Raw genomic sequence first — 57,278 nt, 5'->3', positions numbered from 1 at the left:
ACAACGACGCCGTTTCCCCCAAGGCCCACATTTTTGCCATGACCAAAACAAACGCGACCGTGACCGAAAAAACCCCGGCGGATATGTTTAGTTTTGACTCGGTTTGGTTGGCCATATTCTCAGCTACCTCGGCGGATATCGCTAGTCGAGGATTTCATCGGCGCGCACGCCCCAATAGGCGCCTTTGCGGGCCCAGCCCCGGTGACCGTCGGCCGATAATTGGCACCAGTCCAATGAACATTCGCCAATCCGGGCGATCACACCCTGTTGCAAAACCGCGTTTTGGGGAGCATCCGCTGTGGGGCGGGCCAAGAGCGGCAAATCGGGTTGATCAATGATCACTGTGCGCGTCCCTGACAGCAATGCGTAATGGACCCAACCCCCAAAACCGTCGCGATCAATCACCCGACGCCAATGGCCATATTCAGCCGTAACCTGTAGCGGCATATTGCGCCGCACAAACACCCAATCGATCCGATGCGACAAGGATGGACCGCGTCGCACATTGCCTTCTGCGGCTTTTAGCGACACGAATCGCGGGATTGGCAAATTGGTTTCCGACCCAACCTCTTGGGCGCGCAGGTCAGTCGCGGAATGGGGAACAATCAGTGCAAAAGCGAGTAAAATCCCCGCCAGACGAGCCATGGTCATCGTCTTTTCCTGTCTTGATAATGTCTACTCGGCTGCGGTCGTTATTGTGGTGGGTTCTTGTGGTCGCCGCGCTTGGGGTGCAAGGTGCCATGGAAGGTCACAAATGAAAAGAAGACTGGAGGCATTGATGCCAACCAAAGATCTGAGTGTTGTTGTCACGCGACGGTTGCCCGAACCGGTTGAAACCCGCATGACCGAGCTGTTCAACGTGGAATTGCGCGACACAGATACGCCCATGACCCGCGCAGAATTGGCCGCGGCAATGCAGCGCGCGGATGTGTTGGTGCCCACGCTCAGTGATCGGATCGACGTTGAGTTGCTGGATCAGGCCGGGGATCAGTTGCGGTTGATCGCAAATTACGGCGCAGGGGTGGATCATATTGATGTGAATGCTGCGCGCGAACGCGGGATTTTTGTGTCCAACACGCCGGGGGTCATGACCGAAGACACGGCAGACATGACGCTGGCCTTGATCATTTCAGTGACCCGTCGACTGCCCGAAGGCGTGGCCCGGATCCAAGGTGGCAAATGGACCGGTTGGTCGCCCAATGCGCTGTTGGGGGGGCGTATTTCTGGACGTCGGCTGGGCATTTTGGGCATGGGGCGGATCGGGCAGGCGGTTGCGCGGCGTGCCCAAGCCTTTGGAATGCAAGTGCATTATCACAACCGTCGTCGTTTGCGCCCTGAAACCGAACAAGATTTGGGGGCAACCTATTGGGACAGTCTGGACCAGATGGTTGCGCGTATGGATGTGATTTCAATCAATTGTCCACACACGCCATCGACGTTCCATTTGATGAATGCCCGTCGTTTGAAATTGATGAAACCGTCGGCTGTGATCGTCAACACGTCGCGGGGTGAAGTGATTGACGAAAATGCGCTGACACGGATGTTGAGGGCAGGCGAAATCGCCGGGGCTGGGCTGGATGTGTTTGAACACGGGTCGGAATTTAACCCGCATCTGCGTCAATTGCCCAACGTGGTGCTGTTACCGCATATGGGATCCGCTACGGTCGAAGGCCGTATTGAAATGGGGGAAAAAGTGCTGATCAACATCAAGACGTTTGATGATGGTCATAGGCCGCCGGATTTGGTTTTGCCGACGGTGATCTAGCCCCGATGATCTAAGGGGCCGTGGATTTGAAAGGTCCGCCATTGATCACAAGCGGGCCTGTTCTTTTTATTGTGGTGTCATTTAGGGCGCATTGAAATTGCAATTCGCACCCACGGGCCCGCGTAATAACGGGTCCAGCATGACATGCCCCATCAGCAACGCTTAGCGCGCGTTTGACAGGTCCGGTACAAAGACCGGTGAATTGTAATTGCGACTAGAAACCACATCTTGTGGTGCTGCACCGCAAGCGGACAACATCGTCGCACAGCATAAGGCTGCGACTAAAATACGTGACATAACTGCTCTTTCTCAAGTGACCCATTTTTTGGGCCTTACCCACACGTTAGCATATTTTTTTGGATGATGAAAGTGGTACAGAACCGGCTGTGGCGGCGCTGCACCAGTTATTAACAAGGGCTTAACGGGTGTCTTTGATAAAGGTGCCTTGGCGTAGTTCCTTGATGGCTTGCATCAATTCCGCCTTGGAATTCATCACAATGGGACCGTGCCACGCCACAGGTTCACGGATGGGGCGGCCCGTTATCAGCAAAAACCGCATCCCTTCGGGGCCTGCCTGAACAGAAATTTCATCACCCGCATCGAATCGCACCAATGTGCGTTCGCCGGTTAAATCCTGAAACGATAATTCCTGTCCGTTGAATTCTTTTTCAACCTGAATACCCACCGGCGCAGAGGCATTGGCAAAGCTGCCTGATCCGGCAAAAACATAGGCCATTGCATTGGCGCGCGTGTCCACGGGGATCACTTTGTGACGGCCTGCGGGGATCGAAATATCAACGATCAACGGGTTGGCCGCGACCCCATCCACCGGCCCGGTTTTGCCCCAGAATTCCCCGGTGATGATTTTGGCGGTTGATCCGTCTTCTTCGCCTTCTATTGGTAAATCGGCGGCGCCAATGTCCTGATACCGGGGATCGGTCATTTTCAGATGGGCCGGTAAATTGGCCCAAAGCTGAAACCCATGCATCGCCCCCGCAGCATTCCCGCGTGGCATTTCCTGATGCATGATCCCGGATCCGGCGGTCATCCACTGCACCGACCCTGCGCCCAGCACACCTGTATTTCCCAGGCTGTCTTGGTGTTCGACTTCGCCATCCAGAACATAGGTGATGGTTTCGATCCCGCGATGGGGATGCCATGGAAACCCTTTCTGAAAATCCGCAGGATTGTCGCTGCCGAAATGGTCCATCAACAAAAACGGATCGGTCAAACTGCTGTCGCCAAATCCAAACAACCGATCCAGTTTAACGCCAGCGCCCTCAATTGTGGGCTGGCCGATCATGGTCTGTGCAATAGGACGTAGTGTCATGTCATCGCTCCTTTGACCTAGAATATAGGGTGCAATTTTGCGTTAACATCCCACGTTTGCGCACCGAAGCTGTGTTGCCGTGAACCGTTTGTCTTAGCCCCAGCGCGTCGGAAGCGACGTCGTTTCATTCAAAATGCTGCGATAATGTTTCATGGCATGGGCGGGAAAACGGCGTTTTTTGGCGGGGCTCAGCAGATGAATTTTACCCATATGGCTAAAGCTGGGGGGCATGCCCGGCACCAGATCGTCACTGCGGTTGATGATCAGCAGTTTTTCGTCGTGTTTCACAGCACCTTTGATGAATTTCGGGCGCGGGGCGGCAAAACAAATCGCGGGCGCGCCATAGGTGCGACACAGGATTTGCGCCGACGCCGCGCCCAAAGAATGACCAATGATCAATTTGGGCTTTTTGTTCAGTCCGCTGAGCCACGTGGTCAGCACCCGTGAATAAGACAGGAAGCCTTGATGCCAAGTGGTCCCGCTGGTGCCTTTTTCGGTTTTGTCACCGCTGAGCGCTAGTTTCACATTCCCGAGGTTCAGCACCCGCAGATTGAACCGTATATAATCGCGAATGGAATTTGACCCCGGCAGCAATAGGATGTCGCCGTCTAGGAAATGGCCCTGAACGTCGGCATCCGGGCAGGAATGCAGGATACGCGGGCTGTTGATCCCAGAGGGGCTATAGCTTGCTTCGGCCAAAATGGCGGCGTCTTTGATGGACATGCTGGGCATAATACGCTCCTTAAATAGGGGGATTAGGCGCGGATGCGGCGGGTTTGTCCAGTCAGGTTGCCCTGACCTAGTGCTGGCGTCTGGAACGTTAGGGAACGGGTCCGTTTATGGATTGTCAGCCTATCCGTACATCAAGAAGTGCAGGCAGTATTGGCAAAATTTATTGCGCAATTTCAGATAAGCATTTACCAATCTGGAAATCATAAACAATTGATTGGGAAAGAAATCATGAAGCTAATCAAAACGAGTTTGGTATTTACCTTTTTGTTCATTTCTACGTTGATGGTCGCGCCGGTTGCGGCGCTGGCAACCACGTTGAACTACACAATCAGCGGAACTGGTTCAGGTAGTTTAGACGGCACATCATTTTCCAATGCAGAATTTACATTTTCGCTGACCGGTGACAGCGAAAACTTGTCCAGCAACATTTTGAACCCGCTGGATTCTGCGACGTTTTCCATCGCAGGTGTTGGATCCGGCACATTCCATCTCGCAACACGAATTGGCGCAATCGGGAGTGTGGTTTTCTTTAGCCGCGGCAGCGGTTTAGACCTCTTTGATTTCTTTACAGACGCTACCGCTGACTTGTCATCCGCATTTACAGTATCGGGAACTGGGGGGGCATTTGCCTTGAACCAGTTCAACGATGTCGCAACATCGGCAGGCGCATTGGGGTTTGATTCCGCATCGGGCATTACCTTCTCTTCAGAGGCGCTTCCGCCCGTGCCACTGCCAGCGACAGCTTGGATGTTGTTTGCAGGCTTGGGCGGACTGGCCGCGTTTAAGCGTCGTAAAACAGCTTAACGCCGATCATAAATGACAAAAAACAGCCCGCGGCACTCTGTGTTCGCGGGCTGTTTTTATTCGGTGATGTTTTGGACTAGCGGTAAACTTCGTCTTCACTCGGGAAGGAACGGTCTTTGACTTCATCGGCATATTTGCTGACGGCTTCTTCGATCATCGGGCCTAACGTGCCGTAAACTTTGACGAATTTTGGCGTCCAAGGGTTCATGCCCAGCATATCCTCAAGCACCAAAATCTGACCGTCGCAATCGGCGGATGCGCCGATGCCAATCGTTGGGATGCCGATTTCTTTGGTGATCCGTGCAGCCAGTGGTTCAACCATGCCTTCCAATACCACGGCAAAGGCCCCGGCTTCTGTCACGGCTTTGGCGTCGGCGGAATGCAGATCCCAGCTGTCTTCGTCGCGGCCCTGGGTTTTGAACCCGCCCATGACGTGGCTGGATTGCGGGGTCAGGCCGATATGGGCCATCACCGGAATGCCGCGTTCGGTCAGGAATTTGATTGTCTCAGCCATGCGCGCGCCGCCTTCCAGCTTGACCGCGCCACAGCTGGTTTCCTTCATGATCTTGGCTGCGTTGCGAAACGCAATGTTGGGGCTTTCTTCATAGGACCCAAACGGCATATCGACGACGATCAGCGCGCGCTGGGTGCCACGCACCACGGCTTTGCCATGCATGATCATCAGATCCAGCGGGACACCCACCGTGGAATCCATCCCATGCATCACCATGCCCAGACTGTCGCCGACCAAAATAAAATCCGCGTATTTGTCAACGATCGCAGCGGTATGCGCGTGATAGCTGGTCAGGGAAACGATCGGTTCGCCGCCCTTGCGGTTGGCGATTTGCGGCACAGTGATCCGGCGGATGGTTTCTGTTTGGCTACTCATGGATGTATCTCCCTTTGGTCGATCAACAGGACCTGATTATCGCCTGCGCCGAATTGGGCAGAGATCATGATCCCGATTGTTTGGGTCACCGGGCCGGTGGCCGGTTCAAATGTGTCCGCAATCACGATGTCCACGGCCATCAACGTGGCGCGAGGTTCTGCGGTGATGGTATCACGGATTGCTTGGTTCAGGATGTCCACCTGAGCACCCTCTGCGGCCAGCATTTCGGCGCGGCTCAACGCTTGGTTCAACACAATTGCGGCCGCGCGGTCGGGGGCAGTCAGGCGGACATTGCGCGATGACATGGCCAACCCGTCGGCTTCGCGCACGGTTGGCACGCCGACAATCTGGATTGGCATGTGCAAATCCCGCACCAACCGGCGGATCACGGCCAGTTGCTGAAAATCCTTTTCCCCGAAATAGGCCGCATCGGCCTGAACAATGTTGAACAATTTGGTCACGACGGTGGCCACACCGCGAAAATGCCCCGGACGCACCAGACCGTGCAACATATTGGCCAGACCGGTGGTTTCGACGATGGTTTCGTCACCGTCTGGGTACATATCCCCGGCATCGGGGATAAACACCGCCGCGACACCCGCGTCGCGTAGCATTGTCAGGTCGGCCTCTTCGGTGCGGGGGTAATTGTCCAGATCGGACGGGTCGCCAAACTGGGTCGGATTGACAAAAATCGTCGCCACCACGCGGGAATGGGCCTGAACCGCCGATTTCACCAGCGCCATATGGCCTGCATGCAGCGCGCCCATGGTTGTGACCAATCCCACGCTGTGATCTGCGTTGCGAAACGCGGCCATTTGGGCGCGCATTTCTGCGATGCTGCGACAAATTTTCATCACTCTCTCCCTTTGATGCAATGTGTAAGCGTTGGCGATCCATCGCGCAACTTTCTTTCGCCGCAGCGCGGCAATGCCCCCTGAGGTCGGTTTCATGCCAAGACAGGTCGGGTGGTTCGCGCGTTGGTCGTCGGAATTGGCCAAAGTGGCGGCAATGACCCAAAGGAATCCTGCGATGAAGACCGAAGTAAAAGCGCTTGTTGTTGGTGGCGGAGCCATCGGAACGTCGATTGCCTATCATCTGGCCAAGGCGGGCTGGGACGATGTGATGTTGATTGAACGGGACGAATTGACATCCGGGTCCACATGGCACGCGGCCGGGCTTTTGCCGTTGTTCAACATGTCCTATGCGACCACGCATATTCATAAATATTCGGTCGATTTCTACAAAACGTTAGAAGAAGAAACCGGGCTAAATGCCGGTTTTGCGGTGGTCGGCAACCTGCGCATGGCGCAAACCGACGAACGGATGGACGAATATAAATTATACGCCTCCACAGCCGAAACCTGTGGGGTGCCCTATGAATGGCTGACCCCGGACGACATCAAATCCCGCTGGCCGCTGATCCAAACCGAAGACCTAAAGGGCGCGATCTATCACAATTCGGATGGCTATATTAATCCGGCTGATGTGACCCAGGCCATGGCCAAAGGTGCGCGCCAACGCGGTGTCGACATCGTGCGCAAATTACAGGCAGATGCGTTCCACTGGACCGGCACCCATTGGGAGGTCACCTGCACCAAAATGGTCGAAAAGGGCGGCAACCTGATTGAATCAGACGAACAGGTCGTGATTACGGCTGAACATGTTGTGACGGCTTCGGGAAACCATGCGCAACGGACGGCGAAAATGCTGGGCATCAAAATGCCCGCCATCCCGGTTGAACACACATTTATCGTCATGGACAAAGACCCAGAACTGGTCAAATGGCGTGAGGCGGGCAATCCCGAACATCCCGTGGTGCGCGATGCTGACAACGAATCCTATGCCCGAGAAGAGCGCGGCGGTTGGATCCTGGGCATCTATGAAAAAGGGGCGCCCGCACGCTTTGAACATGGTGTGCCTGACAGCTTTCGTGCGGATCTGTTTCCGTTGGATCTGGATCGCATTGCAGAACAATATATGGCGATGGCCGAACGTGTGCCGTCCTGCGCTGAATCTGGCCTAAAGGATGATTTCAACGGCCCGATTTGTTATACGCCTGACGGCAACCCGCTGGTTGGTCCGGCGCCGGGTCTGCGCAATATGTGGCTGGCCGAAGGGTTCAGTTTTGGCATTACCGCGGCTGGTGGTACGGGCTATTACCTGGCGCAGATGATGGTCGATGGCGAAGCCGAAATCGACATGGCGTCGCTTGATCCTAAACGCTATTCGCAGAATTGGATGACCACCGAATTTGCCGCGCGCAAAAACGAAGAATGCTACGATCACGTCTATATTCTGCACCACCCCGACGAAGAACGCCCCGCCTGCCGTCCGTTGCGCACATCCCCGGCCTATGACCGTCAGGCCGCCCGTGGGGCGCAATTTGGCTTTGTGAACGGATGGGAACGTCCGAACTATTTTGGCCCGCTTGATGCGCCGGAAAACTTTGACCACGATGCCCGGTCGTTCAGACGTGGCGAATGGTGGCAATATGCCGTCGAAGAAGCCAAATCCATCCGCGAAGGCGTGGGGCTGATTGATGCCACAGCGTTCACAAAACACGTGGTCAAAGGTCCCGGCGCCACCGCGTTTCTGGACTGGTTCACCTGTAATAAACTGCCCCGTGTGGGCCGTATCAACCTGACCTATGCCCTGACATCCGCCGGAACCACACGCACGGAATATACCATCGTGCGCAATGGGCCGGATAATTATTATCTCGTCTCTGCAGGGGCTTGGACGGAATATGACGCCGATTTCCTGCGCAAAGCCGCCGAAGATAAGATGGGCGAATTTGGCTATATCGAAATTCAGGACGTCACCACCCAATGGGGTGTTTTCGCCATCGCTGGTCCGAAATCCCGCGACGTTCTGGCCGATGTGATCAATGATGCTGATCCTGCCACGGCCCTGTCCAACAAACGGTTCCCGTGGCTGTCTGCCAAACAGATCGAACTGGGCATGTGCCCGGTGAATGCGATCCGTGTGGCCTATACGGGCGAATTGGGCTGGGAATTGCACCACCCGATCGAGATGCAGAATTACCTGTTCGATCTGCTGGAAAAAGCCGGTGAAAAACACGGGATGAAGCTGGTCGGGGCGCGGGCACAAAACTGGCTGCGTCAGGAAAAATCCTATCGCGCCTTTGGCACGGAATTGGGTCGGGATGCCAACCCTCTTGAGGCGGATCTGCCGCGTTTTGTGGACCTGGAAAAGGATTTTCACGGCAAACAGGCCATGCTGGATATGGGCGTGCGGGTTAAATGCTGTACCTTGCTGATCGACGGGCCGGACGATGCCGATCCGTGGGGCCGCGAGGTTCTGTATACCCCCGAAGGCACCCGCGTTGGGCGTCTGACTTCGGGCGGCTATTCGGTGCATTTCGGCAAAAGCATTGGCATGGGATATGTCACGCCTGATCTGGCCACACCTGGCACAAAGCTAAAGGTCAAAATGTTTGATCAGCTGTGGGACGCGCAGGTCGTCCAAGACAGCCCCTATGATCCGAAAAACGAAACCATTCGCAAAAACATCGCTTAGGGCAGGCATTTTTGGACTTGCAATGCGGGTCATGATGACTTCAAACTAAACGGTGTAGTTTAGATTGGAGTTATCATGACCCTTTTGCGGTTTCATCGGCTAAATGCCTGTGTTTTGGGGCTGTTTATCGCCCTCCATTTGATCAACCACAGCCTATTCGTGCTGGGGTTTGAGACGCATTTGACGGTGATGACCGGTTTGCGGCATCTCTATCGCGCCCCAATCATCGAAATCCCATTATTGGTTCTGTTTGCATCGCAAATTGTGCTGGGATTAGCCTTGGCATGGAAACGCGGGCGGCCACAGGGAAAATGGGCTTGGGCACAAGTGGTGTCCGGCGGTTATTTGGCGCTGTTTTTGCTGCAACATCTGGGCGCAACCCTATCTACGCGCATGTTTTATGCAGACATTGATACAAACAGCTTTTGGGCGGCGTCCGTGGTCAGCCAACAGCCCTTTGTCAGCTATTTCGCGCCCTATTATGCCCTCGCAGTGCTGGCGATTTTCACCCATATCGCGGCGGCGTTGCGGTTTCGAAACTGGGCGCGGCCCGCGACGTTCAAACAAAAGGCATTGCCGGTAATTGGCGCAGTATTGGGCATCACAAGTGTCGGCGCCATGATCCTGCACAGCCAAACAGGCCTGCCGCCCAATTACCAAGCCTACCTTGATAATTTCTGGGGGACCTAGCCAAACCGGTTCGGGCGCAGGCGATCAATCACATCAGTTGGCAATTCGGACGTCATCCCGCCGATCAGGTCGGCGGCCAATTGGCTGACAGCGGGCGAGGATTGCATCCCATAGCCGCCCTGACCGGCCAGCCAGAAAAATGTGGGTTCCACCGCGTCGGGGCCGATCACCAATTCCCGATCCGGGGCAAATGTGCGCAGCCCGGCCCAGTTGGCAGTCACTTGGGTCACGGGGCAGGTTACGTGATGTTCATACCGCGCCAATCCTTCGGCCAGAACCATGTCATCGGCCCATGCGTCATGGGGCGTGACCAGATCTTCGTCGGCGGGGGATACCAGCATCGCGCCGGCATCGGGTTTGGCGTACCAATCTTCGCCGGGGCCAAACAGCATCGGCCAGCGGGACACGTCCAGATCATTGGGCGCGGGCAGGCGGGCAAAGGACCGGCGCAAAGGCGACACGCCCAACGGCGCTATGCCAGCCATTTCCGCGATTTGATCAACCCACGCGCCTGCGGCGTTGATGATCATCCGAGCCTCAAAAGCTTCCCCCGCACTGACCCGCCACCCGGTGGTGGTTTTCTGGATCGCAGTCACAGCAGATTTGGTGCGAATGTCGCCGCCATTTGCACGAATTTCACGGGCAAAGTTTTGGATCAACAGGTCCGTATCGATGTCTTGGGCATCTGGGTTGTACCCGGCACGATCCACGGTTTCAGGGTTCAGGATCGGCCATAAATCCATGGCTTGGGCCATTGAAATCGGGTCCAGCTTCATGGTTTTGATGTCATGGGCAAAGTCATCGGCGCGGTCTGCGCCTGCGACAATCATGATGCCCCGTGGGGATAATACGCCGCCATTTGCCGTGGTCAGATAATCCCGGCTGGCGGTGTTTAGGGCCACGGTTGACGGTTTGCCGTAGTTTTGTTCAAACAATGCGGCCGAGCGACCAGAGGCATGATATGCCAGCGCGTCTTCTTGCTCTAAAACAGTCACTTGCCCCAGATGAGACAGGCGTGCGCCTGCGCTGATCCCGGCAATGCCACCGCCGATGATGAGGAAGTCAATCATGCTTCTTCGATCCGATCGGTTGCCGGGGCGGGCGTGCGCGACAGGGCTGTGATCCTGTCGACGATTTCAGGGGCCAAAGCATAGGTCATCCCGTCCAGTGACGGTTTCAACTGGTCCGCGTTGCGGGCCGATAAGATCGGAGAAACCTGAGGCGCATGATGGGCCAGCCACGCAACCGCCAGCGTCGCCGTGGGCACGTTCATTTCGTCCGCAATTTGGGCCAACCCCGTGGCGGCGTCATGCATCCAATCCTGCCCATAACGCGCAGCATAGCGGGCATCGTTTTCCAGTCGCCCACCGCAATCGGGGGCCACATATTTGCCGGTCAGCAGCCCGCCACCCAGTGGCGAATAGGAAAACACCTGAATGTCCTGATCTGCACAAACCGGCAAAATCTCAGATTCGACCTGACGTTTCACCAGATTGTACATCGGCTGAATGGCATCGATTTTGGTGCCAAATTGTGCGGCTACGTTTTGGGCCTTCATCACTTGCCACGCGGCGAAATTGCTGACACCGATATGGCGGATCGTTCCGTTGGACTGCAAAAGCGCAAGCGTTTCAAAGGTTTGTTCCAGTGGTGTGTCATCGTCAAACCGATGCAGATACAACATATCTACCCGGTCCATTCCCAGTCGTTGGCGTGAAATATCAAACTTTTCCAGAATGTTTTGCCGCCCCGACCCACCTGTATAGGCGGCTTTGGTGGCGATGAAATGGCTGTCGGGATCGGTGACAAACTGCCCCAGCAGCGTTTCAGACATGCCGTCTGTGTAGACATAGGCCGTATCAAAATGGTTGATCCCAGCGGCAATCGCCGCTTCATAGGTGGCACGGGATTGGTCCGGATCAGCGCGGCCACCCCATTGCATACAGCCAAATGCGAAACGGGAAATCGGGACGCCAGAGCGTGTTGTAAACTGTGTCATGGGCCGATCTATGCACGGATTTTCACCGGGGGAAAGCGCGGAATTGTACCCATAAAAAAGGCCCGCCAATTGGGGCGGGCCTTTGATTGATTTTGGATCGTTTGGTTATTGTGGGATGTCGCCGGTGATGCCTTCGACGTAGAAATTCATACCCGCCAATGTACCGTCATCGGCTGTTTCGCCTTCGGCCAACCAGACGGATCCGTCTTGTTTGTTAATTGGCCCGGTAAAGGCGTGGTATTCACCGGATGCCAAAGCGTCGCGCATGGCTTCTGCTTCGGCTTTTACGTCTGCAGGAACCGCGTCTGAGATTTCACCGATGCCAACCATGCCAGCGCCGATCCCGTCCCAAGTGGATGTGCTTTCCCATGTGCCATCAATCACGGCTTGGGTGCGGGCGATGTAATAGGGCGACCAGTTGTCGATGATGGATGACACACGTGGATGTGGGCCAAATTCCGACATATCCGATGCCTGACCAAAGGTGATCACGTTGCCAGCGGCCTGTGCGGCGGCTTGGGGGGCGGTGGAATCGGTGTGTTGCAAGATCACGTCCGCGCCTTGTTCAATCAAAACATTGGCCGCTTCGGCTTCTTTGGCAGGATCAAACCAAGTGTAAACCCAGACGACTTTGAATTCTACGTCAGGGTTCACGCGTTGGGCGTGAATATAGGCGGCGTTGATGCCCCGGATCACTTCTGGGATTGGGAAGGACCCGATATAACCCACGACGTTGCTTTCGGTCATAGAGCCAGCGATGTGGCCCTGAACGGCGCGACCTTCGTAGAAACGGGCGGAATAGTTAGATACGTTATCGGCAAGTTTATAGCCGGTCGCGTGTTCGAACTTCACGTCTGGGAACTGGGACGCCACTTCGATGGTTGGGTCCATGTACCCAAAGGACGTCGTAAAGATCAGGTCCGCACCGTTCAATGCCATCTGCTGCATAACACGCACGGAATCAGCGCCTTCTGGGACGCTTTCAACGAATACGGTTTCAACCGCATCGCCGAAATGTTCCTCAACCGCAAGGCGGCCCACATTGTGTTCATAGGTCCAGCCGCCGTCGCCGACGGGACCGACATAGACGAATCCGACGGTGGTTGGATCATCGGCCATGGCGGCGGTGCCAAGGCTCAGCGCGGCAGCTGTGCTGGTCAGAAATGTTGTGAATTTCATCGTTATTCCCCCTGTGGAGTGGTTTTTATATGCCTCAGCTTGAGGCGTGGAATGATTTGCCAAGCGAACCCGGAGCCCGGCCGGCAGACATGATCACAAGCACAAGGATCGTGACCAGATAGGGTGACATCGAGAGGATCTCGACCGGTATAGAAAGGCCAACGGCCTGCAAATTCAACTGCAACACAGTGACGCCGCCAAACAAGTACGCCCCAAGCAGCAATCGCCACGGTTTCCAGCTGGCAAAAACAACAATGGCCAATGCGATCCAGCCCGCCCCCGCGGTCAGACCTTCGGCATAGGTGGGCACCCGCACAAGGCTAAGGTAAGCACCGCCCAAACCCGCGCAGGCCCCGCCAAACAGGATCGCCAACAGACGCACGCGCACAACGTTATAGCCAAGCGCATGGGCCGCCTCGTGGTTTTCCCCGACGGCGCGCAGGATCAGCCCGGCGCGGCTGTATTTCAGCATCCAATAGGTGCCCGCAACCAAGGCCAGACCGATATAAACCATGGCATCATGTTGGAACAAAACCCGGCCAAGAAACGGGATGTCGGATAAGAAAGGCACGTTTAACGACGCGAAATCCGGTGCTTTGACGCCCAGATATCCCTGTCCCATCAATGCCGATAATCCCAAACCAAACAGGGTCAGGCCCAGACCTGTGGCAACCTGATTGGACAGAAAAAACTGGGTCAGCAGACCAAACAGCAAGGCAAGGATCGCGCCACCAAAGGCCGCGCCGATGAAACCGAGCCAAGCGGATCCAGTGGCCGATGCGACGATAAACCCTGCAACAGCGCCGGTGATCATCATGCCCTCAACACCAAGGTTCAAAACCCCGGCCCGTTCCACCACCAATTCGCCAATCGCGGCCAACAGGATCGGCGTCGCTGCCACCATCAATGAAGCGAGTAAAACGGCGGGGTTAATCGCAGAGAAATCCATTACAGAGCCTCCTTTTTGCGCACGGGGCGATAATTGGTCATCACATCCAATGCGAGCAGGAAAAACAGCAGCATGCCTTGGAACAGTTGGATCGCGGCGGCGGGCAATTGCAGTTGGGCTTGTGCGTTTCCGCCGCCCACATATGTCAAAGCCATGACACCCCCGGCCATCAAAATGCCGATCGGATGCAACCGGCCCAGAAACGCCACGATAATGGCCGTGAACCCATAGCCGACGTTGAAATCAATGCTGATCTGGGCACCGGGGCCGGACACTTCGAACATGCCAGCAAGCCCGGCCAATACCCCCGACAGCCCCATGCAGATCACGATCATCCGGGTTGGGTTCACGCCGGAAAACGCCGCTGCACGGGGGCTTTCGCCGGTCAGGCGGATGTTGAACCCCAACATGTGACGGCTCAGGATAACATAGCTGAAAACCACCGCAATCAGTGCGGCAACAACACCCCAATGCATACCAGCCGATTTGTCGATCCAACTGGTGGCTGATTCATACTGCGCCAAATTGCGGGATCCGGGGAAACCGTGGCCATCTGGGTTGCGCAAAAGACTAAGGGAAACAGACGCCAATAGCTGTTCGGCGACATAGACCAGCATCAGGGACACAAGGATTTCGTTGGTTTGGAATTTCACCCTGAGCAGGGCGGGGATCATCGCCCAAGCCCACCCCCCAAGCGCGCCCGCAATCACCATCAACGGCAGGATGAACACGCTTTCGGTTGGATAAAACGCCAGCCCCACAGCCGCGCCACAAATCGCGCCCATGATGTATTGACCTTCGGCGCCGATATTCCAGATCCCAGCCCGAAACCCCAGCGACAATCCGATGGCGATCAACACCAAAGGGGCAGCCTTGATGAGAATTTGCGGGCGGTGAAAAGACGCAAATTCGCCAAATAGCGGATCCCAGAAAATCGTGCGGATCGCCTCAAACGGGTCATTTCCGAGAAACGCAAACAGGATGCCGCCCGCGATCATCGTCAGGATCACCGCCAATAAGGGCGCGATATATGTCCAAATGGCCGAAGCCTGAGGCCGTTTTTCCAGCTGGATCATGCGACCCCCTCAATGTCGTGCATGTCATGGGCGCCGCCCAGCATCAGACCGATTTCTTCGACCGTTAATCCTTTGGCGGGGCGGGGGTCGGATAGGCGACCTTCGTTCAGCGCGCAGAACCGGTCCGAAATTTCCATCAATTCATCCAAGTCTTGCGAAATCACGATCACGGCTGCACCTTTTTCGGCAAGGTTCAGCAGGGCCTGCCGGATCGCGGCTGCTGCGGCGGCATCCACCCCCCAAGTGGGCTGATTGACGATCAACAATTCGGGCCGTTGCAGGATTTCACGACCGATCACAAATTTCTGCAGGTTCCCGCCGGATAGCGATCGTGCGGCATTGCCCGCACTGGGTGTGCGGACGTCGAAATCGGCGATGATTTTTTCGGCAAACTCACGGGCCTTGCCCCAGCGAAGAAACCCGTTTTGGGTCAGGTTTTCGCGCACCGATCCGGACAAAATAGCGTTTTCAACCAGTGACATACCCGGTGCGGCGGCGTGACCTAGCCGTTCTTCGGGGGCGGCCAATAATCCCAGCTTGCGTCGGGCATTCGGCGGCAGATGCGATATGTCCGCGCCGTTAAATTGCACCGACCCCGGATCGGTCAGCATTTCGCCCGACAAAGCCAGTAACAATTCATCCTGTCCATTGCCCGCGACCCCACCGATGCCCAGCACTTCGCCTTGGTGCATGGTCAGATTGATGTCGCGCAACGCCATGCCAAACGGGCGCGGTGAGGCGGCGGATAGCTGTGATAGTTGCAGGGTTACCGGGCCGGGTTCGGCGGCGTCGCGTTCGGGCACATGCAACGTGCCGCCCACCATCATTTCCGCCATTTCGCGTGATGATGTCTGTCGCGGGTCGCAATCGCCGACCACTTTGCCCAGTCGCAAAATAGTGGCGTTTTCACATAACGCGCGAATTTCATCGAGTTTGTGGGAAATATAGAGGATCGCCGTGCCTTCGGCGGACAATTTGCGCAGGGTGTGAAACAGGATTTCGACCTCTTGCGGGGTCAGAACGCTGGTGGGTTCATCCATGATCAACAGTTTTGGTTCCTGCAGCAGACAGCGGATGATTTCGACCCGTTGGCGTTCCCCGGCGGACAGGTCGCCAACAATCCGATGCGGATCAAGCGGCAATCCGTATTTCTGTGACACCTCTTTGATTTGCCCAGCCAATTCCCGTTGCGGCGGTGGATTTTCCATGCCCAAGGCCACATTTTCGGCCACGTCCAACGCTTCGAATAGGGAAAAATGCTGAAACACCATCGCCACGCCGGATGCGCGGGCTTTGTGCGGGTCGGATGGGGCAAATGGCGTATCATTTAGGGTCATCGTGCCGCTGTCGGGTTTTACCAATCCATAGATGGTTTTGACCAATGTCGATTTGCCCGCGCCGTTTTCGCCCAGCAATGCGTGCACTTCGCCGACGCCAATTTCAAACGAAACGTCAGCATTGGCGACAACACCCGGATAGGCCTTGGTCAGGCCATTAAGCTTCAGCAAAGTCTGCGTCATCCAGCTCTCTCCAGTTTCGAGTTGCGGTGGTCAGGGTCCTGCGCGCCCGACAGCCTTAGTAGCGCCTGCGCCACGCCAACGGCAATGGCTGTCGGGTGTTTCCCAAGGGTCGGATCGCCTATTGGGCAGGCAATGCTTAATATTTGTGCATCTGTATGGCCAAGGTTGGTTAAACGGGATCGGAACCGGGCCCATTTGGTCGCCGATCCGATCACACCGGCACTGGCAAACCCATGCGACAGCAGCGCATGGCACAGGGCAAAGTCGAAGTCGTGAGAATAAGTTAGCACGATGTGATGGGCATCAATGGGCGCGTGGCGCACCAGATGTTCGGGTTTTTCAGCGGTCAAAACCCTGGCATTGGCGGTGTTCGCCGGGAATCTGTCGGCGCTGACATCCACCCATGTCACATTCATACCGGGCAACGTTGCCAAGGCAGAATTCAACGCGCGCCCCACATGCCCCGCGCCCCAAATCCAGACCTCTGTTGGGGCGCATTGGCCCGGCAGGATCGGGATAGTTGTCGGTGCGTCGCATTCAAGCTGACACGAATGTGGCGCGTGGTCAGACACATCAACCGTTATGGTCACGGCCCCGCCGCAGCACTGGCCCAGTTCTGGCCCCAAAGGAAAGGTTCTGCGCCCGGTTTTTTGACCGTTCTTTTGGCACAATAACGCAAATCGAATGGCTTCCAGCTCTAATCGGCCACCGCCAATTGTGCCATGCATGCCGACCCGTAAATTGCCGGGCAAAGCCACTCCATTGGGGTCGGACCACACCACCATTTCCGTTCCGGCATCCCGTGGGGCAGATCCGCGCACGGCTTCCACTCGGATACGTAAAACGGTTGATGGGGGGGCGAAATCCTTCATGCGCGGGCCCTGTTTATGGCGTCTAGGATCGCTTCTGATGTGGCGGGGGCCTGTAGGTCAGCCCAGTGTGATCCGCAGGCCTGCACCGCATCCCCAAGCGCAAGCCACGCCGAAATTCCGTGCATAAAGGGCGGTTCACCCACGGCTTTGGATCGGTAAATCGACTGTTCGGGATTGGGTTCATCCCACAAATCCACGTTGAAAATATCGGGGCGGTCCGAACAGGCCGGAATTTTATAGGTGGACGGCGCATGGGTGCGCAGCCGCCCGACATTATCCCAGATCAGTTCCTCTGTGGTCAGCCAACCCGCGCCCTGGACATAGCCACCTTCGATTTGGCCGATATCCAATGCCGGGTTTAGCGACGCCCCTGCATCATGCAGGATGTCGCTGCGCAAAATGCGATTTTCCCCGGTCAATGTATCAATCACAACCTCGGTCACCGACGCGCCATAGGCAAAGTAGAAAAACGGCCGGCCGCTGCCTTTGATGCGATCCCAAGCCAGATCGGGCGTTTTGTAAAACCCGGTTGCCGACAGGCTCACGCGGCTTTCATAGACCTGTTTGGCGGCCTCAGAAAATGGGATGGAATGATCGCCCACCTGAACCAAGCCATTGGCAAAACGAATGTATTCGGGCGAAACCCCCTGCGCATCGGCCAGACATTGTGCCATACGTGCGCGGATTTTATCGCAGGCGATCTGCACCGCCATCCCGTTCAAATCTGACCCGCTGGACGCTGCTGTGGCGGATGTGTTTGGCACTTTTCCAGTATCGGTGGCGGTGATTTTCACCGCATTCACGTCAACGCCAAACCGCGATGCGGCCACTTGGGCGACCTTTTGAAACAGGCCCTGACCCATTTCGGTGCCACCATGGTTCAGATGGATCGAACCGTCCTGATAGACATGCACCAATGCGCCGGCCTGATTCAGGTGGGTCAGCGTGAACGAGATCCCGAATTTGACCGGGCTAAACGCAATCCCACGTTTGAGAATGGGATTTTCTGCATTCCAAGCCCGCACCTTGGCGCGGCGTTCTGCGTAATCCGACTGCGCGATCAGACGGTCGGTCAAACGGTTTAGGCAGAAATCGCGCACCTCCATCCCATAAGGCGTGGTCTGGACGCTATTGGTGGTCGAATGACGATCATCCGGGGCATCGGTGCGATCCGCGTAATAATTCCGCTGCCGCACCGCCACCGGGTCCATCCCCAGCGCAAAGGCCACGTGATCCAGCACACGTTCGGTGCCCAACATGCCCTGAGGACCGCCAAATCCACGATAGGCGGTGGCGCTTTGGGTGTTGGTTTTCCAGCGATGGGACGTGATGCGGATGTGATCCAGCAGATAGGCATTGTCGGTGTGCAACATGGCGCGATCCGCGACCGGCAGGCTTAGATCCTGCGCCCAGCCGCAGCGGGCATGTTGGGTCACTTCCATCGCCAATATCCGACCCGTGTCATCATAGCCAACATCATATTCGATGCGAAAATCATGACGTTTGCCGGTGATGATCATATCGTCATCGCGGTCATAGCGCATTTTGGTCGGTTGCCCGGTCAGGTTGGCGACAATCGCACAGGACACGGCCAGCGCATTGCCTTGGCTTTCTTTGCCGCCAAATCCGCCCCCCATGCGGCGGATTTCAACACGCACGCCGTGCATTGGCACCCCCAGCGCATCGGCCACTTTGTGTTGGATTTCCGTTGGGTGCTGGGTTGAGGCATGCACAACCATGTCCCCGCCTTCTTGGGGCAGGGCAAGGCTGGCTTGGCCTTCTAGATAGAAATGTTCCTGACCGCCCATATCAAATTGCCCCTGCAAACGATGAGGGGCCGATTTCAGGGCGTTTGGCACGTCGCCTTTGCCCCAAATCCGTGGGCCGTCTTCGAACCGGGACTGGGCGTTGATGGCATCCTCAACCGTCAGAATAGCGGGGCGATCCGCATAGGTGATGCGCCCCAAACGCGCGGCGTGCCGGGCGGCGTCATGGCTGCGCGCGACCACCAGAAACACGGGTTGGCCGACATAGTGCACTTGGCCCGTGGCCAGCAACGGTTCGTCGTGGATGGACGGGCTGACATCATTGGCATGGGGCAAATCATCGGCGGTTAACACAGCCACCACATCCGGGGCAGCGCGCACGGCATCCAGATCCATCTGGGTGATGTCCCCAGCGGCACAGGTCGACATCCCAAACGCCAGATGCAGGCAATTGGCGGGTACTGGAATATCGTCAACGTAGCGCGCGGTTCCGGTCACATGCAGGCGGGCGGCGTCGTGGGGCAGGGGTTTGGCGACGCTCATGGAGTGACCTCTAACACGTTGATAGATTGGCCAGAAAGGTCGGCGAAATACCGGCGCAGCATGTTTTGTGCGGCCTGCAATCGATAGGCCGCAGAGGCCCGCATATCGGTCATCGGGGTGAAATCCTGCGCGAATTGATCCAACGCGGCGTCGATTGTTGATGTGGACCAGGGCTGATGTATCAGCGCCGTTTCAACGGATTTCGCCCGCATCGGAATGCCCGCCATCCCACCAAAAGCAATGCGCGCATCGGTGATCACACCGTCTGATATCGTCAGGTTGAACGCGCCCAATACCGCAGAAATATCCTGATCAAAGCGTTTGGATAATTTGTAACACCGCAGGTTTTCATGGCCCAAAGGCACGCTGACCCCGGTGACAAATTCGCCCGGCTGGCGGTCTTGTTTTCCGTATTCGACAAAGAAATCGGCCATCGGCAGATCACGGGTCACATCGCCGCGGCGCAGGTGAAGCACCGCATCCAGCGCAATCAGAACCGGGGGGTTGTCCCCAATCGGGGATCCATTGGCGATATTACCGCCAATCGTGGCCGCATTGCGCACCTGTTCGGACCCATAGCGACGGATCATATCCGCATAGGATGGATAATGGAGGGCAATTGCGCTGCGCACATGGTTCATAGTGACGCCTGCGCCAAACCGAATGCTTGTTTCGGTCTTATCAATCTGTTGCAAATCCGTGCACCGGTTCAAAAAGGCCACTTTGGGCAGGTCGCGCATTTGTTTTGTCACCCAAAGCCCGACATCCGTGGCCCCCGCGATTAATGTGGCATCGGGATTGGCCAGATACCATGCGGCCAAATCATCGGAAGTCTCAGGGATGAAATCCGGCAGGGTTGAGGGGGCCGGTAGATCGTCAATGATCCATGTGGGCACAGCGCTGTCTTGGGCGGCCTGCGCGGCGCGGATGATCGGCGCATAACCCGTGCACCGGCACAGATTGCCCGCCAGAATATCGTCGTGATCCTTGCGACCATTCAGATGCCCCGTGGCCATCGACACAACAAAGCCGGGCGTGCAGAACCCGCATTGTGATCCGTGGTGATCCACCATGGCTTGCTGAACGGGGTGCAGGGTGCCATCGGGGCTTTGGATGCCTTCGACCGTGCGAATGGCCTGACCGTCGAGCTGGGCCATAAACAGGATGCAGGAATTCAGCGTGCGCACGCCGCTTTTGTCTGTGACCATCACAGAACATGCGCCGCAATCGCCTTCGCGGCAGGCCTCTTTGGTTCCTTTCAGGTTACGCGTTTCGCGCAGCCAATCCAGCAATGTGGTGGTTGGGGCTATGCCCTTCACATCCACGCTCTCTCCGTTGAGAAGAAAGGTGATGTCCATATGATTCAGACCCGCCGCCTTACCTCGGGACCCTGTTTGCACACCCTCGATGCGGCGTAGAACGCGTGCGGGTTTAACTGTTGGTAGGGCAGAGCGTAGGAAACTCGCCCCCGCTTTGGCAAGCTTTCTATCCAAGTTTGCGTGCGAAATTCATTTCGGCTGAAATTTGATGCCTTGCTGAGGCGCAAATGGCGACAGATTTGGCGGACTTGTTTCGAATCAAAGGGTTTCCTACGATTTGAGCGTTAAAAACAAAGAAACTGAAGAGGTGACAAATGAAATTTTCAATGATGTTTTTGGGTGTGGCTTTGGTTGGATTAACCGCCTGTGTCGAAGAAGATACCGCACGTGGCGCCATGTGTTCTGCGGTGAATTACGGCAATGATTCGTCCACTTGGGCTTTTGACAATGAATGTGACGACCCGCGTTTTTATGGTCCCGGCACAGATGAGATTTTGCTCAGCTCGGATGCATTCCGGGACGCAACCGATTGCCGGAACCTGTGTTTTGCCGGGTTGGTCAATCCGCGCTGATTGCGACATGTCTCTGTTGTGTAAACTTATTTTGCGCAACAGAGACAAAACCGGCTGACAGGATCGGTTTGGCATTTCATCCCCGGCATGCATTGGATAGGTTTGCGTCATGGCTGATCCAACATTTATCCACCTGCGCGTTCATTCGGAATATTCCCTTCTCGAAGGGGCGGTTCCGGTTAAAAAAATATCCGGTCTCGTGGCGGGGATGGGGATGCCCGCGGTGGCGGTCACCGACAGCAATAACATGTTTTGTGCGCTGGAATTTTCCGAATATGCCAGCAAAGAGGGCGTGCAGCCGATCATCGGATGTCAGGTGGATTTGGGCTATGATGTGCCTGAAACCGGCAAACGCCCAGCCCCGCCCGCGCCGATTGTTTTGCTGGCGCAAAATGAATCCGGCTACGAAGGCTTGATGCGGATTTCGTCCTGTCTGTATGTGGATCCAGACGGCGAATTGCCCCAGGTTACGTTGGACGAACTGCGCGCCAATGCTGACAATATCATCTGTTTGACTGGTGGGCCGGATGGCCCAATCGGGCGGTTATTGCGCGCCGGACAACGCCCCAAGGCCGAAATATTGATGCAGCAATTGCATGAAATATTTGGCGATCGTCTATATGTCGAATTGCAGCGCCATCCCGGGGATGCCGGCCTGCCTGAGGCGGAAAAGCTATCCGAACGTGGCCATGTGGAAATGGCCTATGCGATGGGCATTCCGTTGGTGGCAACCAATGACGTATATTTCCCGAAACCCGGCATCTATGAGGCGCATGATGCGCTGATTTGCATTTCCGAAGGCGCCTATCTGGACCAACAGGAACCGCGCCGCCGACTGACACCACAGCACTATTTCAAAAGCCCGCAGGAAATGGCAACTCTGTTTGCTGATCTGCCAGAGGCCATTGAAAACACGGTCGAAATCGCCCGTCGCTGTGCATTCAAGGTTTATACTCGTGATCCCATTCTGCCCAAATTTGCCGATGATGAGGTCGCAGAATTGCGCCGTATCGCCAATGAAGGATTGCAAAAACGACTGGCGGTCATTCCCCATGCGGACACGCCGGAAAAATATCAGGAACGGCTGGATTTTGAGCTGAACATCATCGAAGGCATGGGCTTTCCGGGGTATTTCCTGATCGTTGCGGATTTCATCCAGTGGGCCAAAGACAACGACATTCCCGTTGGGCCGGGCCGGGGGTCCGGTGCGGGCAGTTTGGTGGCATATGCGTTGACGATTACCGATCTGGATCCGCTGCGTTATGCGCTGCTGTTTGAACGGTTTTTGAACCCGGAACGTGTGTCGATGCCCGATTTCGACATCGATTTTTGCATGGATCGCCGCGAAGAGGTGATCCGCTATGTGCAGCAGAAATACGGCCGTGACAAAGTGGGGCAGATCATCACCTTTGGTGCGCTGCTGAGTAAGGCGGCTGTGCGTGACGTTGGCCGGGTGTTGCAGATGCCCTATGGGCAGGTCGATCGGTTGTCGAAAATGATCCCGGTCGAAGGCGTAAAACCCGTATCCATCGAAAAGGCGTTGGCCGATGAGCCGCGTTTGCGCGAAGAAGCCAAAAACGAAGAGGTCGTTGACCGGCTGTTAACCTATGGCCAGCAGATCGAAGGGTTGCTGCGCAACGCATCGACCCACGCGGCGGGGGTTGTGATCGGGGATCGGCCGCTGGATGCGCTGGTGCCGCTCTATCAGGATCCACGGTCTGACATGCCTGCGACCCAGTTCAATATGAAATGGGTGGAACAGGCCGGGCTGGTTAAATTTGACTTTTTGGGCTTGAAAACCCTGACCGTTGTGCAATCGGCCATGGATTTGATTTTGAAATCCGGTCGGCCCATTCACGTGGCTGCGGATGGGCGGCAATTATACGAACCAGCAGAAGGCGCAGAAAACCAGATCAACGCGATTCCGCTGGATGATGAAGCGTCGTATAAGCTTTATTCAGCCGCGAAAACTGTGGCGGTGTTTCAGGTGGAATCCTCGGGGATGATGGATGCGCTGCGGCGCATGAAACCCACCTGTATCGAAGACATCGTGGCGCTGGTGGCCCTGTATCGCCCCGGCCCGATGGAAAACATCCCCACCTATTGTGAGGTAAAGAACGGCCAGCGTGACCTGGAATCCGTACATCCGTTGATCGATCATATCCTCGAAGAAACCCAAGGGATTATCGTTTACCAAGAACAGGTTATGCAGATTGCGCAGGTCATGGCCGGCTATTCGCTGGGCGGGGCTGACCTGTTGCGCCGGGCGATGGGGAAAAAGATCAAAGAGGCGATGGATGCCGAGCGGCCCAAATTCGAAAAAGGGGCGGCTGAAAACGGTGTGCCCGCCAAAAAAGCGTCCGAAGTGTTCGATTTGTTGGAAAAATTCGCCAACTATGGGTTCAACAAATCCCACGCGGCGGCCTATGCGGTGGTCAGCTATCAAACCGCTTGGCTAAAGGCCAACCACCCGGTCGAATTTATGGGTGGCGTGATGAATTGCGATATCCACCTGACCGACAAATTGGCGGTGTATTTCCAAGAGGTCAAAAAAGGTCTGGGGCTAAGCTATGTGCCGCCCTGTGTGAACCGATCCTTGGCGACGTTTGATGTGGTTGACGGCGCGTTGGTTTATGCGCTGGGTGCGTTGAAAAACGTGGGCGCTGAGGCGATGCAATTGATCGTCGATGCCCGCAAACCCGATGGTGTGGACACGCCGTTTGTCACGTTGTTCGATCTGGCCCGTCGGGTGGATCTGAAACGGGTCGGCAAACGTCCGTTGGAAATGTTGGCGCGGGCCGGGGCGTTTGATCAGCTGGATCCAAACCGTCGCCGCGTATTCGAAAGCCTTGATTCATTGGTCGGTTATTCCGCCGCAATCCATGAACAGAAAAATTCGAACCAAGTCAGCCTGTTTGGCGAAGCAGGCGATGATCTGCCCGAACCGCGCCTATCTGCGGCGCAGGATTGGCTGCCTGCTGAACGTCTGGCAGAGGAATTCAAAGCAATTGGGTTCTATCTGTCTGGCCATCCGCTGGATGATTATATGGTGCCGCTCAAACGCCAAAAGGTGCTGACCTTGGATGATGTGATCGCCAAGGCCGAGCGCGGGGCCTGTATCGTGAAAATGGCGGGCACGGTGGCGGGACGCCAAGAACGCAAATCGGCGCGCGGCAACCGGTTTGCCTTTGTGCAATTGTCCGACCCGACCGGCCAATACGAAGTAACGATGTTTTCAGACACGTTGGAACAGGCGCGTGAACATTTGGAGAGCGGCAATCAAGTGGTCCTGTCGGTCGAAGCCAACATGGAAAGCGACCAGCTAAAGCTGTTGGGTCGGTCGGTTTCGCCGATTGATAATGCCGTCGCAGAGGCCGGGTCATCCGCGTTAAAAATCTTTGTCGAAGAAGAAGCGGTGCTGGAGCCTATCGCCGAAATCTTAACCAATGCGACGCGGGATCAGGTGCGCGGTGGGCGTGGTCCGATCACGTTGTGCCTGATGCATTCCGATTTGCCGGGCGAAGTTGAACTAGATCTTGGGCGTGAATTCCCGGTTAACCCCCAGATAAAGGGGGCTCTGCGGTCTTTGGCCGGTGTGTTGGATGTCCAAGAGGTCTGACATAGACCTGACCCGAACAATTGGATAAAAGTCATTCGTTAAGTTTGAGAGGCTGCCCAAGTGATCCGTTTGTCTATTGTCATGTCCGCGACGCTGTTGCTGACCGCCTGTGGTGATCCGTTGCGGAACGTCACACGGCTGAGCGACCTTGAAGGTGTGCAACAGACGGATTCTGTGTTGGTGGCGGCGCAAACCGAAGAACCGGAAACCGGAGAAGGTTTTTTAGGGCGTTTATTGGGGCGCGGGGACGCAGCTGCGTCGGAACCGGCAACCCAACCTGATGCCACGGTCCAAACAGACCCCAATGCCGCACCAGATCACCAGATGTCGGATGTGGATGCGGTGATTGCCGATGTGGTTGCCCAGAGCGAACCCCAGCCCGCGCCACGTCGCGGATTGGGCGCATTGTTTGGTCGCCGCACTGCAAACGAACGGCCCAATTCAGAGGTTGTCCCGGCCGCGATGGCCGCGCCTGAGGCGGCAGAGGGCAACATCGATCCAGCGAATGCGCAGGCCCCAGAGGCCGCCCCAGAGGTTGAGCCAGAGAACACGCCTGAAGTTGCGCCAGAAATTGTGCCAAATGCCGAACCCGAACGCGCCGCGCAGCGTCCCCGGTTCGGGCTATTTGGGCGTCGCAATGCCGCGCCCGTGGCCACCGGCCCCGATGCTCGAATTGTTGAGGTTGGCACGTTACTGCCTTATGGGGAAATTGCCCGTGTCTGTGATATTTCGCGTCGGCAATTGGGGACCAAGGTTGATCAAATCAATGGTCAGGATTTGTATGATACGATCCCGAATTCCACAGCACAACGCACGTTCTATGTCACTGGATTCCCTGACAATTGTGCGCGCCAATTCACGGGTGCTTTGGTCCTGACCGGGGATGTGGGCACCCACGAAGTGGTGCGGTATGCGGCGCATAATGACGGGCTGGCCTATTCCGCGACCGACAGCGCCTATGAGGCCATCAAGGCCCAGTTTTGCCGCGTGCCCCATGGGGAGCCATGTGGTTCAAGGCTAGAACGACTGGGCAGTCTGACCACATTTCTGACGGTCTATGACAGCTTTGGCGCGGGCGATGATTGGATTGAAATTTTGATCCATGACGGTGCCGTGGTTGCCATCGGACCCAAAGGATAATCTGGGCGTATTCGGGGTCTACCAATGTGGCGGACGCTGATCCGCCAATGGAATTGTCCCGCCTTGGTCCTGATCCTGTTCCGCTGCGCGTTCCATCAACAGCATCATCCGCCGGGTCAACAGGGCCAGTTCTTTGTCCTGCCGCGCCACAACCTCGGACAGATCCTCGGTCACTTGGGTCAAATGCGCAATCTGTTCTTCGAGTCTGACCAGATCGGTCATGGCTTATCCTTTCAGCATCCGTAGCCCTTGCGTGGTATCCGCCCGCATCGCCAATCGCAATCCGGGTTCGTCCCCTGCCTTGAGTGCGGCAATGATCAGTTTGTGATGATAGGGGGGCTCTGTCCGTTTGAGGCGCCCATAAAGCGCGCGCATCGTAGGCCCAAGTTGGAGCCAAACCGTTTCAGCCAGCGCCAGCATCGCCGGGGCCTGTGCGCGCAAATACAGCGTTCGGTGAAATTCCAGATTGGTGCGGATATAACCAGAGGCATCTTTGCGCGCGACCATTTGGGCGACGCTCTGGTCGATGGTTTCCAGCCGTTCGATCAGCGCATTATGCGCCCGAGGCAGGGCACGGCTGGACAATTCCGGTTCCAGCAGCGCCCGGATCGAAGCGAGCTCTTCTATGCGGTCATCGCTGAGCACGGGGGTGGACACCCGCCCGGATGACGACAGAGACAATGCGCCCTCGGCCACCAACCGGCGGACCGCTTCGCGTGCGGGGGTCATCGACACGCCAAAATCTTTGCCGATGCCACGCAGGGTCATGGCTTCGCCGGGCATCACTTCGCCATGCATGATGCGGCTGCGCAGGGTGCGATAAACCTGTTCATGGGCTGCGCCGGTGGGTTCTGGGGATCGGGAATGTAACAGCATGGGGCATTTGTGATCACAAATTGCGATTGCGTCAATCGCCGAATCGAATCCGGTGCAGATCATTTCCAGAAGAGTTCAACCAATCGCGACATCGGCGGTGATCAGGAAACAGATCCGCGACGATCGCCCAAAAATCCGCTGAATGGTTCATTTCCACCAAATGGGCGACTTCGTGTGCAGCCACGTAATTCAGCACCTCTGGCGGCGCCATAATCAGCCGCCACGAATACATCAAATCCCCTGCTGACGTGCAGGACCCCCAGCGGGATCGTGTGTCGCGCAACGTTATTTTCCCATATGACCGCCCGAGCTGCGCGGCATAGCGGTCAGACGCAGCCGCCAGGTGATTGCGCGCCTCAACTTTCAGGAAAGCCCGCACGCGAATACCTGTTTTTTCAGGGTCTTGGGGCACATATAACGTGTTGTCGATCAACTGTGTTTTGCGACCTGTCTGGGCAATAATGGGCAAATCCTGCCCTTGATATGGGATGGTCCCCCCAATCTGAACCGGGATTTCACCGCCAATATCGCTGACATGTTGGCGCAGCCATTCGGCGCGATCTTCGATAAAGGCATGGGCGTCACGTTCGGCGGCGCGCATCGGCATGGTCAGCGTCACCCGCCCATCCAAACGGGACACGCGCAGCGACAAACGCCGCGCACGCGACGATCTGCGCAGAGTAACTTCGACCTCTGGCTTGCCTTTCAGAACGTATCGTCCCATATGGTGCCTTTCGCAGTTAAAACGGCCAAAAGTTTTGACACGCCCGTCTGCATATGGCAGTGGACGTCGACCGGCTGCAAGTGCAGCCAGAAATGCCATTGGCCAAAGTGATAAAGGACGACACATGCCCAAGGAAGAATGGGGAACCAAGCGTATCTGCCCCACCACAGGCAAACGCTTTTACGACCTGAACGCCAATCCGATCATCAGCCCCTATTCGGGTGAGGTAGTCGCGACTGAAGCGTCCAAAACCCGCACCATGGTTGCCGACGCAGAAGATGCGCAAACCAAAAAGATGAAAGATCTGGATGAATCCGAAGATCTGACATTGGATGATGACGATGATGACGTCGATCTGGGCGATGATGTGCTGGACGATGATGACGATGACGATGATACAGTTTCGCTAAATGATCTGGCGGATGTCGCATCGGATGACGACGACAATTAAAAAAGTTACCGGGGGTGTTTTTTCGCTTGAAATCACCCTCGTCGCTGTCTAATCAGCACCACGCAGCAGGTTGAATGCTGCACCGGTAGGGGCCTTAGCTCAGTTGGGAGAGCGCTTGCATGGCATGCAAGAGGTCAGGGGTTCGACTCCCCTAGGCTCCACCAAATTCTCTTTTCTACATGATCAAATACGTCTGCGCTTTTGGGGCAGGTCCGTTGCCTCTGACCATGTGAACCTTGGCGCATGTTTGATCGATCACCTGCGTTTGCCACCGCGCTCAGCACGGCAGGGCGACGTTCAGGGGGCAGATGCGCTGTGAGCGGCGTTTCGACCCCTTAGGACGTACAAGCATGGGATTTGGCGGCCTAGGGGTGGATTGACACTTACATGGGCGTGGTGGCCCAAATTGACATCGTCTGAGTGTCCATTCGAGGGGACGCTAGACAGTTGGTAGGGTTTGATTAGCAAGGCGGTTGCGATGCCGCATCTTTCGCCAGGGCAAAAGGGGTCTGTTTCGGGAGCTGGCCAAGCAGGCTGAACGTTCTGGCGCGACACTCCATGCCGCACCAGCCGACAGGAAAGACATGATCAGGAAGCACAGGCGTTTTAAGGACGATCCGCCGCCAGCTATGCACCAACAGAATGCGCAGGGCGGCGGTTTGCATCGGGGTCAAATTCGGCGTCGCGCCGAGCAGGGCCTGCACGGCGTCCAGAGCGCTGAGAAAATCCTCGGACAGTTTCACAATTGCCGGATCGCAGACCCTGCTGGTGATCCATTCTGGCAAACGGCTTGCCAAATTGAGTTTCTTGGCAATGACATCATCCGTGTTTGGGGGGATGCATGTCACAAGCATGTTGGACGAAACCCACACCCCAGAGGAGTGGTCAGTTGGGGCTGGGTGTCCGAGCGTGAAGCCGGGGTTGAAAATGACCAGCCACGCTTCTTTGACGGCTGCGTCTTTGGCATAAATGCGCGGTGAGGCGGCGATACTTTGTGCTCGTCCCCATTGGGTCAGGAAATAATCGCTGGTCCGCCCCGTGCGTGTGCTGTCGATCCAGCCATCTTTGCGTAACCGATGCAACGCGACGCGCATTGCTTCGGGTTTGATGCCAATATGTTTGCATAGATTGCGCAACAGAGCTCCGCTGATCTGCGCATCGACATCTTGTGCCAATTCGCCGAACACTGTCACCAAAAGCGACCAAACGCGCGGCGTTGTGCCAAACGTCACGTGTTCGGTGAGATGTTGGAAGGAAGCGACCTGCATAGGCGATTCTTAGTCCGCAAATGCAGGTTTTCCAAGCCTCAGGATGAAAAGGCGTTCATGGTTAACAGCTCATATTCTGCGACCAGTTCATCATTCTGATTTGTCAGCGTGGCATGCCAACGTACCTCGCCATATTCGTCGTTGCGGGGGGTTTTGTGTTTGACTGACAGACGCACCTTGATGCTGTCGCCTGCCTCAACCGGCTTCATAAAGCGCAAACTGTCCAGACCTGTATTGGCCAAAACGGGGCCTTCTGTTGGTTCCACAAACAGACCTGCTGCAAAACTAAGAAGCAAATAGCCATGCGCCACGCGGCCGGGGAAAAACGGGTTCCGTTTGGCCGCGGCGTCATCCATGTGGGCATAAAACGTATCACCAGTGAATTCGGCAAAATGTTCGATGTCTTTCAGGGTGATTTTTCGCGGCTCTGTGTGAATGGTTTCGCCGATTTCCAGCGCGTTGAACGAACGGGTAAAGGGGTGGGCGGGCGCAGGAATTTCTGTCGCTCCGGGCACCCATTTTTGACCGATGGCTGATAGGATGTCGGGGCTGCCTTGAATGGCCGTGCGCTGCATATAATGCATGACACCGCGCACGCCGCCCATTTCTTCGCCGCCACCAGCGCGACCCGGACCGCCATGCACCATATGGGGCAAAGGCGAGCCGTGGCCGGTGGATTCTTTCATGCTGTCGCGGTTGTTAAAGTAAAGCCGCCCATGGAACGTGCCTGCGCCCAAGGCCACCTCGCGGGCGACATGCGCATCATGGGTGATAACGGACGCCACCAGAGACCCCTCGCCGCGATTGGCCAATGCGATGGCGTGGTCCAGATCGCGGTACCCCATGATGGTCGATACGGGGCCAAAGGCTTCGGTGTCGTGGATCCGTTCGGCGGTGTCTGGGGCGGCGCAGTGAAACAGCATCGGCGGCAAAAAGGCACCTTTGTTTGCGTCCGCGCCTTGCACGTCGAAATTGTCGGCGTTGCCATACACACATTCGGCCTCTGATCCGATGATCGCGGCCTTTTCCAACACATCGCGTTTTTGGCTGTTGGACACCAATGCGCCCATGCGGGTGCCCTCAGATTGGGGGTCCCCGATGATGGTTTTTGCCAAACGGGCACTCAGCGCTGCAATGACGGCATCGACCTGCGCCTGAGGGGCGATAATGCGGCGGATGGCAGTACATTTCTGGCCCGCCTTGGTCGTCATTTCGCGTTGGACTTCTTTTACGAACAGGTCAAATTCCGGGGTGCCAGCCACAGCATCGGGGCCAAGGATGGACGCATTCAGGCTATCTTGTTCAGCGATAAAGCGGATGGAATTGCGCATGATATGCGGCGCTGAACGCAACTTAAACGCGGTCTGGGCTGAGCCGGTAAAGCTGACGACATCCTGACAGGTCAGCCGGTCCAGCATATCGCCCAAACCACCGGATACCAGCTGTAACGCACCTGCGGGCAGGATGCCGCTGTCGAGCATGATTTTCACAGCCAATTCGGTAACATAGCAGGTTGCCGTTGCGGGTTTCACGATGGCAGGAACGCCGGCCAGCAGGGTTGGCGCCAGCTTTTCCAACATGCCCCAAACAGGGAAATTGAAGGCGTTGATATGCACTGCAACCCCCTGCAAAGACGTCGCGATATGTTGACCAAGGAACGTGCCATTGCGCGAGAGCTGTTCGACATCACCATCAAGATAGACATGGGCGTCCGGCATTTCACGACGGCCTTTGGAAGCAAAAACAAACATCGTGCCGATGCCACCGTCGATATCAATCATATGATCTGACTGTGTCGCACCCGTGGCAAAGGACAAATCGTAAAGCGCCTGTTTGTGTTTCCCCAATTCAATCGACAGCGCCTTTAGCATGCGGGCGCGGTCGTGGAATGTCAGCGCTCGCAGGGCAGGGCCCCCGGTCTGGCGCGCGTAATCTAGCATTCCCTGCACATCCAGCGCATCGTTGCCCGCCCGGCCCAGCTGTTGGCCGGTCACCGCATTTTCAATGGCGCGGGCATTGGCGTCCGGCGCGATCCATTCTCCGGCCGCGAAACTTTTCACTTCCAAAAGACTCATGAGACTTCCTTTCGTGGGGGAGGGCGATTAATGGCCCAAGCCACCCATTTGATTTGGTAAAAACAAAACGATGACCGGGAGAAGCACGATCAGGGCCAGACGCAGTATGTCGGCGATCCAAAACGGCGTGACCCCTTTGAAAATCGTGCCGGTTGAGACGTCCCCGACGACGCCCTTTAGGATAAAGACGTTCAGGCCCACGGGCGGTGTAATCAGCGATATTTCAACGACAACAACCACGACGATACCGAACCAGATCGGATCAAATCCAAGGGATGTAACCAACGGAAAGAAGATCGGAACCGTCAACAGCAGCATGGACATGCTTTCAAACACGCAGCCAAGAACGACATAAACCAACAGGATCATCACCATGACCATCATCGCAGACACGTCATAAGCTGTGACAAGCCCGATCAACGCTTCTGGCATTCCCGCCACGTTGACAAAGTTAGAAAAAATCTGGGCCCCGATCAGCACGGCGAACAATCCCGCCGAGGTGATCGCGGTTTCAGTCAGAACCTCGATCAACCCTTTAAAGCTAAGCCCGCCACGAGCCAGCGCGATAATGAAGGCCCCCATCGCCCCCATGCCAGCCGCCTCAGTCGGTGAAAAAGTCAGGTTCAGCGGGGCAACGTCAAAGATCCCGTACAAGCCGCCGATCACCAAAAAGAACAACAACAGCACGGCCCAGACGGATTTCAACGCGGTCAGGCGTTCACGCCAGGCGGTGCGTGTGCCCGCTGGTCCGGATTCTGGTCGGCGCCAGACCGTGTAGCGCACCGCGCCCAGATAAAACAGGATCCCCATCAGGCCGGGAATGATCCCCGCCATGAACAATTTGCCGATCGAGGTTTCAGTCAGGATGCCATAGATCACGAGGATCACCGAAGGCGGAATGAGAATGCCCAACGTGCCCCCAGCTGCGATTGACGCTGTTGCCAATCGGTCAGAATAATGAAAGCGGCGCATTTCGGGCATGGCCACCTTGGACATGGTTGCCGCCGTTGCCAGTGACGATCCACAAATCGCAGAAAAGCCGCCACAGGCCATCACAGTCGCCATAGCAAGGCCCCCGCGCATATGGCCGAGAAAGGCATGGGACACCGCATAAAGTTCGCGCGCCATGCCGCCTTTGTTTACGAACAAACCCATCAGGATGAACAGCGGGATCACAGACAAGCCGTAATCCTGCGCCGTATCGGTCACCTGCCGCCCGACCATCGACAGCGATGCGCGCAGCCCCCGGGCATCAAACAGGCTGCCGCCGCGTTCATATGCGTATCCCAGCGTTCCGACAATTCCCATCGCGAACACAATCGGCATCCGCAAAAGTACCAGAACAAGAACGACACCAAAGCCGATCAGAGCAGCGGTCATACCTTTAGTTCCTTCAATAGATTGGGCGCGATTAGGGTCAAAAGCCCCGCAATCAGCATCGCAATCGCCGCCAATGTGATGCCTGCTGCGATGAACCACATCGTCAGATATTGCGGCAGCCCGAGATATTCTGTGACGTCGCCATAATCTCTTGTGCGTTCGGCCAGTTTCCAGACCTGCGCCACAGGCCATGTTAACATTGCCCCGGACAGGATCAGGATGACCCCATTGCGCAGACGCGTCAGTTTTAGTCGCGCAAAGAAACCATCGGTCAAATCGACGGCGATATGGCCGTTCGTGACCGAGATATGCGGCATAACAGCAAAGACCATCACCGCCACCAATATCCGCGTCAATTCGGTTGCAGCTTCTATCGGGGCGTTAAAACTGGACCGCAGGATCACGTCGCCAAAGGTCATCAGCATCAGAATGAACAATGCCGCACAGGCAAGCCAAATGGGTATGATAACAAGGATTTGGTAGACTTTTCTCAACGTCGGCATCGGATGTTTCCTAGGTCAAAATGGCCGGGCATGTTTCATGCCCGACCGATTGGTCATAGGGGTGTTTTATTCGACACCCAGCTCTGCGCGGAAAAAGGCCAGTGCCGCTTGCGCATCAACGCCTTGTGCGGCGACTTCTTCCAGAACGCTGGCTGTGACGGTCTCAACAATCGATGCAAAGGTCGCGATGTCTTCGTCCGATGCGAGCGTGATCGTGTTGCCTTCGGTTTCTTCCGTCAGTTGGATGCTGAACGCATCACCTTGGTCCCAAACCGCGCCGGACATACGGCTGATCGGTTCGCCAAACACGTCGTCCATGAGCGCCGTTTGCAGGTCTTCGGGCAGGTCCCCAAAGGTGTCTTCGTTCATGATATAGGCAAAGGATCCGCGGAAAAATCCACCCGGGATTTCATAGTAATTGGGCGCAACTTCGGTCAGTCGGAAACCTTGGCGGCTGTCGATTGTCATCATCACGCCATCGGCAGTGTTCGATGCCAGAGTTTCGTAAACTTTGGGCGCTGGCACCTGAATGCCGGTGGTTCCCAATGCGGTGCCGACTTCGCTGGCCACGCCACCGGGCATACGCAATTTCAACCCGGCCAAATCAGCCAGAGTGTTCACAGGTGTGTTGGTGTGCACCTGACCGGGGCCGTGGGTGTGCAGACCGATGACCTTTACGCCGCGATGCTCATTCAGATCGGCCAGATAGGTTTCGAACAGGTTCCAATAGGCGACCGACGCCGCCTCAGCGGTGGTTTCAACACCGGGCAATTCAGCCAGTTTGTAGCTGACAAATCGGCCGGGCTGATAGCCGTGAAAGATGTAAGCAATATCGACAGCCCCGTCCAAAACGAGGTCCATCTGTGCTGGCGGCGGTGCAAGCCCCATGCGGACTTCTGCGGTAACGCGGCCATCGGTTGCCTCTTCGATCATTTCGATCATCTGCGGCATCATTTGCGCGTTGATGTTATGGGTCGGGGGAACCCAGCTTGAAATCACCAGCGTATATTCGGCTTCGGCATAGGCCGCCGCACCTGCGATTAACGACGTGGCCGTCAGTGTTCCCAAAAGATATTTGTTCATGTTTTCCTCCTCTTAGAATTTGTTGGTCGTGGGAATTATTGATAGCGTTCAGCCCTGATCCATGATCCGGGGCTTTTGGCTTCTAGGGCGTCCAGGGCGGCGCGGATTTTGTCATCCCCGGCGGTTTTCGCCGCAAACATCGGGCCACCCCGCCAGCGCGGAAACCCGTAGCCATGCAATTTGACCATATCGACCGCAGCATCGTTTTCGCTGATGCCTTCTTCGACGATCCGTGCGCCTTCATTGGCCATGGCGGCCAGCAATTGGATCTGGATCTGATCGGGGGCAAAGCCGTCGCGCGCGATCGCGTTGTCGCGGGAATAGGCGGTGATCAGGTCCGTCACCACCGGGTCTGTCTGGGGTTTGCGGTCGCCATCTGGGTAAACATACCAGCCTTTACTGACCCGCTGACCGATGCGGCCCAAGTCACAAAGTTGATCGGAAATGGCGACATAACGCTCGGATTTGGCGCGGGTGGCGTCCTGACGACGGCGATTGGCCTGCGCGATCTGCAATCCGCTCATGTCTTGGGCCTCAAACGGGCCCATCGCCATACCAAAGGCGCGCATTTCGTCATCGATCTGTTTGGGCAGAGCCCCATCCGCCAACATATATTCCGCTGCACGTCGATAGGCGGCCAGAATCCGATTGCCGATAAATCCGTCACAAATGCCTGACAACACGGCAACTTTGCGCAGCCGTTTGGCCAATGAAAACGCCGTTGCCAGCGTGTCTTTTGAAGTGTCAGGAAGTTTGACCACCTCAAGCAGCTTCATGATGTGCGCAGGCGAAAAAAAGTGCAGCCCAACAAGACGGGCGGGATTTTCAATACCCTCAAAAATATCGCGCGGATCAAGATACGAGGTATTCGTTGCAAGGATCGCGTCCTTGCGCATGACACTGGCTAGGTTTTGAAACGCCTCTTTCTTGACCGTGACCTCTTCGAACACGGCTTCTATAGCCAGATCGGCGTCTTTGGCGTTGTCATATCCGACCCCAGTGGTAAAGGCGGCGAGTTGCGCGTCGTGCTTGGCCTGATCAACCTTGCCACGTTTTAGAGCGCCTGCGATGATCCCCTGAACGCGGTCTTGCGCCGCTGTTGCTGCGTCAATGTTGCGTTCAATGAGGGTGACGTGCAAACCGGCCCCTAGGCAAGCAGCCGCAATTCCGGCCCCCATCAAGCCACCACCGACAACGGCAATGTGTGTGATGTTCTTTGATGTGGCATCCGCAATGTCAGCGGGTTGCGACACGGCCCGTTCGGCAAAAAACGCGTGGCGCAAGGCGCGGCTTTCGTTTGAGGCGCGCAATGACAGGTGCAAAGCGCGTTCTTTTGGCTGGCCTTTTGCATAAGGTTCACAGGCCCAGAGCAGCGCATCAAGGTTGTGCAACGGGGCTTCTTGGCCGCGGGCGCGGTGCCTTAATGTGATGCGTTTTTCAGCTATCCATTCACTGTCGAGCGCGGTGACAGAACGCTCAGAAATAGCGGTCGGTGAAGAGAGCGTGATGTTTTGCGCGCAGGCCGCGATGTCGGTATCGATCGCGTCAATCGCGCCCAGTTTCAGCGATGTTTCTGCTGTTAGCAGCTTGCCAGAGCAGGCCATGTCGATTGCCGCATCCCAGCCGAACAGACGCGGTGCGCGTTGGCTTCCACCTGCGCCGGGTATCAGGCCGACATTCACTTCGGGCAGGCCGAATTTTGTGCCGGGGGCCGCGACACGATGGGCGCAGGCCATGGCGATTTCCAGACCGCCCCCTAAGACAGTGCCGTGCATTGCAGCAACAAAGGGTGTTTCGCTTGCTTGGATGGCGTCAACGACGTCGGGCAGGTGCGGTTCCTGTGCAGGGGCGTCAAATTCGCTCATGTCGCCGCCGGCGATAAACGTGCGCCCAAGACATTGCAAAATGGCGCGCTCAGCCCCTTGAACTTTGGCCACGGCGTCTAGCAAACCTTGGCGCATAGCGGTCGACGTGGCGTTCACCGGGGGGTTGTTCACCGTCACCCAAGCCAGTCCGTTTTCGATACGTACATCGACAATGCTCACGATGGTCCTCCGCCAGAATCGTTGCGGTATCATTAATTGACCAACCGGTCGGTTTATGCAAGTATCAAATTGTGACGACCAGAAAGTGACCACGAAATGACCAACCCGATTCTTGTTCAACCACATGAAAACTGGACAGAAATAACTCTGAACAGGCCAGAGAGACTAAACAGTTTCAATGACGAGATGCACCTCGCTTTGCGCGCCGCGCTGGAAGAGGCACGCGATAATGGCATGCGCGCTGTGCTTGTTACGGGGGCAGGCCGGGGGTTTTGTGCGGGGCAGGATCTGGGGGATCGCGATCCGTCCAAAATGACCTCGCCGCCGGATTTGGGGGCAACGGTGCGAAACTACTATGCACCGCTGGTTCGATTGATCCGCGCGCTTGAATTTCCGGTGGTTTGTGCAGTGAATGGTGTCGCGGCCGGGGCAGGTGCCAATCTGGCGCTGGCCTGCGACATAGTATTGGCGGCCCACAGCGCAAAATTCATCCAGTCATTTGCCAAAGTGGGGCTGATCCCTGACACGGGTGGCAGCTGGCATTTGCCCCGTTTGATCGGAGAGGCAAGGGCAAAAGGGCTGGCGTTCACCGCGCACCCCCTGTCCGCCCAACAAGCTGAGGAATGGGGCATGATTTGGAAAGCCCTGCCGGATCAGGATTTGATGGCCGAAGCGCGGGCCATGACCGCGGGCTTTGCCAATGGTCCGACGCTTGGTCTGGGCCTCAGCAAAGCGGCCATTCAGGCGTCGGCGACCGACACCCTGAGCGATCATCTGGAGATGGAGGCCGATTACATGAAGACCTGCGGCGAAAGTGCGGATTATGCCGAAGGCGTGTCGGCCTTTCTTGGAAAACGCGCGCCTGTGTTTAAAGGATCCTGATGATGACCCCAAAAGAACGTGCCGTTCGTGCAGCAGAGGCGATGTGGACAGAAGATGGTGCTTCAAAATGGTTGGGTATGACGCTGGTTTCGGTTGATGAAGGCATGGCTGTCATGACGTTGAAAGTTCAAAAACATCATTGCAACGGGCATGGAATGTGCCATGGCGGCATCACGTTTTCACTTGCAGATAGTTGCTTTGCCTTCGCGTGTAACAGTCGCAATCAGTCGACTGTCGCGCAGAATAACACGATGACCTACACCGCGCCTGCACAGGTGGGCGACGTACTGACCGCCACTGCGCGTGAGGTATCTCTGACCGGAAGAAGCGGCATTTATGACGTGTGTGTCACCGATCAAAATGGCAAAACAATCGCAGAAATGCGGGGCCTTTCACGCGCAATCAATGGCCAATTATTTACAGAATGACCTGTGGGATGGAGGATGACCTATGAAAGATCTGGCCCCGGCAAAAGCCGATTTGGAACCGATCGAAATTGCGAGCCGTGACGAAATTTCAACGTTGCAGTTGGAGCGCATGAAATGGTCGTTGCGTCATGCCTATGACAACGTGCCCATGTATCGACAACGTTTTGACGAGGCAGGGGTGCATCCCGATGATCTGAAGGATCTCAAAGACCTGGCCAAGTTTCCCTTTACCTACAAAAATGACCTGCGTGACAATTACCCGTTTGGTCTGTCGGCTGTGCCACGTGACAAATTGGTGCGCATTCACGCGTCATCCGGCACCACAGGCAAGCCCACCGTCGTCGTTTATACCAAAAATGACATCGACGTTTGGGCAGACACGCTGGCGCGCAGTTTGCGTGCCTCGGGTTTGCGTGCAGGGGATACGATCCACAATGCGTATGGCTACGGTTTGTTCACGGGCGGGCTGGGCGCGCATTACGGCATTGAACGGCTGGGCGCTGCGGTTGTCCCGATGGGCGGCGGCCAGACAGAAAAGCAGGTCGGTCTGATCACCGATTTTGAGCCAAAGGGCATCATGGTGACACCGTCTTATATGCTCAATATTCTTGAGGGGTTCCACAAGGCGGGTATCGATCCGCGCGAATCTTCGCTTAGGGTTGGTGTGTTTGGCGCCGAACCGTGGACAAACGCCATGCGCAAAGAGGTCGAAGACGCCTTTGATATGCATGCGGTTGATATCTATGGGCTGAGCGAAATTATGGGCCCCGGTGTGGCCAATGAATGCATCGAAACCAAAGACGGGCTGCACGTTTGGGAAGACCACTATTACCCTGAGATCATCAATCCGGCGACCGGAGAAGTGGTCGAGGATGGCGAAGAAGGGGAGCTGGTCTTTACCACCTTGACCAAAGAAGGCATGCCAATGATCCGCTATCGTACCCGCGATCTGACACGCCTATTGCCCGGCACGGCCCGCACGATGCGGCGGATGGAAAAGATCACTGGCCGCTCTGATGACATGATAATCTTGCGGGGCGTTAACGTGTTTCCGACACAGATCGAAGAACAGGTTATGGCGACAGGGGGGCTTGCACCCTATTTCCAGATCGAACTTTATAAATCCGGTCGCATGGATGCGATGCGCGTGTTTGTTGAGGCCAATCCCAATACTGCGGATGAGTTGTCCAAGACAGCTGCGGCGCGCATGTTGACCAAGCATATTAAGGATATGGTTGGAATCTCGACGGAAGTTATCGTAGGAGAACCTGGGTCTGTTGCGCGCAGTCAGGGCAAAGCCGTGCGCGTCGTGGACAATCGCAACAAGGAATAACTGTGTCTCGCCCTATTGCCAAAGATCACGACGCCAAGCGCATTCACATCTTGCACGTCGCTGCCCGTTTGTTTGCCGACCAAGGTTATGCGCGGGCATCGATGTCGCAGGTCGCAAAGGAATGCGGGATATCGAAAGCGAATATTTATCACTATTACAGCAGCAAAGACGCGCTGCTGTTTGATATTCTGGATACCTATCTGTCGGCCCTGCGCACCCGCATCACCAGTTTGGACCTGGACGGGCTAAACCCACCCGAACAATTGGGGCGGGTCATCGTGGAAACATTGCAATCCTACGAAGGCATGGATCACGAACATAAGATTCAAACCGAAGGCATCCCGTTACTGCCCGAAGATCAGCAAACAATTCTGAAGTCTTATCAGCGCGAAATGGTTGTTCACATGAGCGACATTGTCGGCAGAATTGCGCCAGAGGTTTTTGCAGATGACCCACGGAAATTACGTGCAACGGTGATGTCGATCTTTGGCATGTTGAACTGGTTTTACATGTGGAACAGCAATGCAGGTCACGAAGCAAGGGATGAATACGCCAAGCTGGTCACAAAGCTAACCCTGACAGGCGTGCACGGCCTTTAAGGCCGCGCCATTCAGGGTCCTTCATTGGGTTGCATTTAGCCGATTTGCATACCTGTGCCAGGCCGCATTCTTTAGTGATCGTAATCCACGACAACTTTGTCTGTGACAGGATAGGCCTGACAGGACAAAACATAGCCCTGCGCAACTTCGTAATCCTCAAGCGCATGGTTCGCGAGCATCTCCACCTCACCTTCCAGAACTTTGCATTTGCAGGTGGAACAGACGCCAGCCTTGCAGGCATAAGGCGCGTCCAGCGCATTTTCGAGGGCGGCTTCGAGGATTGACTGATCCTTGTCCATGGTGAAGCTGCGCGCCGATCCATCCATCGAGATTGTCGCCTCGGTCGATTTGGCGACAACGTCGATGGCATCTGTGTTGGTCTTGCGGATCAGGCGTCCGGGTTGGGCACTGGCGAACAACTCAAACTTGATCTGATCGTCGGTCAAACCGTGGTCGCGCAGGGCCGCCGCAATGCCAAGCATCATCGGTTCTGGCCCGCAGATGAACGAGGTGTCGACGCTTTGGATGTCGATCCAGTGATCGAACAGCGCCTTACATTTGTCTGTATCCACGCGGCCGGTGAACAGGTCGATATCCTGCGCATCACTTTCCAGCACATGGATAATTGTCAGGCGCCCCATATACAGGTTTTTGAGGTCTTCCAGCTCTTCGCGGAACATGATCGTGTTCACGCCGCGATTGGCATAGACCAGTGAAAAGGTGCTCTGGGGTTCGCGCGCCAGTACAGTTTTCATGATTGACAGAACCGGCGTGATACCTGATCCGCCAGCAAAGCCCAGATAGGTTTTTGCAACATCAGGTGTGATCGGCGTGTGGAAATTCCCCATCGGCTCCATCGCCTCAAGCGTCATACCGGGGGCAAGGTTTTCGTTTGCCCATGTGGAAAATGCGCCGCCATCGACCTTTTTGATTCCGACCTGCAAAGCCCCGTCATCCTTGCCCGCGCAGATCGAATAAGAGCGCCGAACCTCGGTGCCATCAAAGTCCTGACGGAAGGTCAGGTATTGGCCTTGGGTGAAATCGAAATCGCCTCCGTTCACTGGCTTTAGTGTCACGATGACCGCGTCGCGGATGGTTTTCGTGACGTCAGTGACAGACAGTTGATGAAAGCGGGCCATCACATGTTCTCCTTAGATACATTTGAAATAGTCGAAGGGTTCCAGACATTCGCCACAGCGCCACTGGGCTTTGCATGGGGTCGATCCGAATTGGCTGATGCGCGTGACGTTTGAGGATTTGCAGCGTGGGCAACATTCTGGTCCACCTGCCGCGCGGGGCGGGGCGATACCATAATCCATCAGCTTGGCACGGCCTTTGTCAGACAGCCAATCAGTGGTCCAAGGCGGGCTGATTTGGGTTTTAATCCGCACTTCTTTAATGCCGCGATCCCACAGCGCCGTTTCGATATCCATCGCAATAACACGGGTCGCAGGGCAGCCCGAATAGGTCGGCGTTACGGCCACCTCAAGCGTGTCCTCATTCCATGATACGCCCCGCACGATGCCCAAATCCACGACCGAGATCACGGGGATCTCTGGGTCGGGCACGGCGTCAAGCCAGCCCCAAATCTGTGCCACGGTGGGTTTCATCCTACCAGGTTGCTCCGGGATAGGCGCGCTGAAGCCACTGCATTTGCGTCAAGAGATGGCCCAGATGTTCGGTGTGCTGAAAACCAGTTTTACCGCCTTTATGGGCAAAACCACCTTCGGGGATTACCAACGTGGCTTCGGTCAGGACCGGTTTGACATACGCATCATATTGGGCACGCAGATCAGCCAAATCCGGGGCGATACCCGCAGCGGTCATTGCTTTGTCTACGGCGTCACTGACGAACATTTCACCGATATAGGGCCACAACAGATTTAGAGCGTCTTGCATCCGCTTATGGCTCTCAGGGGTGCCGTCGCCCAAACCGACAACCGTCTCGCCAGAGCGTTCGATATGGTACTGCACTTCTTTGACGGCCTTTGCCGCAATCGCCGCGATCTGTGTGTTGGTGGATTGCAGCAAAGCGGTCAACATGGCCAGATGCCAAGCATCAAACAGGAATTGCCGCATCATGGTTTGACCGAAATCGCCGTTGGGCTGTTCAACCAGCAGCACATTGCGGAAATCCCAGACGTCACGCAGCATCGCGATATCATCCGCTGTGCGATCCTTGCCCTCGACGTCGCCCGCCAGACCAAGCCACATCTGCGTTTGGCCGATCAAATCAAGCGCGGTGTTGGCCAGCGCGATGTCTTCTTCTAACACGGGGGCGTGACCGCACCATTCACTGACGCGATGCCCCAACACCAGGGTGTTATCGCCCATGCGGCACAGAAACTCGAACAGGTGTTCTGATGTTACATCGGCCATCACATCGCCCCTACATCTTTGGGAATGTCGAAAAACGTCGGATGTCGATAAACCTTGCTTTCGGATGGCTCATATAACGGTCCCTTTTCCGAAGGAGAAGACGCCGCGATGTGACGCGCCTCAACGACCCAGATGCTGACGCCTTCGTTGCGGCGGGTATAGACATCGCGGGCATTCTTGATCGCCATTTCTTCGTCAGGCGCATGAAGACTGCCGACATGGCGGTGGCTCATGCCGTGCTGGCCGCGGATGAACACTTCCCATAGCGGCCATTCGTGGCGCTTGGGCTTGGTTTGTGTTTCGGATTGTTCGGAATTTGCGGAACTAAGAGAGGTCATTGCGCTGCTACCTTTCGTGCCTTGCGTTTCTGGGCGTGTGCCAAAAGACCATCACGCACCCATTTGCCATCGTCCCATGCCTTGTTCCGGGCGGCGAGGCGTTCGGTGTTGCAGGGGCCGTTGCCTTTGATCACTTCAAAAAATTCGGCCCAATCGGGCTCGGCAAAGTCATAACCGCCCTTGTCCTCGTTCCATGTCAGGGTCTCATCGGGAACGCTCAGGCCAAGGTATTCGGCCTGTGGTACCGTCTGATCGACAAATTTCTGGCGCAGCTCGTCATTGGTATTCATCTTGATTTTCCACGCCATCGACTGCGCGGAATGCACGGAATCTGCATCGCTCGGTCCAAACATCATCAGCGATGGATACCAGAACCGGTTCAACGCGTTTTGCGCCATCGCCTTTTGTTGTGGCGTCCCCTGCGCCATTTTCATCATGATGTCGTAGCCTTGGCGCTGGTGAAACGATTCCTCTTTGCACACGCGGATCATCGCACGCGAATACGGGCCAAAGGACGTGCGCTGCAACGGCACTTGGTTCATGATTGCCGCCCCATCAACCAACCAGCCAACAGCGCCCATATCGGCCCATGTCAGTGTCGGATAATTAAAGATGGAGGAGTATTTCATCCGACCATCCAGCAACATTTCTGTCAGTTCGTCGCGCGACACGCCCAGCGTTTCAGCCGCACAATAAAGATATAAACCGTGCCCTGCTTCATCCTGCACCTTGGCCAGCAGGATCGCCTTGCGTTCAAGCGTCGGGGCGCGGGTGATCCAGTTTCCTTCGGGCAGCTGGCCCACGATTTCGGAATGCGCGTGTTGGCCGATCTGTCGGATCAGCGTTTTGCGATACCCCGCCGGCATCCAATCCTTGGGCTCGATCTTTTCGCCTGCATCAATGCGCGCCTGAAAAGCCTGCGCCATTTCGCTGTCATCGGCAGCTTCGGATTTTACCATTTGTGCATACATGTTCTATCCTCCTGGTTTAGACGCGTTCAATGATCATGGCTGTGCCCTGTCCGACACCGACGCACATGGTGCATAGCGCATAGCGCCCACCGCTGCGTTTCAGGTGGTGTGCCGCGGTTAAAACCAGCCGCGCCCCCGACATTCCAAGTGGATGACCCAATGCAATCGCGCCGCCATGCGGGTTCACCCGTGGGTCATCATCAGCCACACCAAGTTGGCGCAACGTCGCAAGTCCCTGCGCAGCAAAAGCTTCGTTCAGTTCAATCACATCCATCTGGTCAATCGTCAGCCCCGCGCGTTTGAGGGCTTTCTCGCTTGCGGGGGCAGGGCCAATGCCCATGATGCGTGGCTCGACACCCACCGACGACATGCAAACGATGCGGGCCATCGGTGTCAGCCCGTTTGCCATTGCGGCCCCTTCAGAGGCGATCAACAGCGCAGCAGCACCGTCGTTTACACCGCTGGCATTGCCTGCCGTGACCGTCAGGTTCGGGCCATTCACGCCTTTGAGTTTGCTCAGGGCTGAGGCATCGCTACTGGGGCGGGGATGTTCATCTGTGTCGACGATAACAGGGTCCCCTTTGCGCTGCGGCACAGCGACCGGGACGATTTCGTCGTTGAAAATGCCCGCGTCATGTGCGGCCGCCCAACGCGCCTGTGATCGCGCGGCAAAGGCATCCTGATCCGCGCGGCTAACATCAAAATCAGCGGCGACGTTGTCTGCTGTTTGCGGCATGGAATCAACGCCATAGGTGGCTTTCATTTTTGGGTTCACAAACCGCCATCCGATTGTTGTGTCATAGACAGTGTTTGATCGGGTAAAGGCAGCGTTGGCCTTTGGCATCACAAAAGGCGCGCGGCTCATGCTTTCGACACCACCAGCGATGGTCAAATCGTAATCGCCCGCCTTGATCCCGCGTGCGGCGAAACCGATGGCGTCCATCCCACTGGCACAAAGACGGTTCACGGTCGTGCCCGGCACATCCACAGGCAGCCCCGCCAACAAGGCGGCCATGCGCGCGACGTTGCGATTGTCTTCGCCTGCCTGGTTGGCCGAGCCATAAATAACGTCGTCAACTGCGGACCAATCAACGTCCCGGTTGCGTTCCATCAGGGCTGTAATTGGCAGCGCCGCCAGATCGTCCGTCCGCATCGTTGAAAGTGCGCCACCATACCGACCAATGGGCGTGCGAACCCCATCGCAAATCAAAGCATCCATCTGCGCATCCTCCCAAAAATTAATCGACCGCGTGGTCGGTATATGTTTGACCGGGGATTCGAGCAACCTAAAAGTTACAAATCTTTAGGATGGCAAAAAATCTGTAACGTTTTATGTGAGAGCTTGGATGCGGTCAGTTAAATGGGCTGTTAAGTCTCAGCAACCGGTGTCGAAAACCACCATATACAAAGCGTTTCTGAGGATTGCACAAATCTGCGCTTCCCAAACTTTAGCGTCAATTTGAACCGTCTTGCGTTTCATAAAGCTCAATCGGCAGCCTGTCGGGATCGGGGAAAAAAGTAAAACGCGCACCGGTAAATTCATCGATACGGATTGGTTCAACGTCGATATTCGCATCTGTCAGGTGTTGGATCGCATGATCCAAATCCGCGACCCCAAAGGCTAGATGCCGCAGGCCGCAATGTTCTGGATGCGATCCGCGCGCCGGGGGATCGGGAAATGAAAACAGTTCCAACTGGCCACTATCGGGTAGCTTTAGATCCAGTTTCCAGGATTGACGTTTCGCGCGGTAGTTTTCGGAAATGATCGGTAGGCCCAGAATCTGCGTGTAGAAATGTTTCGACGCGCGATAGTCCCGACAAATAAGAGCGACATGGTGAATATGGGTCAGGTTCAGAGCCATGTTTCGTTTCCTATGATCCACCTAAACATAGGCGGCAGATGTTTCGGGTTTAACCAACGCGGCATGTGCCAACAGCCGGTCGCAGGCGGTGTCCATCAAGGTATCCTCAACGGTCAATGCCATTCTGATCCATCCCTGCAAACCTTGGCCAAAGGATGTGCCGGGCATCACCGCAACGCCGGTTTTTGTCAGCAAATCCATGGCAAATTCTGAATCATCTGGGGTGAGGGATGCGATGTTGAGCAGTAAAAACATCCCTGCATCCGGTTTTTGCACATGCATGCCAAATGACCCGTCTAAACGGCGCTGCACTGTGTTTGCGCGCTGGGCAAATCGCTGGCGCATGCCAATTGCCACCTCTGACGGACGTGACAGAACCTGCGCCGTTGCATCCGCCAAAAATGGCTGGTTTCCAAAGAGCATCGTTTCCGCCACCGGCAGCACCCGGTCAACAAAGTTCGCGGGGCCAACGCACCAGCCGCTTCTGAAACCGGGGGCGGCGTGGCTCTTAGAGATAGAAGAAACGGAGATCACACGATCCTGCAGATCATCGCGATCCAAAGGAGACTGAAATGTCGCGTTGTCAAAAATCAGGTCTTCGTAAACTTCGTCTGATAGGATCCACAAATCATGTTTTCGGGCGAGCGCACCAATGGCGTCGATGTCATTGGCCGTTAAAATGGACCCCGTGGGATTGTGGGGTGTGTTCAGGAAAATAACGCGTGTTTTGGCGGTGATCCGTGCAGCGATATCGTCTGCAGCCAAACGAAACCCGTTCTCGGCCCGCAACGGAACGGGTACGGCGCGTGCGCCGGTCGCGGCAATGACGCCTTCGTAGGTGGCATACATCGGATCGCCAACAAGCACCTCGTCGCCGTCACTGACCAGACCCATCATCGCAACATAAAGCGCGGTTTGCGTGCCCGGCAGACATAAAAACTGCGCCGGTGATATCGCCCGGCCACAGCGAGCGGTGTATTTTTGAGCCAATGCATTGCGCAGATTGTCTTCTCCGCGGCCGTTTGAATATCGGGTGCGACCGGCGTTCAGGCTTTGGATTGTTGCCTCTATCAAATTGGCCGGGGCGGGGACATCTGGTTCGCCAATGGTCAGGTCAATGATGTCGTGACCTTGGTTTTTCAGAATGCGAGCGTGATTGTACACTTCCCATTTGGCGCCGCCCAAATTGGCCAGCCTTTCAGTGATTGGGGCATATTTCATGCGGCGGGATCCTTGTGAGTTTGAGGATGGGCAAGGCCAAGGATGGCGTGGATCGAACGGGTGGCGATCATGACGAGGGTTGGATGATCCAGCAGGTCCGGCAGCATCGATCCCTCAAGCCAGAGCCCGTCTAAAACGGCGTTACAAGCAAGGGCGAGATGGTGAATTTCATTGTCATCTGCATCGCGCCCCGCGGCAATCAGGATCGGTTTGATCAACATTTCCAGTTCTTGGTGATAGGCCTGATATTGATTTTGGTGAACCTGCCGCATGGCGTGGTCGCGTGGCACCATCTGGATGAACCCGGCCCAGATTTGCGCCGCATCAGGGGACATCACGGGCGGAGATAAGGTGCTGGTGATGAACCGTGCCAACATTTGCAACGGGGGCAGGTCTTGGGTCAAATCCGGGGTCGTGCTGAGATGGGTCAAGCTGCGCATGTGATGTTCAAACGCGGCACATAGCAGGTCCTCTTTGGTGGTGAAATGATGCCGGATCAAACTAAAGGAAACGCCCGCCTCTTGTGAAATGGTGCGCACTGTTGCTGCCTCTACGCCACGATTGGCAACCACGCGCAATGTGGCTTCGATCAGGTCACGGCGGCGTTCCTGCGCCGGGACACGGCTGAATTTTGGCGTGGTCTGGGGCATGTCGATCCTAAAAGTCGTTGCTGTACGGTCGTGCAGTAAGGTGATTCTCGCAAGCGAAATTGAGTTAACGAAAATGTGAATTTTTATCGTCCAAGCGGCGCGCAAAACGGCGGCATCATGGCAAAACCAAAAGCCAAAGCAAAAATGAGACCAATTATTACTGTTTATTTTCAGTTGTGTAGGCGCATATTACTTAACTACTAAAGAATTAGTTTGACAGATGGGGCCTTTGCCGATGACATTAGGGCATCGGTAAATCCGATTACCAAAATCTCTAGGGAGGAGACGAGATGCGTAAGTATCTTCTCTCCGCAGTGGCGGCGTCTGCCGTGATTGCGGGGTCCAATAGCGCTATGGCTGACGAAGCCGCAGCGACACGCTGGATTGATCAGGAATTCCAGCCATCGACGTTGACCAAAGACGAACAGATGGCAGAAATGCAGTGGTTCATCCAAGCCGCGCAGCCCTATGCTGGGATGGAAATCAACGTTCTGTCCGAAGGCATTCCAACACATAGCTACGAAAGCGAAGTGCTGGCACAGGCATTTGAAGAGATCACCGGCATTAAGGTGAACCATCAGATCCTAGGCGAAGGCGAAGTTGTTCAGGCTGTGCAAACACAAATGCAGACCGGGCGGAATCTTTATGACGCCTATGTCAACGACAGTGACCTGATCGGCACCCATTCACGCCTGCAATTGGCGCGTAACCTGACCGACTTTATGGCGGGCGAAGGGGCGGCTGTGACCAATCCGGGGCTGGATCTGGCTGACTTTATGGGCATTCAGTTCACCACCGGACCGGATGGCGATCTGTACCAGATGCCGGATCAGCAATTTGCCAACCTGTATTGGTTCCGCAAAGATTGGTTCGACCGGGAAGACCTGCAGGCGCAGTTCCGCGAAATCTACGGATATGATCTGGGTGTGCCGGTAAACTGGTCCGCCTACGAAGATATCGCTGAATTCTTTAGCGTGCATGTTCAGGAAATCGACGGCACCGCGATCTATGGTCACATGGATTACGGCAAACGTGCGCCTGACCTTGGCTGGCGGATGACCGATGCGTGGCTGTCTATGGCCGGTGCTGGGTCTGTTGGTGAACCAAATGGTGTGCCAATCGACGAATGGGGCATCCGCATGGAAGAAGGCACCTGTAACCCCGTGGGCGCATCCGTGACCCGTGGTGGGGCTGCCAATGGTCCAGCTGCGGTTTACGCGATCCGCAAATGGGACGAATGGCTGCGCGCTTATGCACCTCCGGGTGCGGCGTCTTATGACTTTTATCAGTCATTGCCAGCATTGGCGCAGGGCAATGTCGCCCAGCAGATTTTCTGGTACACAGCGTTCACCGCTGACATGGTTGCCCCGCAATCCGCCGGTAACAACACAGTGGACGAAGAAGGCAATCCATTGTGGCGCATGGCCCCATCCCCGCATGGCCCCTATTGGCAAGAAGGCCAAAAAGTTGGCTATCAGGATGTTGGATCCTGGACCATTCTGAATTCGACCCCACTGGATCGTGCTCAGGCGGCTTGGCTTTATGCGCAATTCGTGGTGTCCAAAACTGTGGACGTGAAAAAATCCCATATTGGTCTGACCTTTATCCGGGATTCCACAATCAACCACGAAAGCTTTACCGAACGTGCACCGCGTCTGGGTGGCTTGGTTGAATTCTATCGGTCCCCGGATCGGGTTGCGTGGTCGCCAACTGGCGTGAACGTGCCTGATTATCCAAAGCTGGCCCAGATTTGGTGGCAGCAGATTGGCGACGTGAACTCTGGGGCGTTTACCCCCCAAGAAGCCATGGATCGTCTGGCCGAAGAAATGGACATCACCATGTCCCGTATGCAGGCCGCGGACGAAGCAGCCAATGTCTATGGCGGCTGTGGTCCACGTCTGAACGAAGAGCAGACTGCGGAATATTGGTATGAAAACGGTGGCGCTAAACCCCCGTTGGATAACGAAAAACCGCAAGGTGAAACCGTCAACTATGACGAACTCGTTGCCCGCTGGGCGTCAGAGTAACCTTCCCTGATCGGCGTATTTCTTCCTGCGCCGACATCGGCTGGGGCTTAGCGGCCCCAGCCACAACCGCCGCAAAGTCGGCCAGATCATGCACGCGACCGCAACAGGTCACGCAAAGGTTCCCATGTCACTGCACGTAAAAAACATCACCAAACATGTCGCAGGCCAGGTCCATATCAAGCCGACCACGCTTGAACTGGAGACCGGCCACTTCAATGTTTTGCTAGGCCAGACCGGCGCAGGTAAAACGTCCCTGATTAAAATGATGGCTGGGCTGGATCCCATCGCTGACGGCCAGATTTTCATGGATGGTCAGGACGTTACCGCGCTGAGCACCCAAAAACGCAACATCAGCCTCGTGCATCAGTTTTTCGTAAACTACGCCCATATGAGCGTTTACGACAACATCGCGTCGCCGCTGAAAGTGGCCGGAATGGCCAAATCTGAAATCCAAGGCCGTGTCGAAGAGGCGGCGGATATTTTGCAATTGCGCCCGATGCTGAACCGGCGCCCGCATGAATTGTCGGGTGGGCAGCAGCAGCGGACCGCCTTGGCGCGGGCGATTGCCAAAGAAAGCCGCGCGGTGTTTCTGGACGAACCGCTGGCCAATCTGGACTACAAACTGCGCGAAGAATTGCGCGAACAGCTGCCCGAATTGTTCAAAGGCCGCGGCGCGGTAGTGGTGTACGCCACATCCGAACCCGAAGAGGCGCTGTTGCTGGGGGGCTATACGGGGTTGATGGATGACGGCGTTGTCACCCAGTTCGGTCCCACCGCCGAAATTTACCGCCGCCCTGGTTCCCTGTTGGCCGCCAGCGTGTTTTCCGACCCGCCGATCAACGTGGCCAAGGTCGTCAAACAAGGCGACCGGATCATCATGGGGCAGGTGTCTTGGGATGCCACAGGCGCAGCCCAGACCCTGTCAGATGGCGAATATGCCATGGCCGTGCGCCCGCACCACGTCACGCCCGTGCCAACGGACGTCAACATCGTCGCGCTGAATGGGCATGTGTTGGTGACAGAATTATCCGGGTCCGAAAGTTCGGCCCATTTCCAAATGGCGGATGACGCTTGGGTTTCGTTGTCCCACGGCGTGCATCCTTATGAAACCGGCGAAGATCACCCGTTTTACCTCGATCCGACGGCCTGTTTCTACTTTGCCCCCGATGGCACCCGCGTCACAGGAGAGACTCTCTGATGGCTAAGATCACCCTATCCAAATTGCGGCATTCCTATATGCCCAACCCGAAATCACCGGCGGAATACGCGCTAAAGGAAATCGATCTGGATTGGTCCGATGGGGGCGCTTATGCGCTGCTTGGTCCATCTGGATGCGGCAAATCCACGTTGCTGAACATCATTTCAGGCCTACTGGTCCCGTCAGAAGGCCAGATCCTGTTTGACGGCCAGGACGTGACTGCGTTGCCCCCGGATCAGCGCAACATTGCGCAGGTTTTTCAGTTCCCGGTCATCTACGACACGATGAGCGTTTACGACAATCTGGCCTTTCCGCTGCGCAATCGCGGTGTGGATGAGGCAACGATCAAAACCCGCGTCACCGAAATCGCAGAAATGTTAGAAGTGACCGACATGCTGGGCACCCGTGCCGCCGGTCTGTCGCCTGATAACAAACAGAAAATTTCAATGGGGCGTGGATTGGTGCGCGACGACGTGAATGTCGTGATGTTTGATGAACCGCTGACAGTGATCGATCCGCATCTGAAATGGAAACTACGATCCAAGCTAAAGGAACTGCATCAAAAAGTGCGCGCCACGATGATCTACGTGACCCACGATCAGACCGAAGCGCTGACATTTGCGGATCAGGTGGTGGTGATGCAAGACGGTGAAATCGTCCAAATCGGCACCCCGGTTGAGCTGTTTGATCGGCCCGCGCATACCTTTGTGGGGCATTTCATCGGATCGCCCGGCATGAACGTTCTGGATGTTGAATTGCGCGACGGTGGCGCCTTTTTCCAAGGCAATCATGTGCCATTGGAAGGGCCGATGCTGGACCATGAAGGCGCGCCGCAAATCGGGGTGCGCCCTGAATTTGTATCACTGTCCGATACGGGCCTGCCCGCAACCGTACACAAAGTGGCCGATGTCGGTCGTCACAACGTCGTCGAGGCGATGGTCGGTGATGTTCCCGTCAAGGCCGTCACCAATGGCGCGGCCCCCAATCCGGGCGACGCTGTGCATCTTAACTTCAAAACATCCCAGACCCGGCTTTATCGCGGGGGATGGCTGGCGAGCCAAGCCAATCAGGAGGCAGGCCAATGAAAACTCAAAACCAAAAGGCATGGTTCTTTGTCCTGCCGGTCCTGATCTTGGTCGCGTTCAACGCGCTGATCCCAATGATGACCGTGGTGAATTATTCCGTGCAGGAAACCTTTGGCAACAACGTGTTCTTCTGGGAAGGCCTGCGCTGGTTCGAAGAATTGCTGAATTCAGACCGGTTCCACGCCGCGCTGGGGCGTCAGTTCCTGTTCACTGGCATCATTCTGGCGATCGAAATTCCGCTGGGGATCATCATTGCGCTGTCCATGCCCCGTCAGGGATTTTGGGTGCCGGTTTGTTTGATCCTGATGGCATTGCCGATGCTGATCCCGTGGAACGTTGTCGGTGCGATGTGGAATATCTTTGCGCTGCCTGACATTGGGTTGCTGGGGTATCTGATGAACCACACGCTGGGCATCGATTATGACATGACTCAGAACCCGCTGGCCGCATGGGCGACCATTGTGACCATGGATGTTTGGCACTGGACGTCGCTGGTGGTGCTGCTTTCATATGCCGGTTTGGTGTCCATCCCGGACGCCTATTACCAAGCCGCGAAAATCGACGGCGCATCCAACTGGTCTGTATTCCGCTATATCCAATTGCCGAAAATGAAACAGGTGCTGACCATCGCGATCCTGTTGCGGTTCATGGACAGTTTCAACATCTACACCGAACCCTTTGTTCTGACCGGCGGTGGGCCGGGCAATTCGACCACATTGCTGTCGATTGATCTGGTGAAAATCGCCTTGGGTCAGTTCGATCTGGGTCCGGCTGCGGCGATGTCGCTGATCTACTTTGCCATTACGCTGCTTGTCAGCTGGCTGTTCTACACACTTATGACCAAGGATGACGACCAATGAAGAAGCGTAGTCTGATCCCGATCTTTTATATCCTGTTTCTGCTGTTGCCGATCTATTGGCTTGTCGCCATGAGCTTTAAGACAACCAACGAAATCCTGTCTGGGTTTTCGCTGTTCCCGCAGACATTCACGATCGACAATTACGTCACCATTTTCACCGATCCAACGTGGTATTGGGGCTATATCAACTCGATCATTTATGTGTCGCTGAACACGGTGATTTCGATCGCAGTTGCCCTGCCAGCCGCCTACGCGTTTTCACGCTATCGGTTTCTGGGCGACAAAACCCTGTTTTTCTGGCTGCTGACCAACCGGATGGCCCCGGCTGCGGTGTTTGCCTTGCCTTTCTTTCAGCTCTATTCGGCTGTGGGATTGTTTGACACGCATCTGGCGGTGGCCTTGGCGCATGCCTTGTTCAACATCCCGCTGGCGGTCTGGATCCTAGAGGGATTTATGGGCGGCGTGCCCAAGGAATTGGACGAAACCGCCTATGTGGATGGCTATTCCTTCCCCCGATTCTTTGCGACGATATTTTTGCCGTCAATCAAGGCAGGTGTTGGCGTTGCGGCGTTCTTTTGCTTCATGTTTTCGTGGGTCGAATTGCTGTTGGCCAAGACACTAACCGCCGTCGAGGCCAAGCCGATTGCCGCCACAATGACCAAAACCGCGTCCTCTGCTGGATATGAGCTGGGCCTGTTGGCTGCGGCGGGGACGCTTACCATTATTCCGGGCGCGATTGTGATCTATTTCGTGCGCAACTACATCGCCAAGGGCTTTGCCCTGGGAAGGGTTTGATATGTTTAACTGGATGGCATGGACGTGGCCGACCGCGTTGTTTTTCATCGGGATTTTCACCGCAATGGCGATTATCACCATGATCGAAATCCGCTATCCCGGCACGTCAGAACGCAAAGGCGCGCTGGGCCTGACCACCACCCGCGGCGACCGGCTCTTCCTGTCGCTGCTGGGCACGGCTTATATCTTTCTGGCGTGGTTGTTGTTCTTTGGAATGCCGCTTTGGGCACCACTGGGGATCAGCATCTGTTGGGGCGTTTTCTGCTTCTTTAAAGTGTAAAACGCAAAATTCTGGAAAAACGAAAGTTTTCGTATTAAAAGAATAGTGGGGACGAGCAGAATAAGTGATGACGGGATAGATAATGCGGACCAAGCGTAAGAGTGAGTTTTTAACCGAGGTTGAACTGGAGTTCATGACTGAACTGTGGGCCTTGGGGCAGGGGTCCGTGCGCGATGTGCTCGCGCGATTGGCCCCGGAACGCAATCTTGCTTATACGTCTGCCGCCACGATCCTGCGCATCATGGAACAAAAGGAATTTGTCACCAGCGAAAAGGACGGGAAAACGTTCATCTATCGCCCTGCATTGGCGAAAAATGAATATCAGTCGCGCACATTGCGTGATCTGTCAGATAAATTGTTTGACGGAACCCCGGCATCATTGGTGGCACGTTTGGTAGACGATCAAGGAATGTCCGAAGAGACATTAGAGGAGATACGGGCGCTTCTGGATAGGAGATTGACCGACCATGATCATTGAGAGTTTGCTGAGCGTCTATCTGGATGTGAATATCGTGCTGATATTTGCAGCGGTCATTTGGTTTGGAACCAAACACCTGTTGGCAAAATCGCGATTGAAACATGCGTTTCTGGCGCAACTTCAAATGCTCTATGCGGTGCTTCTAACGGTGGCCCTTACGCCGGTTATCCTGTTTGGGTTTGAAACCCTTCGTCAATCTGGCCTGCTTGGGTCAACGACAGCGTTCAATCTCTCTGATTTTGTTGTGTCCCAATATCTGAACGGCAATATCGCCCTTGCGCCAACGCAGTTCCAGAAATTGCTGATGCTGCGCAGTGAACTGACACAAGATATCATAACGATGTCTACCCTGCTTGCTCAGATGATTGTGGGCGTTGGGGTGCTTGGCTTTGGTTATTGCATGGCCAAAACCCTATTTAATGCGTGCAAGATTAGCCGCTTGATTTCGCGGGCCTATGTTCTGCGTCGCCATGGTCATGTGGATGTGCGAGTCACGCATGAAATTGGTGTGCCATTTTCCACCCGTGGGCTGTGGCGCCATTATGTGGTGCTTCCGACGACCATTCTGGCGCAATCAAACGATGCCCGTGTGGCCGTCAGTCACGAATTGCAACATGTCCGGCAACGGGATTTGGCGTGGGAAATCATCCTTGAAACGCTGCGCCCTGTGTTTTTCTGGAACCCGGCATTTTCGCTGATGAAACGCGAGGTGGAAAAGTTCCGTGAACTGGCCTGTGATCAACAGGTGCTGTCGCATAAGCCGTTCTCGGTCAAAGAATATTGCGATTGTCTGCTGCGTGTCTGCCGCGCAAGCTTGGGTCACCGCCGGAACCAGTTGATGTCACACAGCGTGCCTTTTGCGCATCTCGATCAAAGCACACGAGGCCATGGCTCCAAAAGCTTTCTTAAACGTCGGGTGTTGTCGATGCTGGCCTTGACCCGCAATCCGGGCGGCGCTGTGACCTTGGTTTTGATGCTGTCGGTGATGGTGTCGGTGACCACAATGACGATCATTGCCCAACCTGCCAGCGGCTGGAGCCAGGACAGATTGATGTTGTCGACAATCGTCAATCTAGAACGACTGGAAATGCGCAACAGTTCTGGAAACTAAGCGTTTTTACACCCTTGGCAGGGCTTTGCGTTTGATCATGGCCCGCAAGGCAAAGCTTGTGCTCATGGAATTGATGCCCTGAACGCGCATCAAACGATGTTCCAGAAATTCATTGAACCCGGCTAGATCCTTGGCGACGACCTTTAGTAAAATGTCACCAACGCCGCTCATTAAATGGCACTCCATCACTTCGTCAAACACCGAAATTGCGCGTTCAAAGGATTGAACGACATCTGCCGATTGTCGATCCAACCGCACGGAAATGAACGCCGTAACCGGCAGGCCCAGTTTGTCCTGAGACACGTCAGCGCCGTAACCCGTGATGATTTCATTGGTCTCTAACATGGCAACCCGGCGCGCGCAGGGCGTTGCGGTTAGTCCGACCCGATCTGCCAATTCACCGATCTTGATGCGGCCTTCTTCTTGTAGAATCCGCAGAATTTTTTGATCGTAGTCGTCCATTTTTCACCAACATTTATGCGATGGCTTTGGATTATCACCAACTTTGGGTATTTTTTCAACAAAAAACGCCGATAAATGATCCTGACCCTCGATTAAACTCGTTTTAACGGAGGTCTCAGATGAACATTACAAAGCTCGATATTCAAAGTCATGAACAGGTCTATCAGGTCGTTGACGAACAGGTTGGTTTGACGGGGCTGATTGCCCTGCATTCAACCCAGCTTGGCCCGGCGGCGGGTGGATTGCGGATGCGCCCCTATGCGGCCCTGGACGATGCATTGACCGATGTGCTGCGACTGTCCGAAGGCATGACCTATAAAAATGCCGCGGCGGGCCTGCCACTGGGCGGCGGCAAAGCTGTCATCATCGGCAATCCACATACCCAAAAAACGCCGGAATTGCTGCAATCCTTTGGGGCCGCGATTGACACGTTACAGGGCCAATATTGGACCGCCGAAGATATGGGAATGTCGCCGGCCGATATGGCGGTTTTGGCCACCAAAACCAAATTTGTGGCGGGGTTGGCGGATGGTGATTTCGCCAGCGGCGATCCATCCCCCATCACTGCCGCGGGTATTTTCAACGCGGTTAAAACCACACGCCGTCACAAAATGGGCAGCGCAGATTTGACCGATGTTCATGTTGCGGTTCAGGGGTTGGGCAATGTCGGGTTTCACCTGTGTCGATTGCTGCATAACGCGGGCGCAAAACTAAGCGTGACCGACGTCAACGCCCCCACAATTCAGCACGCGGTTGATGAATTCGGGGCGGTCGCCGTGGGTTTGGATGACATTTATTCTGTGGCCGCTGATGTGTTTGCGCCCTGCGCGATTGGTGGCATTCTGACGGCAGACATTGTCGAAAAGCTGCGTGTAACGGTGGTTGCGGGCGGTGCAAACAACCAGCTGGCCACCGATGAACAGGCAGATCAGCTGCATGCGCGTGGGATTCTCTATGCGCCTGATTTTGTTGCAAATGGTGGCGGGATCATCAACGTGGCAACCGAAATTCTGCAAATTTCTGATCAGGCGCCGTGGGTTGCGCAGCGGCTTGAAACCTTGGATGCGACGATGGACGGAATCCTGTCCAACGCCGCCCAAGCAGATGTCAGCCCGCACCGCGTTGCCCTGCAAACCGTAATGCAAAGCTTGGACGCAAAGGCGGCCTAATCCGCGACGTTATAATATGCGCAGATCAGCTCGTGATCCGATAACGGTGTGCCATCGGGTTCGAGCGCTGGAATGATCGATGTGGGGGTCATTGTGCCGCCCCGGATGGCAAACCAATCGAGCTTCATTGCGCGATCTGGATGCAATGTCAGCAGGCTTTTGCGGGTGGTCATCCCGTCCGCATTGGCCTGCCAGTCATAGCCATGGCGCTGTGCCGCGGCAAACAGGGTTTCCTGGGTCCAGTCCGCATTTGGCAGGTGGTTTCCAGTGTTCAGATCCCCCCCGATCACCACCGGCAATCCCGGCGCAAAGGCGTCAATCGCCGCCATCAGCCTATCCATTTGGCTTTGGCGTCCTGCGGCGCCAGAATTGCTTTCGAAATGGGTGGAAACCACGCAGATTTTTCCGGCGTCGCAGGGCAAAATTGCCGCCACTGCCATGC

At 55.8% G+C, this 57,278-nt stretch carries 56 protein-coding genes and 1 tRNA gene (2 of these 57 only partly in view); 22 read left to right on the top strand and 35 right to left on the bottom strand.

Features of this window, described 5'->3' with window-relative positions; all coding sequences use genetic code 11:
- A protein-coding gene (locus tag AB1F12_RS14595; RefSeq protein ID WP_368185094.1) for a cation diffusion facilitator family transporter crosses the window boundary here: on the bottom strand, positions 1–115 show its beginning. 788 nt of this gene lie to the left of the window's left edge; 115 of the gene's 903 nt are visible here — the first part of the coding sequence; its start codon is at positions 113–115; its stop codon lies off the left edge, out of view.
- A gap of 26 nt (positions 116–141) precedes the next feature.
- Positions 142–645, bottom strand: a complete 504-nt coding sequence (locus AB1F12_RS14590; RefSeq protein ID WP_368188384.1) for an SH3 domain-containing protein — start codon at positions 643–645, stop codon at positions 142–144.
- Positions 646–778: 133 nt separating this feature from the next.
- Between AB1F12_RS14590 and AB1F12_RS14585 the strand changes: the two genes are divergently transcribed.
- On the top strand, positions 779–1,765 hold the full coding sequence (locus AB1F12_RS14585) for a 2-hydroxyacid dehydrogenase (protein ID WP_368185093.1): 987 nt from the start codon (positions 779–781) through the stop codon (positions 1,763–1,765).
- A 418-nt stretch (positions 1,766–2,183) separates the two neighbouring features.
- Here the strand turns inward: AB1F12_RS14585 and AB1F12_RS14580 are convergent, their stop codons facing one another.
- Positions 2,184–3,095 (bottom strand): pirin family protein, encoded by a 912-nt coding sequence (locus tag AB1F12_RS14580; protein WP_368185092.1) that lies wholly within the window; start codon positions 3,093–3,095, stop codon positions 2,184–2,186.
- 93 nt (positions 3,096–3,188) lie between these two features.
- A complete protein-coding gene (locus tag AB1F12_RS14575; protein WP_368185091.1) occupies positions 3,189–3,827 on the bottom strand; it encodes a hypothetical protein in 639 nt (212 codons plus the stop codon).
- 228 nt (positions 3,828–4,055) lie between these two features.
- Between AB1F12_RS14575 and AB1F12_RS14570 the strand changes: the two genes are divergently transcribed.
- Positions 4,056–4,631, top strand: coding sequence for a VPLPA-CTERM sorting domain-containing protein (locus AB1F12_RS14570; protein WP_368185090.1), 576 nt, complete (start codon positions 4,056–4,058; stop codon positions 4,629–4,631).
- 76 nt (positions 4,632–4,707) lie between these two features.
- Here AB1F12_RS14570 and panB read toward each other — a convergent pair whose 3' ends face one another.
- Both panB and panC read right to left on the bottom strand, forming a co-directional pair.
- Entirely contained in the window at positions 4,708–5,520 is an 813-nt protein-coding gene (gene panB, locus AB1F12_RS14565) for a 3-methyl-2-oxobutanoate hydroxymethyltransferase (RefSeq protein ID WP_368185089.1), read from the bottom strand.
- Entirely contained in the window at positions 5,517–6,374 is an 858-nt protein-coding gene (gene panC, locus AB1F12_RS14560) for a pantoate--beta-alanine ligase (RefSeq protein ID WP_368185088.1), read from the bottom strand. The genes panB and panC overlap by 4 nt, the downstream gene beginning before the upstream one ends.
- A gap of 175 nt (positions 6,375–6,549) precedes the next feature.
- Here panC and AB1F12_RS14555 point away from each other — a divergent pair, with 175 nt between their 5' ends.
- Both AB1F12_RS14555 and AB1F12_RS14550 read left to right on the top strand, forming a co-directional pair.
- Positions 6,550–9,060: an FAD-dependent oxidoreductase gene (locus AB1F12_RS14555; protein ID WP_368185087.1), complete on the top strand. Its 2,511-nt coding sequence runs from the start codon at positions 6,550–6,552 to the stop codon at positions 9,058–9,060.
- Between the two features lie 75 nt (positions 9,061–9,135).
- A complete protein-coding gene (locus tag AB1F12_RS14550) occupies positions 9,136–9,750 on the top strand; it encodes a hypothetical protein (RefSeq protein ID WP_368185086.1) in 615 nt (204 codons plus the stop codon).
- On the opposite strand, the gene AB1F12_RS14545 is transcribed toward AB1F12_RS14550, so the two are convergent.
- From AB1F12_RS14545 to AB1F12_RS14505, 9 genes are all read right to left on the bottom strand, one after another.
- Positions 9,747–10,820: an NAD(P)/FAD-dependent oxidoreductase gene (locus AB1F12_RS14545; RefSeq protein WP_368185085.1), complete on the bottom strand. Its 1,074-nt coding sequence runs from the start codon at positions 10,818–10,820 to the stop codon at positions 9,747–9,749. The two genes, AB1F12_RS14550 and AB1F12_RS14545, sit on opposite strands and share 4 nt — an antisense overlap.
- Positions 10,817–11,749, bottom strand: a complete 933-nt coding sequence (locus AB1F12_RS14540) for an aldo/keto reductase (RefSeq protein ID WP_368185084.1) — start codon at positions 11,747–11,749, stop codon at positions 10,817–10,819. Before AB1F12_RS14540 ends, AB1F12_RS14545 begins: the two co-directional genes overlap by 4 nt.
- 105 nt (positions 11,750–11,854) lie before the next feature.
- Complete coding sequence (locus tag AB1F12_RS14535; RefSeq protein WP_368185083.1) at positions 11,855–12,928, bottom strand: BMP family ABC transporter substrate-binding protein; 1,074 nt, start codon at positions 12,926–12,928, stop codon at positions 11,855–11,857.
- Positions 12,929–12,962: 34 nt separating this feature from the next.
- Positions 12,963–13,877 carry an ABC transporter permease gene (locus AB1F12_RS14530; protein WP_368185082.1) on the bottom strand — a complete coding sequence of 305 codons (915 nt, stop codon included), beginning with the start codon at positions 13,875–13,877 and terminating at the stop codon, positions 12,963–12,965.
- Positions 13,877–14,953, bottom strand: coding sequence for an ABC transporter permease (locus AB1F12_RS14525; RefSeq protein WP_368185081.1), 1,077 nt, complete (start codon positions 14,951–14,953; stop codon positions 13,877–13,879). Before AB1F12_RS14525 ends, AB1F12_RS14530 begins: the two co-directional genes overlap by 1 nt.
- A complete protein-coding gene (locus AB1F12_RS14520) occupies positions 14,950–16,473 on the bottom strand; it encodes an ABC transporter ATP-binding protein (RefSeq protein WP_368185080.1) in 1,524 nt (507 codons plus the stop codon). The genes AB1F12_RS14525 and AB1F12_RS14520 overlap by 4 nt, the downstream gene beginning before the upstream one ends.
- A complete protein-coding gene (gene xdhC / locus AB1F12_RS14515) occupies positions 16,470–17,345 on the bottom strand; it encodes a xanthine dehydrogenase accessory protein XdhC (protein WP_368185079.1) in 876 nt (291 codons plus the stop codon). The genes AB1F12_RS14520 and xdhC overlap by 4 nt, the downstream gene beginning before the upstream one ends.
- Entirely contained in the window at positions 17,342–19,654 is a 2,313-nt protein-coding gene (gene xdhB, locus AB1F12_RS14510; protein ID WP_368185078.1) for a xanthine dehydrogenase molybdopterin binding subunit, read from the bottom strand. The genes xdhC and xdhB overlap by 4 nt, the downstream gene beginning before the upstream one ends.
- A complete protein-coding gene (locus AB1F12_RS14505; RefSeq protein ID WP_368185077.1) occupies positions 19,651–21,012 on the bottom strand; it encodes a xanthine dehydrogenase small subunit in 1,362 nt (453 codons plus the stop codon). The genes xdhB and AB1F12_RS14505 overlap by 4 nt, the downstream gene beginning before the upstream one ends.
- 275 nt (positions 21,013–21,287) lie before the next feature.
- Between AB1F12_RS14505 and AB1F12_RS14500 the strand changes: the two genes are divergently transcribed.
- The 3 genes from AB1F12_RS14500 to AB1F12_RS14490 all read left to right on the top strand — a co-directional run bounded on the left by AB1F12_RS14500 (position 21,288) and on the right by AB1F12_RS14490 (position 26,304).
- On the top strand, positions 21,288–21,545 hold the full coding sequence (locus AB1F12_RS14500) for a hypothetical protein (protein ID WP_368185076.1): 258 nt from the start codon (positions 21,288–21,290) through the stop codon (positions 21,543–21,545).
- A gap of 109 nt (positions 21,546–21,654) precedes the next feature.
- Complete coding sequence (gene dnaE / locus AB1F12_RS14495) at positions 21,655–25,164, top strand: DNA polymerase III subunit alpha (protein ID WP_368185075.1); 3,510 nt, start codon at positions 21,655–21,657, stop codon at positions 25,162–25,164.
- Positions 25,165–25,224: 60 nt separating this feature from the next.
- Positions 25,225–26,304 carry a hypothetical protein gene (locus AB1F12_RS14490; RefSeq protein WP_368185074.1) on the top strand — a complete coding sequence of 360 codons (1,080 nt, stop codon included), beginning with the start codon at positions 25,225–25,227 and terminating at the stop codon, positions 26,302–26,304.
- 18 nt (positions 26,305–26,322) lie between these two features.
- On the opposite strand, the gene AB1F12_RS14485 is transcribed toward AB1F12_RS14490, so the two are convergent.
- From AB1F12_RS14485 to AB1F12_RS14475, 3 genes are read right to left on the bottom strand one after another with little or no spacing between them, the layout of a single operon-like run.
- Positions 26,323–26,526, bottom strand: coding sequence for a SlyX family protein (locus tag AB1F12_RS14485; RefSeq protein ID WP_368185073.1), 204 nt, complete (start codon positions 26,524–26,526; stop codon positions 26,323–26,325).
- A 3-nt stretch (positions 26,527–26,529) separates the two neighbouring features.
- Positions 26,530–27,180: a GntR family transcriptional regulator gene (locus AB1F12_RS14480; RefSeq protein WP_368185072.1), complete on the bottom strand. Its 651-nt coding sequence runs from the start codon at positions 27,178–27,180 to the stop codon at positions 26,530–26,532.
- A 31-nt stretch (positions 27,181–27,211) separates the two neighbouring features.
- Positions 27,212–27,904: a M48 family metallopeptidase gene (locus AB1F12_RS14475; protein ID WP_368185071.1), complete on the bottom strand. Its 693-nt coding sequence runs from the start codon at positions 27,902–27,904 to the stop codon at positions 27,212–27,214.
- A gap of 124 nt (positions 27,905–28,028) precedes the next feature.
- Here AB1F12_RS14475 and AB1F12_RS14470 point away from each other — a divergent pair, with 124 nt between their 5' ends.
- Together AB1F12_RS14470 and AB1F12_RS14465 are read left to right on the top strand one after the other, a co-directional pair.
- Positions 28,029–28,355 carry a TIGR02300 family protein gene (locus AB1F12_RS14470; RefSeq protein WP_368185070.1) on the top strand — a complete coding sequence of 109 codons (327 nt, stop codon included), beginning with the start codon at positions 28,029–28,031 and terminating at the stop codon, positions 28,353–28,355.
- An 88-nt stretch (positions 28,356–28,443) separates the two neighbouring features.
- Positions 28,444–28,519 (top strand) — tRNA-Ala (locus AB1F12_RS14465).
- 297 nt (positions 28,520–28,816) lie between these two features.
- Here AB1F12_RS14465 and AB1F12_RS14460 read toward each other — a convergent pair.
- The 6 genes from AB1F12_RS14460 to AB1F12_RS14435 form a co-directional block, all read right to left on the bottom strand.
- Positions 28,817–29,623: a PaaX family transcriptional regulator C-terminal domain-containing protein gene (locus tag AB1F12_RS14460; RefSeq protein WP_368185069.1), complete on the bottom strand. Its 807-nt coding sequence runs from the start codon at positions 29,621–29,623 to the stop codon at positions 28,817–28,819.
- A gap of 38 nt (positions 29,624–29,661) precedes the next feature.
- Positions 29,662–31,698, bottom strand: coding sequence for a phenylacetic acid degradation bifunctional protein PaaZ (gene paaZ, locus AB1F12_RS14455; RefSeq protein WP_368185068.1), 2,037 nt, complete (start codon positions 31,696–31,698; stop codon positions 29,662–29,664).
- Positions 31,699–31,725: 27 nt separating this feature from the next.
- A complete protein-coding gene (locus AB1F12_RS14450) occupies positions 31,726–33,078 on the bottom strand; it encodes a TRAP transporter large permease (RefSeq protein WP_368185067.1) in 1,353 nt (450 codons plus the stop codon).
- Complete coding sequence (locus AB1F12_RS14445) at positions 33,075–33,581, bottom strand: TRAP transporter small permease (protein ID WP_368185066.1); 507 nt, start codon at positions 33,579–33,581, stop codon at positions 33,075–33,077. Before AB1F12_RS14445 ends, AB1F12_RS14450 begins: the two co-directional genes overlap by 4 nt.
- 66 nt (positions 33,582–33,647) lie before the next feature.
- Positions 33,648–34,664, bottom strand: coding sequence for a TRAP transporter substrate-binding protein (locus AB1F12_RS14440; RefSeq protein WP_368185065.1), 1,017 nt, complete (start codon positions 34,662–34,664; stop codon positions 33,648–33,650).
- 35 nt (positions 34,665–34,699) lie between these two features.
- The gene (locus tag AB1F12_RS14435; protein WP_368185064.1) at positions 34,700–36,709 is read right to left on the bottom strand and encodes an FAD-dependent oxidoreductase; all 2,010 of its coding nucleotides are present in this window, start codon (positions 36,707–36,709) and stop codon (positions 34,700–34,702) included.
- 96 nt (positions 36,710–36,805) lie between these two features.
- Between AB1F12_RS14435 and paaG the strand changes: the two genes are divergently transcribed.
- The 4 genes from paaG to AB1F12_RS14415 are packed head-to-tail and all read left to right on the top strand — an operon-like array spanning position 36,806 to position 39,951.
- A complete protein-coding gene (gene paaG / locus AB1F12_RS14430; RefSeq protein ID WP_368185063.1) occupies positions 36,806–37,591 on the top strand; it encodes a 2-(1,2-epoxy-1,2-dihydrophenyl)acetyl-CoA isomerase PaaG in 786 nt (261 codons plus the stop codon).
- A 2-nt stretch (positions 37,592–37,593) separates the two neighbouring features.
- Entirely contained in the window at positions 37,594–38,019 is a 426-nt protein-coding gene (gene paaI, locus AB1F12_RS14425; RefSeq protein WP_368188383.1) for a hydroxyphenylacetyl-CoA thioesterase PaaI, read from the top strand.
- A 22-nt stretch (positions 38,020–38,041) separates the two neighbouring features.
- Positions 38,042–39,352: a phenylacetate--CoA ligase PaaK gene (gene paaK / locus AB1F12_RS14420; protein WP_368185062.1), complete on the top strand. Its 1,311-nt coding sequence runs from the start codon at positions 38,042–38,044 to the stop codon at positions 39,350–39,352.
- A 2-nt stretch (positions 39,353–39,354) separates the two neighbouring features.
- The gene (locus AB1F12_RS14415; RefSeq protein WP_368185061.1) at positions 39,355–39,951 is read left to right on the top strand and encodes a TetR/AcrR family transcriptional regulator; all 597 of its coding nucleotides are present in this window, start codon (positions 39,355–39,357) and stop codon (positions 39,949–39,951) included.
- A gap of 71 nt (positions 39,952–40,022) precedes the next feature.
- Here the strand turns inward: AB1F12_RS14415 and AB1F12_RS14410 are convergent, their stop codons facing one another.
- The 9 genes from AB1F12_RS14410 to AB1F12_RS14370 form a co-directional block, all read right to left on the bottom strand.
- Positions 40,023–41,090 (bottom strand): 2Fe-2S iron-sulfur cluster-binding protein, encoded by a 1,068-nt coding sequence (locus AB1F12_RS14410; protein ID WP_368185060.1) that lies wholly within the window; start codon positions 41,088–41,090, stop codon positions 40,023–40,025.
- A gap of 12 nt (positions 41,091–41,102) precedes the next feature.
- Positions 41,103–41,561 (bottom strand): 1,2-phenylacetyl-CoA epoxidase subunit PaaD, encoded by a 459-nt coding sequence (paaD, locus tag AB1F12_RS14405; RefSeq protein ID WP_368185059.1) that lies wholly within the window; start codon positions 41,559–41,561, stop codon positions 41,103–41,105.
- Position 41,562: 1 nt separating this feature from the next.
- Positions 41,563–42,330, bottom strand: coding sequence for a 1,2-phenylacetyl-CoA epoxidase subunit PaaC (paaC, locus tag AB1F12_RS14400; RefSeq protein WP_368185058.1), 768 nt, complete (start codon positions 42,328–42,330; stop codon positions 41,563–41,565).
- On the bottom strand, positions 42,330–42,563 hold the full coding sequence (paaB, locus tag AB1F12_RS14395) for a 1,2-phenylacetyl-CoA epoxidase subunit PaaB (protein WP_368188382.1): 234 nt from the start codon (positions 42,561–42,563) through the stop codon (positions 42,330–42,332). Before paaB ends, paaC begins: the two co-directional genes overlap by 1 nt.
- 101 nt (positions 42,564–42,664) lie before the next feature.
- Entirely contained in the window at positions 42,665–43,639 is a 975-nt protein-coding gene (gene paaA, locus AB1F12_RS14390; RefSeq protein ID WP_368185057.1) for a 1,2-phenylacetyl-CoA epoxidase subunit PaaA, read from the bottom strand.
- Between the two features lie 16 nt (positions 43,640–43,655).
- A complete protein-coding gene (gene pcaF, locus AB1F12_RS14385) occupies positions 43,656–44,858 on the bottom strand; it encodes a 3-oxoadipyl-CoA thiolase (protein WP_368185056.1) in 1,203 nt (400 codons plus the stop codon).
- Between the two features lie 235 nt (positions 44,859–45,093).
- Positions 45,094–45,501, bottom strand: coding sequence for a VOC family protein (locus AB1F12_RS14380; RefSeq protein ID WP_368185055.1), 408 nt, complete (start codon positions 45,499–45,501; stop codon positions 45,094–45,096).
- Between the two features lie 21 nt (positions 45,502–45,522).
- Positions 45,523–46,722 carry a pyridoxal phosphate-dependent aminotransferase gene (locus AB1F12_RS14375; RefSeq protein ID WP_368185054.1) on the bottom strand — a complete coding sequence of 400 codons (1,200 nt, stop codon included), beginning with the start codon at positions 46,720–46,722 and terminating at the stop codon, positions 45,523–45,525.
- Complete coding sequence (locus tag AB1F12_RS14370; RefSeq protein WP_368185053.1) at positions 46,719–47,372, bottom strand: TetR/AcrR family transcriptional regulator; 654 nt, start codon at positions 47,370–47,372, stop codon at positions 46,719–46,721. Before AB1F12_RS14370 ends, AB1F12_RS14375 begins: the two co-directional genes overlap by 4 nt.
- A 290-nt stretch (positions 47,373–47,662) precedes the next feature.
- On the opposite strand from AB1F12_RS14370, the gene AB1F12_RS14365 reads away from it, so the two are divergent.
- The 8 genes from AB1F12_RS14365 to AB1F12_RS14330 all read left to right on the top strand — a co-directional run bounded on the left by AB1F12_RS14365 (position 47,663) and on the right by AB1F12_RS14330 (position 55,205).
- On the top strand, positions 47,663–49,399 hold the full coding sequence (locus AB1F12_RS14365) for an ABC transporter substrate-binding protein (RefSeq protein WP_368185052.1): 1,737 nt from the start codon (positions 47,663–47,665) through the stop codon (positions 49,397–49,399).
- A gap of 124 nt (positions 49,400–49,523) precedes the next feature.
- Positions 49,524–50,597, top strand: coding sequence for an ABC transporter ATP-binding protein (locus AB1F12_RS14360; protein ID WP_368185051.1), 1,074 nt, complete (start codon positions 49,524–49,526; stop codon positions 50,595–50,597).
- Positions 50,597–51,682 (top strand): ABC transporter ATP-binding protein, encoded by a 1,086-nt coding sequence (locus AB1F12_RS14355; protein WP_368185050.1) that lies wholly within the window; start codon positions 50,597–50,599, stop codon positions 51,680–51,682. The genes AB1F12_RS14360 and AB1F12_RS14355 overlap by 1 nt, the downstream gene beginning before the upstream one ends.
- Entirely contained in the window at positions 51,679–52,542 is an 864-nt protein-coding gene (locus AB1F12_RS14350; protein ID WP_368185049.1) for a carbohydrate ABC transporter permease, read from the top strand. Before AB1F12_RS14355 ends, AB1F12_RS14350 begins: the two co-directional genes overlap by 4 nt.
- Complete coding sequence (locus tag AB1F12_RS14345; protein WP_368185048.1) at positions 52,539–53,336, top strand: carbohydrate ABC transporter permease; 798 nt, start codon at positions 52,539–52,541, stop codon at positions 53,334–53,336. Before AB1F12_RS14350 ends, AB1F12_RS14345 begins: the two co-directional genes overlap by 4 nt.
- A gap of 1 nt (position 53,337) precedes the next feature.
- Positions 53,338–53,616, top strand: a complete 279-nt coding sequence (locus AB1F12_RS14340; RefSeq protein WP_368185047.1) for a DUF2160 domain-containing protein — start codon at positions 53,338–53,340, stop codon at positions 53,614–53,616.
- A gap of 82 nt (positions 53,617–53,698) precedes the next feature.
- Positions 53,699–54,094 (top strand): BlaI/MecI/CopY family transcriptional regulator, encoded by a 396-nt coding sequence (locus AB1F12_RS14335; protein WP_368185046.1) that lies wholly within the window; start codon positions 53,699–53,701, stop codon positions 54,092–54,094.
- The gene (locus AB1F12_RS14330) at positions 54,084–55,205 is read left to right on the top strand and encodes a M56 family metallopeptidase (protein WP_368185045.1); all 1,122 of its coding nucleotides are present in this window, start codon (positions 54,084–54,086) and stop codon (positions 55,203–55,205) included. The genes AB1F12_RS14335 and AB1F12_RS14330 overlap by 11 nt, the downstream gene beginning before the upstream one ends.
- 6 nt (positions 55,206–55,211) lie before the next feature.
- Here AB1F12_RS14330 and AB1F12_RS14325 read toward each other — a convergent pair whose 3' ends face one another.
- Complete coding sequence (locus AB1F12_RS14325) at positions 55,212–55,667, bottom strand: Lrp/AsnC family transcriptional regulator (protein WP_368185044.1); 456 nt, start codon at positions 55,665–55,667, stop codon at positions 55,212–55,214.
- Positions 55,668–55,786: 119 nt separating this feature from the next.
- Here AB1F12_RS14325 and AB1F12_RS14320 point away from each other — a divergent pair, with 119 nt between their 5' ends.
- On the top strand, positions 55,787–56,836 hold the full coding sequence (locus tag AB1F12_RS14320; protein WP_368185043.1) for a Glu/Leu/Phe/Val dehydrogenase: 1,050 nt from the start codon (positions 55,787–55,789) through the stop codon (positions 56,834–56,836).
- Here AB1F12_RS14320 and AB1F12_RS14315 read toward each other — a convergent pair.
- Positions 56,833–57,278: the 3' end of an endonuclease/exonuclease/phosphatase family protein gene (locus AB1F12_RS14315; protein WP_368185042.1), read on the bottom strand. 565 nt of this gene lie beyond the right edge of the window; the window shows 446 of its 1,011 coding nt (coding positions 566–1,011); its start codon lies off the right edge, out of view; it ends in the stop codon at positions 56,833–56,835. The two genes, AB1F12_RS14320 and AB1F12_RS14315, sit on opposite strands and share 4 nt — an antisense overlap.

Origin of the sequence: Aestuariibius sp. HNIBRBA575 (genome assembly GCF_040932005.1) — a bacterium.
GTDB lineage: Bacteria > Pseudomonadota > Alphaproteobacteria > Rhodobacterales > Rhodobacteraceae > CANLNM01.
Note: the sequence above shows the minus strand (reverse complement) of the source record. Positions and strands in the feature narration are given on the sequence as shown.

Coding starts and splice junctions, on each gene's coding strand:
- paaA (WP_368185057.1), bottom strand. CDS start 43,639: ATGTATGCACAAATGGTAAAATCCGAAGCTGCCGATGACAGCGAAATG.
- AB1F12_RS14555 (WP_368185087.1), top strand. CDS start 6,550: ATGAAGACCGAAGTAAAAGCGCTTGTTGTTGGTGGCGGAGCCATCGGA.
- paaC (WP_368185058.1), bottom strand. CDS start 42,330: ATGGCCGATGTAACATCAGAACACCTGTTCGAGTTTCTGTGCCGCATG.
- paaB (WP_368188382.1), bottom strand. CDS start 42,563: ATGAGCCACCGCCATGTCGGCAGTCTTCATGCGCCTGACGAAGAAATG.
- AB1F12_RS14340 (WP_368185047.1), top strand. CDS start 53,338: ATGTTTAACTGGATGGCATGGACGTGGCCGACCGCGTTGTTTTTCATC.
- AB1F12_RS14540 (WP_368185084.1), bottom strand. CDS start 11,749: ATGACACAGTTTACAACACGCTCTGGCGTCCCGATTTCCCGTTTCGCA.
- AB1F12_RS14575 (WP_368185091.1), bottom strand. CDS start 3,827: ATGCCCAGCATGTCCATCAAAGACGCCGCCATTTTGGCCGAAGCAAGC.
- AB1F12_RS14545 (WP_368185085.1), bottom strand. CDS start 10,820: ATGATTGACTTCCTCATCATCGGCGGTGGCATTGCCGGGATCAGCGCA.
- AB1F12_RS14485 (WP_368185073.1), bottom strand. CDS start 26,526: ATGACCGATCTGGTCAGACTCGAAGAACAGATTGCGCATTTGACCCAA.
- AB1F12_RS14440 (WP_368185065.1), bottom strand. CDS start 34,664: ATGAACAAATATCTTTTGGGAACACTGACGGCCACGTCGTTAATCGCA.
- AB1F12_RS14470 (WP_368185070.1), top strand. CDS start 28,029: ATGCCCAAGGAAGAATGGGGAACCAAGCGTATCTGCCCCACCACAGGC.
- AB1F12_RS14580 (WP_368185092.1), bottom strand. CDS start 3,095: ATGACACTACGTCCTATTGCACAGACCATGATCGGCCAGCCCACAATT.
- AB1F12_RS14365 (WP_368185052.1), top strand. CDS start 47,663: ATGCGTAAGTATCTTCTCTCCGCAGTGGCGGCGTCTGCCGTGATTGCG.
- AB1F12_RS14320 (WP_368185043.1), top strand. CDS start 55,787: ATGAACATTACAAAGCTCGATATTCAAAGTCATGAACAGGTCTATCAG.
- paaK (WP_368185062.1), top strand. CDS start 38,042: ATGAAAGATCTGGCCCCGGCAAAAGCCGATTTGGAACCGATCGAAATT.
- AB1F12_RS14585 (WP_368185093.1), top strand. CDS start 779: ATGCCAACCAAAGATCTGAGTGTTGTTGTCACGCGACGGTTGCCCGAA.
- paaZ (WP_368185068.1), bottom strand. CDS start 31,698: ATGAGTCTTTTGGAAGTGAAAAGTTTCGCGGCCGGAGAATGGATCGCG.
- AB1F12_RS14535 (WP_368185083.1), bottom strand. CDS start 12,928: ATGAAATTCACAACATTTCTGACCAGCACAGCTGCCGCGCTGAGCCTT.
- AB1F12_RS14450 (WP_368185067.1), bottom strand. CDS start 33,078: ATGACCGCTGCTCTGATCGGCTTTGGTGTCGTTCTTGTTCTGGTACTT.
- AB1F12_RS14350 (WP_368185049.1), top strand. CDS start 51,679: ATGAAAACTCAAAACCAAAAGGCATGGTTCTTTGTCCTGCCGGTCCTG.
- paaI (WP_368188383.1), top strand. CDS start 37,594: ATGACCCCAAAAGAACGTGCCGTTCGTGCAGCAGAGGCGATGTGGACA.
- AB1F12_RS14410 (WP_368185060.1), bottom strand. CDS start 41,090: ATGGCCCGCTTTCATCAACTGTCTGTCACTGACGTCACGAAAACCATC.
- dnaE (WP_368185075.1), top strand. CDS start 21,655: ATGGCTGATCCAACATTTATCCACCTGCGCGTTCATTCGGAATATTCC.
- xdhB (WP_368185078.1), bottom strand. CDS start 19,654: ATGAGCGTCGCCAAACCCCTGCCCCACGACGCCGCCCGCCTGCATGTG.
- AB1F12_RS14520 (WP_368185080.1), bottom strand. CDS start 16,473: ATGACGCAGACTTTGCTGAAGCTTAATGGCCTGACCAAGGCCTATCCG.
- AB1F12_RS14530 (WP_368185082.1), bottom strand. CDS start 13,877: ATGGATTTCTCTGCGATTAACCCCGCCGTTTTACTCGCTTCATTGATG.
- AB1F12_RS14475 (WP_368185071.1), bottom strand. CDS start 27,904: ATGGGACGATACGTTCTGAAAGGCAAGCCAGAGGTCGAAGTTACTCTG.
- AB1F12_RS14445 (WP_368185066.1), bottom strand. CDS start 33,581: ATGCCGACGTTGAGAAAAGTCTACCAAATCCTTGTTATCATACCCATT.
- AB1F12_RS14345 (WP_368185048.1), top strand. CDS start 52,539: ATGAAGAAGCGTAGTCTGATCCCGATCTTTTATATCCTGTTTCTGCTG.
- AB1F12_RS14370 (WP_368185053.1), bottom strand. CDS start 47,372: ATGCCCCAGACCACGCCAAAATTCAGCCGTGTCCCGGCGCAGGAACGC.
- AB1F12_RS14325 (WP_368185044.1), bottom strand. CDS start 55,667: ATGGACGACTACGATCAAAAAATTCTGCGGATTCTACAAGAAGAAGGC.
- xdhC (WP_368185079.1), bottom strand. CDS start 17,345: ATGAAGGATTTCGCCCCCCCATCAACCGTTTTACGTATCCGAGTGGAA.
- AB1F12_RS14375 (WP_368185054.1), bottom strand. CDS start 46,722: ATGAAATATGCCCCAATCACTGAAAGGCTGGCCAATTTGGGCGGCGCC.
- AB1F12_RS14590 (WP_368188384.1), bottom strand. CDS start 645: ATGGCTCGTCTGGCGGGGATTTTACTCGCTTTTGCACTGATTGTTCCC.
- pcaF (WP_368185056.1), bottom strand. CDS start 44,858: ATGGATGCTTTGATTTGCGATGGGGTTCGCACGCCCATTGGTCGGTAT.
- AB1F12_RS14500 (WP_368185076.1), top strand. CDS start 21,288: ATGAAATTTTCAATGATGTTTTTGGGTGTGGCTTTGGTTGGATTAACC.
- AB1F12_RS14480 (WP_368185072.1), bottom strand. CDS start 27,180: ATGCTGTTACATTCCCGATCCCCAGAACCCACCGGCGCAGCCCATGAA.
- AB1F12_RS14525 (WP_368185081.1), bottom strand. CDS start 14,953: ATGATCCAGCTGGAAAAACGGCCTCAGGCTTCGGCCATTTGGACATAT.
- AB1F12_RS14330 (WP_368185045.1), top strand. CDS start 54,084: ATGATCATTGAGAGTTTGCTGAGCGTCTATCTGGATGTGAATATCGTG.
- AB1F12_RS14460 (WP_368185069.1), bottom strand. CDS start 29,623: ATGCAGGTCGCTTCCTTCCAACATCTCACCGAACACGTGACGTTTGGC.
- AB1F12_RS14360 (WP_368185051.1), top strand. CDS start 49,524: ATGTCACTGCACGTAAAAAACATCACCAAACATGTCGCAGGCCAGGTC.
- paaD (WP_368185059.1), bottom strand. CDS start 41,561: ATGAAACCCACCGTGGCACAGATTTGGGGCTGGCTTGACGCCGTGCCC.
- AB1F12_RS14550 (WP_368185086.1), top strand. CDS start 9,136: ATGACCCTTTTGCGGTTTCATCGGCTAAATGCCTGTGTTTTGGGGCTG.
- AB1F12_RS14380 (WP_368185055.1), bottom strand. CDS start 45,501: ATGGCTCTGAACCTGACCCATATTCACCATGTCGCTCTTATTTGTCGG.
- panB (WP_368185089.1), bottom strand. CDS start 5,520: ATGAGTAGCCAAACAGAAACCATCCGCCGGATCACTGTGCCGCAAATC.
- AB1F12_RS14355 (WP_368185050.1), top strand. CDS start 50,597: ATGGCTAAGATCACCCTATCCAAATTGCGGCATTCCTATATGCCCAAC.
- AB1F12_RS14335 (WP_368185046.1), top strand. CDS start 53,699: ATGCGGACCAAGCGTAAGAGTGAGTTTTTAACCGAGGTTGAACTGGAG.
- AB1F12_RS14505 (WP_368185077.1), bottom strand. CDS start 21,012: ATGGACATCACCTTTCTTCTCAACGGAGAGAGCGTGGATGTGAAGGGC.
- paaG (WP_368185063.1), top strand. CDS start 36,806: ATGACCAACCCGATTCTTGTTCAACCACATGAAAACTGGACAGAAATA.
- panC (WP_368185088.1), bottom strand. CDS start 6,374: ATGAAAATTTGTCGCAGCATCGCAGAAATGCGCGCCCAAATGGCCGCG.
- AB1F12_RS14570 (WP_368185090.1), top strand. CDS start 4,056: ATGAAGCTAATCAAAACGAGTTTGGTATTTACCTTTTTGTTCATTTCT.